Consider the following 57,671-nt stretch of genomic DNA (forward strand, 5'->3'; position numbering starts at 1 on the left):
CGATGACTTCTCCAAGCCGGTGATTTGCGGAGATGTATGCGGGGATATAGACGACATTCCCGCCATAGATATTGCACAGACGCCTTGTCAGCTTCGTGCCGATTATCGCCTCAAGAGTTTCGTAGGTGGTCAGCCCGTCGAAATCCTCTTCCTCATCAATGTTTGCAGCTTTGGAAGTATTCACGAAATCGCCCCGTTCGCTTGGTCGAGGCAAATTTAGCTTGTAGTGACACTGTCATGCAGCGTGACAGTGTCAGGCTTGACAAAATGCGCAAATCACTGGGAGGGGAAACGAAGCGCGGAGGGGCGGCACTCCCTCATTGATCCGGCAAAGCCGTCCAAGTAAACCTTGCTCGCGCAGGGCATTTATCTCACAACAGGCCGAACCCCACAAGAGGCCACAGAACGCGCTCAAAGCGGGTGCGACGGGGATTGCGCCAGACAACCCCACAAATCGCGTGTACGGCCTTCAATTCGGCTTCAATTTCGATGTTGGCGCTTAAAGCTCACCCCGGCTTGCCATTTCGACGGCTTGTTGCGGGTCAAAACCACCCTTGATGCGCGCCGCAAGCTCTTTCTGTTTATCCGGGCTAAGCCGGGAGAGGACAAGCAGGCCGTCCGTATCGTCGGCTATCGGTGTCTGGCGGATAACATTCCGAAGATCTGGATGGATGTTCTCCGCGATCCGTATCATGACGCGGGTTTCCTCCGGCAGGTAGCCGAGGTTCTCTTTCACGAACTGCTCAAAATCACTTGCAGACATACCGCGCTCCTTACTCAAACAAAAATCGGCCCGTTATTCATGGGCCGATTCGCTGTTGCTGGCTATCCTTGTGTGTTCAACCGGCAAGGCCGAGATCGACAAGCACCTTTGCCGCTTCCTCGACGGTCGGCAGCGGAACGCCGGGAGGTAGCCTTTCCGGCAACAGGCTCCAAGCTTCCGCGATATCACCCGCCGCTTCCGTCTTGAGAATGCGCATCAAAGGCAGCACCCACGGCGGGGCCGTGTTTTCCGCTTCCGGTTTTTCCGGCGCGGGCATATCCGGCAGGTCTGGAAGAACCGGCACCACCACGTCAATTCCCGGCATGGCGAGGATGCGCGAAAGCAGATCGTCAAAGGCGCGGGCGGGAAGGCTTGTCACGTGGTATGAAATAAAGAACGTGTTGCGGAATTTCGCTCTGCGATACCGCCAGCCCTCTTTGCGTGCCTTCCTCGATACGGCCTCTGGCGTCGTCGGCAAACCGTTCAACCGCTTCGCCGCCAGTTCGGGCGCTGCGAACCATTCCTGAATGTTGCGCTTGTCCCGCACCACGCGGATAAGCATCGCCTCAAGATACTTGAGACGACGCTCCATATACGAAAACTCTTCGACCGGAACCGGGATCGTCAAATACAGTTCACTCATTACTCAACCCTGTTTTTGTGCGCTCTGGCGGCGCGTTGACGCATGGGAGAGCGGCCCGGCTCCAAAAGGAACCGGGATGCTCATTGGCGATCTGTGAAATAAGCCTATTTCGTCCGCTTGGGTTTGGCCGCAGGCTTGGGATCGGTGAGCGCTCGAATTTGCTCTTCCAGCTTGAGAACCTCGCCTTCACCAAGCGCCACACAGAGCTTGGCGCGGGCAAATCGATCAAAAACGCGGTCAAATCCGGCGCGGCGCGTGGTCGCTCCGAGTGCGTAATAAGCCCGCACGTCCGTCAGTATCCGTTGGAACGCGGAAAGAGGCGGCATTTCGACCTGCGCGATGGCTCCGGTCTCTATCGCCAGCGCAATGACTGCTTCCCCAAATTCATCGATACAAAGCCGTCGAATGGCGGCTGCTGTGGCGTCTGGCTTGATAAGATGCGTGCGACGGATGAAGGCAAAGAGCTTCCCGCCCTCCGCCGTTTCGATGACGCTTGCACCACCTCGGAGTTTGCCGCCGCGCAACGCGACGGCATCCAACGCAGGCGGCACCAATGAAAACCGTGTTTCATAGTCAACGATGGCCTCCGGTGGTAACGCCATATAATGGTAATCGAGACCACCGCCGAAACCAGTATGAGGGCGCGCAAGACGCTCAATCGATGTGACACCCACCCTCTTCAAGTAACGGATCATGGCGCTTTTCGTGTGCGGCACGCCGCGAAGCTTCAAATCTGCCAGTTCGCGTGCATTCATCCACACTCGTGGGACGCAAGTCAGCGCCACAGCGTTCTCACCCATTTTTGGCTCTCCTAGGGGACTGGACGGTCTCGTTCCCCAATAGTTTAGCCATGACTTTCTCAACCGTCGAGCGCTTGAGATTGCAGGCCTGTGCGAGTTCGCCCGCGTCGTAGCCTTCGGCGATCTTTTGCGCGATGATTTCCCGGCGCAACGCCATAGGGTCAGAAACCTGCGCCTCCTCGACAACGTGATCCGGCATCGCGTCGATGAAAATACGGACGCGCTCACGGGCTAAACCAGTCAAAACGCTGATTTCCTCTGCTGTCTTGCCAGAGGCATTGAGCCGAGCAATAAGAAGCTGGTTTTCGCGGTAATAGTCCGCGCCGGGAATGGCTTCTCCGGCTGCTTTCACAATTGGTGCAAACTCTGCACTAAACTCCAAGTTATTGATTTTGTTTGATCTAGAATCGTGTGCAAAGTTTCCACTCAATTCCCTTTCCCGCTTTTCGAGGCTATTGAAAGCGTTCCGAACTTCGCCACTTGCATCCGCCAAAATTTCAACTTGGGTATCCAGCAAGCGGAACGTTCCAGAAGCTATGAGGCTCATATCATCGCCTTGAAGGACGGCGGCGGTCATGAGATCGTTGAAGGCGCGGATAGCAGAGATCGATGCTTCGATCTTTTCGAAGGTATTAAACATATCTGGCTCCTGTAGCGCTTTTCAAGGCGCGTGTATTCTGCGGGCGGCGCAGAACCGGGAGTTGAAAACCGTACAGGACGGCAGCATGCCCTTTAGGCTTTCGCCCTGGACATTCGACATGCCCTCCCGGCCACATCACAAACATGTAACCGCTTCCGGCAGAGGCCAGATATAGTGCGCCGTTAGGGCTAGCTAGAAGGGGAAAATGCCGATGGGTTAACGCATCGGACTTCATCATTCGCACCGGCCTTGGTGGCGCGTACCACCTGTAGAGTTTTCAAGCTCTGCTAATTTGCTTACGATGATTTTCGCCGCCTGCCAAGCGATTTTTTCGTAGCTCAAATGTTGCAACAATGTTTGAACTATTACAGGTACTTTTGTTGCAGCACTTGCTGTTACTTTTCGTCAGACTTTTCATATTGAGCAATTCCCGCTTCCCCTTCGGCGTTTCTGTTGCTTATGTTTGGATTTTACGAATTTATTTCAATAACTTAGTATTTTTCTCCTTGGGGTCGCAACCGGTAGGAACGTCGTTTCCACTTGACTGACCGCGCGTCAGCGCCAAGGCTAGCTAAGTTACGCGATTTCATGGCGTCATATTTTCCGTAGACGCGAATATTTCTTTTTATAAATAAGGCTTTAATCCAATGTTTCGCCATACACTGGCAAATCAGGCGCAAGCTGGTAAAATTAGGTCTTAGCTGGTTTGTCGCTAATGGTTGCCTGCCATTTGATCTTGCATCGCCGTCTTTTCCTTGTCCATCTCTCTGCTCTCAGTCAATCCAAAAAACTATCGTGGAAACAAGGCTCTAATCGCAGGATATCGGATTTTATCACCTAATCCCGGAATTCCCCCACTCCTGCCATCTGGTATTGCGGGTTACAATTGTCCGCCTTTATCGGCAACATATGCCCGGCCTCACACTCTGAAGCCGGCCAGGCATTCACCCACAGTCGTCACCCCCTCAAACCGCCAGACGGAATGCCGTGGACGCCTCAGCCGCCGCAAGCGTCAGCGCCTCTTCGCGCAGCATCGCATCGAGGAACAATGGCAGCTCCTCGCGGTAACGGGCGAAATCCTCCGCTTGCGTCAGTGCTGAATCCGCATCGATATGCAGGTTCAGCTCGCTGCCGTCATCTTCGCCACGGAAGGTCAGGTTGAACCCGTCGCCGGGACCGTTGGCAAGGATGTGCCTGATAACGGTAAGCCCGGCAAAGACCGGCGCGCTGAAGGGCAGGACATTGATGAGCGGCGAGAAGAAGAAGCGCCGGCCCTTCGGGATTTCCCTGTCGGCGGCGATCTGCTCGATACGGTAGCGGCCATGCAGGCGCTGCTTTCGCAGATTGGCGGCGTTGCGCCTCAGAAATGCGCCGAGGCTCTCGCCCGGCTCGATGGTGAGATGGAAGGGCAAAATATTGACGAGCATGGCCGGCATATGCGCGCCGACGCTGCCCCAGCGGCTCATGAAGGGCAGCCACAAGGTCAGCACATCGCGGTCCGGCCGCGGCAGGACACGGTGGAGATAAAGGCCGGAAAGCAGCACCAGAAGGTCCGGCCAGCCGATCTCCATTGCGCCCGCCGCCTGTTGCAACCGCGTGCTGAAACCCTGCGGCAAGGCCGCGTCCGTATGCAGGCCGCCGCCGCCATAGTCCTCGCAATCCTTGTCCAGCACCGGCAGATCGGCGGGTGCGGTAAGATAGGCCGCCCAGAAATCGCGGTCCTTTTCAAAACGCCGGCTTTGCTTGTAGGCATCCTCTTCGGCAAGGAAATCGCCGAAGGGGTGGAAATCCGGACCCGCTTCGCCCTTGCCGCAATAGTGCCCGTAAAGCTGGCCGCAGCGCTGCTCCACCAGCGTCAGGCCATAACCATCAACGACGATATGATGGGCGCGGATATACCAGAGGTAACGATCGTCGGCGATACGGTAGAGCAGCTGCGCCGAAAGCCTGTCGGTTCTGAGATCGAGCCTTGCTTCCACATCCGCGTTCATGCGCCGCAGCGCCTCTTCCAGAGGAGCGGAATCGCCACGGAGATCGACAAGCTCCACCACCGGGGCATGGCTTGGATCACAGCATTGCTGCGGCGTCTCGCCATCGTCGCCGATACGGAAACGGATCGACAGGACTTCGGATTCGCGCACGGTGCGTTTGATCGCCTTGATGAGCGCGCTTTCATTCACCGCACCGGAAAGATCGATGTAATGGGCGACGGTGGAAACCGGCTCGTCGGGATGGAAGGAAAACTCCTCCCAGAAATCGAGTTGCGGCTGCGTCAGTGGAAGCCAGCCGCCGGCAGGATCGATATGCGCCATCTGTTTTTCCTTGCATAATTTCCGTTATCGGGCGCGAAGTGCCGCCCGAAATGATTGGGTTCACGCCGCCCGGGCGGCCAGGAGCGAAGTCACCTGTCTGGCGTTACGGCACCGCAAAAGCTGCTGCGGTGTGAGCTCCACGCCGAAGGCAGTGCGGATTTCAGCCGAGACTGTTTTCAGATGCGAAGGCAGAAGACCGAGCGCCAGCAGGTCGCTGTTCGCATCCACATTCGCCGGTTTTTTACCCAGCACGCCGAGATAGATATCCAGCACCCGGCGGTCGCCCTGATCGACGGCGGGAGCAGCAGGGGCGGAGATTTTTGCCGGTTCCGCAGCACCGGTCAGCAATTCGCGGGCGCGACGGCGATCCGGCTTGCCATTGGCCGAAAGCGGCAGATCGTCGACCTTGAGAAACCGGCCGGGCACATGCGATTCCGGCAGATGCTGGCGGGCAAAATTGCGCAGATCGGCGGTCGAGAGTTCAAGGCCCGGCGCAACGACGTAAAGCACGCCGATGGCCGCCTCGCCCTTTTGTTCGACACCGTAATCCACCACCAGAACCCGCTGGATGGAAGGATGGCGGATAAGCTCGTTTTCCACATCCGGCAGCGAAACGCGCACGCCGCGCACCTTGACGTAACCATTGACGCGGCTGGCAAACATGATCTTGCCATCCGGCCGGTAACGGCCCCGGTCTCCGGTGCGGAAGGCGCGCACGGGGTTTCCTTCCGGATCGGCAACCGTCACAAAATCCGTCTGGGTAATCGCGCCATCTTCGAGATAGCCGATAGCGACATTCACGCCGGCCGTATGGATGCGGCCGACGACACCGGCCGGGCAATGGCCGCCCTGATCGTTGAGGACGAAATAACGATTGGCCGGCAGCGGGTGGCCATAGGGCACGGCCGCCACGTCTTCGGCGACGATCTCGTGCCAGATGCTCCAGATCGTCGTTTCCGTCGGTCCACCGAGCGATATCAGCCGCAGGCCGGGCTTCAGCCGGCGCAGCTCCTCGATGATGACGGGCTTGATGTAGTCGCCGCCCTGGGCGATGAGCCTGAGCGAAGCGAGCCGGTCACCACGACGGCAGGAGAGAAGCATTTCGAGGATGGCCGGCACCGAGCACCAGAGCGTGACGCCATGTTCGGCCACCAGCTCGTTCCAGCGCACCGCATCCTTTTCCTCGCCGGGTTCCGGCAGCACCAGGGTCGCTCCCGCGACGAGCGCGCCGAAAACATCGAAGACGGACATGTCGTGATGCAGCGGCGTGACCGATATGAACACGTCCTTTTCCGTCACCGCCCATTCCGCAAGCGTGCTGCCGATGACATTGGCCGTGGCGCGATTGGAAAGCACGACGCATTTCGGTTTGCCAGTCGTGCCCGACGTGTAGAGATAATAGGCCGGCTCCTCGCTGCGGGACAGCGCCGCAACCTCTGCCATGGTAACAGGTGCGCCAGCCGGTGCGGGCGCGGAGAGAAGCTCCGCCGGATCGACAGCGTCGAAACCCTGCGGAACGCTGCGGGCGACGATGACGGCCGGGCGGCAATTGGTCAGCAGATAGCGCAGGCGATCTTCCGGCGAGCCGGCATCGACGGGCACCCAGACAGCCCCCATCAGCGCTGCGGCGAGCGTGATGGCCGTATGTTCGGGACTGCGTTGCAGGCACACGGCCACGACATCGCCTTGGCCGGTGCCGCGCGCCTTGAGGCCCGCCATCGCCCTTGCCACCATCTGACCGAGTTCGCCATAAGTGATGCGCCGCTTGCCGCTGACGAGCGCCGTGCGCGACGGGTCGCCCTCGAAAAGATGGCCGGCGATCCGTTCCAGAAATGGCGTGCAGACGAAGTTTCCTTCGTCGCCGTTCAGCCGGTAGTGAGACAGGTCGACAATATCGCGTGTGTTGAAGGAGAAAGCGCCGCTATCCACGATCCCTGCAATCGCGCGCTCGATGGCGGCGAGAATATCCGCCACCGTCGCCGCATCGATGGCCTGTTCGGCATAATCGACATCGAGGACGAGATCGCCCTGCGGATTCTGCGAAAAGCGGAAATCCAGCGCCACCTGCGGCGTCTGAGTAAGCCCGTCCGTCCAGCGCATAGTCGATCCGGGCGACAGTGTCGGCCAGCTCAACCCGTTGGTAAGCACGACAGGCAAAGCAAGCCCGCCGGAGTTGGCATTGAGAAGCACACGATTGAGATCGATACCCGAAAAGGCGAGATGGTTCAGCCCTTCCAGCACATCCGTCTGCAGGCCTGCCGCCCGCCCCGCAAACTCACCCTTGGCCGCATCCCATTTGACGGCGATGAAGCTCGAGCGGTTGGCGAAGCCTCCTTCCACCTGTGGCGCGACCGGGATGCCGACGACCAGAGCGCCTTCGTTGAGCCAGAGGGACAGCACATCGAGAATAACGGCCGTCAGCGCCGAATTCTTGAAGAGCCGCTCCTTCGCACCGATTCGCGAAAAGGCGGCGAAGCGCTGTTTTTCCACGATCAGGCTCTGGCGGCTGTAACGCGACGTGGAAATGGTTTCGAGCGGTGCTTTCCACGGCAGTTGCGAGGGCACCTCGGCATCTTTCAACTTTTCAGCCCAATAGGCGGCATCCCCGGAACGGACCGCCGAAATATCCTCCTTCGGCGTTTCGGCCGTTGCGGCGGCTTCCGGCGGCACGGCATCATCGAAGAGTTCCGCCGCGAGGCTGGCAATGGCCCGCCCATCAAGGATAAGCGCGTCGAAACGCAGGAAAACCACGATCTTATGCCCCGTCAGCCCCGCATCCGGCATAAGAAACACAGTGATCTGCCATGGAGAGGCTGCGAGATCGAAATGTGCATGGGAAAAATCCCGTCGCACCGCGTCGATCCTTGCCTCGGCTTGCGGAACAGACAGGGCCGAAAGATCGACGAGATCGAGATTGATCTTCGGCTCTTCGGAGACCATCTGCACCAGCCGTCGCTCGTCGATGCGGGTGCGCAGGCTTTCATGTCTCGCGACCATCGCGGCAAGCCGCGACCGCAGCAGTTCCGGGTCGATATCGCCGCGATATTCGCGGAACTCCTGCATCGCCACGCCGCTCAGCGGCAGATGGGTGCCGCGCCCGAGCAGATAGGCCTGTTGCAGGGGTGAGAGGGGACGTTCCATGGGTTTTCCTTTTGCCTCGGCTGCCGTTTCCGACCGCTGCGCGACCAATCGCTCCACGCTTTCGCAAGCGAGATCGGGGCTTTCCGCGATCCGGCGAAGAAGAGCGACGTAGGTTTCAAACAAGGCGCGCAGCCAGCGTTCCGGCAGCGCATCGAGCCGCACATCCCAGTTGATCAGCAGACCGCCATCCACCGCCGCCACCTGTGCATCCAGCGCCACCCCCGGCCCCTGCGAGACGGTGTGGACCATCGGACCGAACACCCGACCGACCCGTTGCGAAAACAATTCGCCGCCCGGAAGATCGACCCCGGCGGTGAAGACCACCGGCGAGGTCTGCAGACCACCGCGCTGGCGGGAAAGATCGCGCATCACACTGACGCCCGGATAGGACTGGTGCGCGAGAAGCCCGTTCATCTCATCGAACAGCCGGCCGAGCAGCGCTTCGAGAGTTTCTTCAGGCCTGATGTCGACGCCGAGCACCAGCACGTTGGAAAATTCGCCGACGACGCCATCGACCCCTTCCACCAGCGGTGCACGCCAGAAAGCCGGCACGGAGAGCCGGAACCTCTCCGCCCGGGTCGCCTGCGAAAGCGCCATGGCGAAGACGCCCAGCAGGAGGGTCGATGTCGTCACCGAGCAACGCCGCGCCGCCCGTTCCAGATTGCCGCGCTCGGCCGCCGCAAGCATCGCTGCGAACCGGTCGGTGCGAACGGCGCGCGATGGGTCATCGGGCAGAAATGGCAGCGGCGGCGCGTCCGGAACATCGGCAAGACGCTGCCGCCACCACAGGCGGTCCCTCTCGCGCAAGCCCCTCAAGTCCGGATCGGACATGAGACGTTCGGCCCAGTCGAAAAACGACGGGGTCACTGATTCGAAAGTCCGCGTTTCGTCTGCGCCTGACGCCGTCTCGTAGAAACGGGCGAGGTCCTCCATCACCATCCGCACGCTGGCCGGATCAATGGCGAGCATATCGGTATCCAGATGCAACCGGCAGCGCCCACCGGGCAACAGGCTGAGGGAGACGGCCGCCGGCGGGGCAATGCGAAGGTCGGCGCGGCGATGGCTCCATTCCTCACGCTTCGCCTCGAGACGACGTGCAAGCGCCTTCGAATCAAGAGCGGTCATGTCCTCCACATCGAGGCGGAGCGGCCGGCCAATGGGATCGACGGACTGCCGCCCTTCAGCATCGATCCTGAGGCTCAGCATGGGGTGGCGCCGGCAGAGCCTGTCGACCGCCGCAGCCAGTTTTTCCCCGTCCAGCCCCGGCCCCTCGAATTCGAGATAAAGATGAGGCGTAACTTTTCCGAGTATTCCATCCGCCTCGCGACCGACCCAGTAGGCCACCTGCATCGGAGTTAAATTTAGCATGTGAGTTTGTACCGGTTGACAAAACATGATTAGCATACTCAAGTATAAGCCATCGTCAACCACTCGCACAGGAGGCATCCCATGAAAACGGGAGCACTCAGGACGAATGACGTCGAATCCGACGAAGTTACTGATTTTAATAGAGAGTTCTTATTTACATCCGGCAGCGGGCAATTGCGCGCCAAGGGCATTCGCGAAAAGATCGCGATTCCAGCCCGGGGCGGCGAAGACATTGCCAGCCCGCTGCAGCAGGCGTTGGCCGGCGCTTTCGAGCGCGCCCGCCGGGACGGACAGGAGAACCCCATCGCCATCGGCGCTATCCCCTTCGATGTCAGCGAACCCTCATGCCTGTATATTCCATACAACCATGAATGGAATTCCAGAGATGCGGAGCCGATCGTTGCCGATTCGGCCATGCCCGCCCTTGTCGGCCAGAACAGCCTGCCGGACGAGAGCGGTTTCAAGCGCGCCGTCGAACACGCCATCGTCAATTTCCGCCATTCCGAAGTCCGCAAGGCGGTGCTTTCCGTCATGCGTGAACTGACCTTCGCCTCCGAGGTCAATGTCGAAAGATTGCTGGCGAGCCTCGCCAAACAGAACCGCGAAGGTTACCAGTTCCGCATCCCGCTGCCCGATGGCGGCGACCTGATCGGCGTCAGCCCGGAACTGCTGATTCGCAAGCAGGGCGAGAAAATCATCTCGAACCCGCTGGCGGGATCGGCAAAACGCATGGTCGATCCGGCGGCGGACAAGGCCAATGCGGATCGGCTTTCGGCCTCGGAAAAGGATCATTACGAGCATAGCCTTGTCATCGAGGATATCCGCTCGCTGCTTTCGCCGGTCTGCGCGGAACTCGATGTTCCCGAAAAACCCTCCCTCATCAACACGGCGGCGCTCTGGCATCTTTCGACCCGCATAGAAGGCCGTCTCGCCGATCCGGAAACCAATGCGCTGCAGCTCGCCTGCCTGCTGCACCCGACGCCAGCCGTCTGCGGCTTCCCCACCGAGCGCGCCCATCGCCTCATCCGCTTTGTCGAACCTTTCGAGCGTGGCCTCTTCACCGGCATGGTCGGCTGGACGGATTCGCAAGGGAACGGCGAATGGGTGGTGACCATCCGTTGCGGCACTGTGCAGCGTGAAACCGTGCGGCTTTTTGCAGGCGCGGGCATTGTGGAAGCCTCGGAGCCCGAATCCGAATGGGCCGAGGTGCAGACAAAACTCAAGACCATGCTGAACGCCTGCGGTCTTGCGGCCTGATTTTCCCAGGGACAAACCATGACAATCGAATTTGAACGCTGGCCCGAGGATTTCGTTCGCCGATACCGCGAACGCGGTTACTGGATCGACCGGCCGCTGAGCGGCGTCCTCACCGAACAGGTGGAACGCCGGCCGGACGCCACAGCGCTGATCTGCGGCGACCGCCGCTTCACCTATGCCGATCTCGACCGGCAATCCTCCAATCTGGCCGGCCATCTCTCCGCCGCAGGCGTCGGCAGGGGTGATACCGCGCTGGTGCAATTGCCGAACATAGCCGAGTTCTATCTCGTCTTTTTCGCGCTCATCAAAATCGGCGCAGCCCCCGTCAATGCGCTTTTCAGCCATCGTCGGCTGGAAATGACCTCCTATGCGGAGCAGATCGCGCCGAAGCTGGTGATCGCCTCGCGCAGCCACGAGCTTTTCGCCGATGACGCATTTGTGGAGGCGCTGAAGGCGACTTCCCCAAAGCTTGCCGTGACCCTGCTGCTCGGCGAAACCGATCCGCAGCGCAGCCTGGAGCAGAAGCTGGCCACCCCGGCCGAAAATCCACCGGCTTACGCCCCTTCCGCCGCCGATGAGGTGGCGCTGTTCCAGCTTTCCGGCGGCAGCACCGGAACGCCGAAACTGATCCCCCGGACGCATAACGACTATGACTACAGCGCCCGGGCCAGCGCGGAGATTTGCGAACTTTCGCCGCTGACCCGCTTCCTCTGCGCCATTCCGGTGGCGCATAATTACCCGATGAGTTCGCCCGGCGCGCTCGGCGTGTTCCACGCCGGCGGTGCGGTGGTCATGGCCGCCAATCCGGAGCCGCTTGCCTGCTTCGATCTGATCGAAAAACACGGCGTCGATATCGTGCCGCTGGTGCCGCCGGCGGTGGCGCTGTGGCTGCAGGTGGTTCCCGCCCATCGCGAACGGCTAAAGTCGCTCAAGCTCCTGCAGGTCGGCGGCGCAAGTTTCGCCGAAGCGCTCGCCCGCCAGGTGCCGGAGGTCTTGGGCTGCGATCTGCAGCAGGTGTTCGGCATGGCGGAAGGTCTGGTGAACTACACCCGCGCCGGTGACCCCGACCATATCGTCTTCACCACGCAAGGCCGGCCGATCAGCCCGGATGACGAAATCCGCATCGTTGATGAGGACGGCAATGACGTGCCGGAGGGTGAAGCCGGCATGCTGGCGACCCGTGGCCCCTATACGTTCCGGGGCTATTACCGCGCGCCCGAACATAGCGCCCGGGTCTTCGACAAGGATGGCTTCTATTATTCCGGCGACGTCGTGCAGCGCACGCCCGAAGGTTATCTGCGGGTCGTTGGCCGGGTGAAGGACCAGATCAATCGCGGCGGCGAAAAGGTCGCTTCGGAGGAGGTGGAAAACCTGATCCTGCGGCATCCGGATGTGACGCACGCGGCGCTGGTGGCGATGCAGGACGAGCTTCTCGGCGAAAAAAGCTGCGTCTTCGTCGTATCCCGCAATCCCGCGCTCAAGGCGCCGGCCATCCGCCAGCATCTCGCCGGACTCGGCGTCGCGGATTACAAGTTGCCGGACCGCGTGCGCTTCATCGACGCCATGCCGCTCACCGCCGTCGGCAAGATCGACAAGAAGCGCCTGCGCGACCTGCTGACAGCCCCCGTCGCCATCAGCGCCTGACACGCAGCGCCAATCGAAAGGGACGCTCAAAAGGGCGTCCCCAATTCCAAAGATTACGCGCCGCCCAAGCCGGCGCAGCAAAAAAACGAGGTCATCATGACGATCCCCACCATTTCCGACTATCCGATGCCGGTCGCCGCGAGCTTTCCGGCCAACAAGACAAAATGGCAGCCGGATGCGAAACGCGCCGTGCTCCTCATCCACGACATGCAGCGTTATTTCCTGCGGTTCTACGAGGCCGACGGCAAGCTGATGACCAGCCTCATCGACAATCTCGCCAAGGTGAAGGCATGGGCCGTTCAGAACGGCGTGCCAGTCATCTATACCGCCCAGCCGCATAACCAGCCGCCCGGCGACCGCGCGCTCCTGAACGACATGTGGGGACCGGGTCTCACTGTCGTCGATCCCGAATTGCAGAAGGTGGTGGACAAGCTTGCGCCGACGCCCGACGACGTGGTTTTGACCAAATGGCGCTACAGCGCCTTCCAGCGTTCCGACCTTGCTGAGCGCATGAAAGGCTGGGGCCGCGACCAGATCATCGTCGGCGGCGTTTACGCCCATATCGGCTGCATGATGACGGCGGTGGAAGCCTTCATGAAGGATATTCAGCCCTTCATGATCGGTGACGGCGTCGCCGATTTTTCCGAGGCCGAACACCGCATGGCGCTGCAATATGTGGCGACGCGCTGCGGCGTGGTGATCGATACCGCAAGCCTTGTCGGTGCAGGCGAGGCCACCGGCACCCGCGAATGGCTGAAAGCCCGCGTCCTGCAAATGGTGGAGGACGAAAGCGATATCGACCCGGATGAGAATCTCATCTTCTACGGGCTGGATTCGCTACAGGTGATGAAGCTCGCCGGCGAACTGAAGGAGCGCGGTGTCACCGTCGGCTTCGATGAGCTTGCGCGTGTACCTACACTTTCCGCCTGGTGGGCGCTGATCGAAGAAAAGCGGCTCGCAGCCTGAGCGGACGGACAGGATGACGCAACAGAGATTTACCGGACGGCGTGTGCTGGTGACGGGCACGGCCCAGGGCATCGGCCGCCGCATCGCCGAACGTTTCATCGAGGAAGGGGCCGAGGTCATCGGCCTCGACCTTCTGGCCGACACAGTGGGGGCTCCCTTTCGCCAGATGGCGCTCGACATCACCGACGCCGACGCGGTGGAGACGACCTGCAAGGCGATCGAGAAAGAATGGGGCGGGCTCGATATTCTGGTCAATGCCGCCGGCATATTGCGGCTCGGCGACAGCGAAAGCCTGACGCCGGCGGACTGGAAGGCCTGCATGGATGTCAACGCCGCCGGGCCGTTCCATATGCTGCGGCAATGGAGCAGCACCTTCAAGCGGCAGCGGCGCGGCGCGATCGTCAATGTCGGCTCCAACGCCGCCGTCGTGCCGCGCATCGGCATGATGGCCTATTGCGCCTCCAAGGCGGCGCTGGTCAGCCTCAGCCATTGCGCCGCCCTTGAGCTTGCGCCCTATGGCGTGCGCTGCAATGTCGTCTCCCCCGGCTCCACCGATACGCCAATGCTTGCCGGCATGCTGAGCGATCCCGCCGGCAAGGAACGGCTGGTCGCCGGCCTGCCCGAGCAGTTCAAGCTCGGCATTCCGCTCGGCAAGATCGCGAGGCCGGACGATATCGCAGATACGGTGCTGTTCCTCGCCTCCGATCAGGCCGGCCATGTGACGATGCAGCAGATCGTCGTTGATGGCGGCGCAACACTTGCGGCCTGAACGGCAGTGGGATGGCGAGATGTGTGAGCGGTTTCGCGATCCCGCTCTCATCATGATCCAGGCCGCTGGATGAGGGCGACGGACATGGGCATCGCAACGGCGTTTCATCGCGAAGCCGCCTCCGGCGATCCACCCGAGGCCATCTGGCCTTGGCCGGACGACAGGCGCGATTGCCATTGCTTCACCCTTCGTTACAGCGCCGACGAAGGCTGCGGCGGCACGGTCCCTCCCCTGCCGCCGCAGCTTTTGCATGCGACGCCCAGACGCAAGGCGGAATTCATCGCCGGACGCAGATGCGCGGCTGAAGCCATACGCCACCTCACCGGCCGCACCGTCTTTCCCGGCATGGGAGACGATCGCGCACCAGCCTGGCCCGAAGGCGTGATCGGCGCGATTTCCCACAGCCATGAACGGGCCATCGCGCTTGCCGGTTCTTCCGAGCGGTTTTGCGGCATCGGCATCGATATTGAAAGGTTCCTGACCGAAGAGGAAGCCGACGATATCGCTCCGCAGGCCCTGACGGCGAATGAACGCCACAACCTCGGCAACGCCATCGACCCTTTCATGATCGGGCTGATTTTTTCGGCCAAGGAAAGCCTGTTCAAGGCGCTTTACCCAACCGTGAAACGGCCCTTCTTTTTCGAGGCGGCCGAATTGTCCGGCTTCGACGGCAGCGGTTGCGCCACGCTGCGGCTAACCGCCGACCTGAGCGAGAAATGGCGTGGGGGAACGGAGATTCCATTCCGCTTCTGCCGCTTTGAAGATTTCCTGCTCACCCGCATCCTTTTCCCGCATTGAGGGAAAAACCATGAATTCTCTTCTATTATAATCATATTTAAAGCGATCCTTCCCGTCATCCGAGTGAAACACTGGGACGGTACGCAGCTTGCTGGAATGATTCCAAACGTTGAACGATGGAGACACGACATGACCGACATCGATACGAGCAAGCTGTCCTGGGACGAATGGGACGAACTGCAAAACCCGCCGCCGGCCGAAACCGATTTCGACCGCGTGGTCGAGACCGCGATTTCCCGCCGCGGCTTCCTCGGCGGCGTGCTTGCCTTCGGTTCGGCCGCGGCCGCCATGGGCACGCTCGGCAACCTGATGAGCAGCACCTCGGCCGAGGCGCAGGAAGCCGCCGTCGGCCGTTTCCCCTTCAAGCCGGTTGCCGCCGCCACCGACAACACCATCCATGTGCCGGAAGGTTATAACTGGAAGCCGTTGGCGAAATGGGGCCAGCCGCTATTCTCCAACGTTCCCGATCTCGACCCCGCCAAGGGCGTCAGCGTTGAGAACTCCGACAAGGTCTTCGGCGAAAACACCGACGGCATGGAACTCTTCATGGTCGGCAGCCACCAACTCATCGCCGTCAACCATGAATATGTGAACCCGGAAACCAACCTGCCGCATGCCGAGAAAGGCAACCCCAAGACGGCCGACGACGTGAAGATCCTGCAGAACATGCAGGGCGTCACCGTCATGGAAGTTGCGGAAGGTAATGAGGGCTGGGAAATCGTTCTCGACAGCCCCTTCAACCGCCGTATCCACCACAATACGCCGATGAAGCTTTCCGGCCCGGCCGCAGGCTCCGATCTCGTCAAAACCGCCGCCGACCCTGATGGTATCGACTGTCTCGGCACCTTCAACAATTGTGGCGCCGGCCGCACGCCGTGGGGCACCTACCTCACCTGCGAAGAGAACTTCAACGGTTATTTCGGCACCACTGACGCCGCCTTCAAGCTGCCTGACGATTACAAGCGCTACGGCATTGTCGCCGAGACCCGTTACGCCTATGAGAAGTTCGACGCGCGTTTCGACGTCGCCAAGAACCCCAACGAACCGCGCCGCGCCGGTTACGTGGTCGAGATCGATCCTTCGGATGCCTCCTCCACCCCGATCAAGCGCACAGCACTTGGCCGCATCAAGCACGAAAACGCCGCTGTGGTGATCGCCCGTGACGGCCGTGTCGTCGTTTATATGGGTGACGACGAGCGTGGCGAATTCCTCTACAAATTCGTCTCCAACGGCATTTACGTGCCGGGCGGCGACACGTCGAAGCTGCTCGACGAAGGCACGCTCCATGTCGCAAAGTTCGCCGATGACGGCGCCGGCGAATGGATGGCGCTCACACCTGAGACCACCGGCATGAAGATGGACGAAATCTGCGTCTTCACCCGTCAGGCCGCTTCCAAGGTGGGTGCAACCACCATGGACCGCCCGGAATGGGTCGCCATCAACCCGGTCGCCATCGAAGCCTATTGCGCGCTGACCAATAACAGCCGCCGCGGCGAAATGAAGGATGGCAAGCTGCGCGCCAATGCCGGCGGCGACGCCATGGCCATCAACGCCGCCAACCCGCGCGAAAAGAACGAATACGGCCAGATCGTGCGCTGGTATCCGGAAAATGACGACCATGCGGACGGCAAGTTCAAGTGGGACCTGTTCTGCATGGCCGGCAACCCCACCGTCCACAAGGACGCCTTTGCCGGCTCTTCCAACATCAACGAAGGCAACATGTTCAACTCGCCTGACGGCATGATGTTCGACTCGACTGGTCTCCTCTGGATCCAGACCGACGGCGAAGACAGCAATGAAGGCAACTTCGCCGGCCAGGGCAACAACCAGATGCTGGCCGGCGACCCGGCCACCGGCCGCATCGAGCGCTTCCTGACCGCACCGAAGGGTTCCGAAGTCACCGGCCAGACCTGGTCGGGCGACAAGCGCACCCACTTCGTCGGCATCCAGCACCCCGACGCCCCCTTCCCGGATGGCGAAGGCAAGCTGCCGCGCTCGACCGTCATCGCCATCAAGCGTGACGACAACGCCCAGATCGGCTGACGTTCCGGCATGAGCGGAACCGGATCGTGACAAAACACCATCCGGTTCCACGCCATAAATCGCCGTGCACCCGAAGGATGCACGGCGATTTATTTACCGGCCATCCCGGTATTTCGTTGGCGACCTTCAAGACGATTGCCTCTTGAGTCTCACGGGCCCCGCAAGCCCGCCGCAGCAAGGCTCAAGCGGGATGATTTTCGGGCGCAACTCCGCAAAGACTGTTATAAATTCCCCGCTTGCCAAGCGAGGGAGGACGTCCATGCACGATATAAGGGTCAAACGGATTTACGAGCCTGCCAGCGACGATGACGGCGCGCGCATCCTGGTGGACAGGCTCTGGCCCCGCGGCATGCGCAAGGAAACGGCACAGCTTTCGATCTGGCTGAAGGAGATCGCGCCGAGTAACGAATTGCGCAAGAATTTCTCCCATATGCCGTCGCGCTTTGCGGAGTTCACCCACCGCTATGAGGCGGAACTGTCAGCCAATCCGGACGCCGTGGCGCGCATGAAGGCATTTATGGCCGAGGGACGCGTGACGCTGCTTTATGCCGCCCATGACACGGAGCACAATCACGCCCTCGTTCTCGCGGCCTATCTCCGTTCGCGCTGAACATTCCGCCTCGCCCGCAGACCGGGCTGTTTCTCTACCCGGCAGGTTATCCGGTCTCATTCCGCCGGTTTCGAAGCCGCGTTTTCAATATAGGCGATCAGATTGTCCAGATCTTCCGGTTTGCTGATGCCGGCCAGCGCCATCTTGTTGCCGGGTATTTTCTTCTTGGGCGCGCTCAGGAAATCCCGCAATTCTTCCGGTGTCCAGACAAGGCCGTCCTCGCCGGCTTTTTTCATGCCACCCGAATAATTATAGTCGGGCACGCCGCCCGCCGCACGGCCGATAATGCCGTTAAGCTGCGGGCCGACCCTGTTTTTCGCGCCCTCGCCTATGGCGTGACAGGCGGAACAGCGCTTGAAGACCGCCTCCCCCTTGGCAACATCGCCCTCCGAAAGAGCGGGAATGGTGCCGGCCGCGAGCATCGCCGCCGCGATGATGATTATACTGCGCATCGTGTCATCCTTGTCTTGCCGCAGAAATACGGCCCGCCCGCAAATGCGGACGGGCCGGAGGGTTCTCTCTTCAGGTCGTGCCCCAGGCAGGCGTGCCCTTCTTATAGGGAACGCGGTCTTCGAAACCGCCGGGGATTTCGTCGTAAACAAGAACTTCCGTGGCGCCGATCTTCGAGGTGAAGAAACCGAGCAGCGTCAGCTGCTTGACGAGCGTGAAGGCGTGCGGCTTCGCCGGGGTCTGTTCCGCCTTGGCCTGTTTGTCCAGCGCGGAAAGCAGCGTCTGCCGCTCTGCCGCCGTCAGCTCCAGAAAGGCCTTCTTGTGTTCGGCCTGACTGCGCTTCTCGATGTCGGAAATTGCCGAGAGGAAAAGCGTCCGTTGCTCGTCGGTGTAGCAATCGGCCGCATAGACGGCCATGAATGCACCCACTTCAGCATCCTTCGCCCCCGGCGTGGAGGTACGGGGAATAATGGTTTCCGCCACCTCGTCCAGAAAGCGGATCTCCTCCGGGTTGAACACATGGCCGCCGCCGGCCTGCTTGGCGGCATTTTTCGCGGCCATGACGACATCAGCACCGATCAGCGGAAGGCCAGTGGCGATGGCTATCAGTTTCAGCAGTTCGCGTCTGTTCATCACAGGTTCCCCTTCTTCATTTCGGAGACGGCAAAATCAGCCGCACGCGCCGTCAGCGCCATATAGGTCAAAGACGGGTTGACGCAGGAGGCCGAGGTCATGCAGGCGCCGTCAGTGACAAAGACGTTGGGCGCATCCCAGACCTGGTTGTTGCCATTGAGGACGGAGGTTTTCGGGTCGCGCCCCATGCGGGCCGTTCCCATTTCGTGAATGCCCATGCCCGGCGCATAGTTGCCCTTCGAGGGTTTGACATTCTTGATGCCGACCGCCTCGAACATCTCGACCGCGTCATTGACCATGTCTTCGCGCATGTCGAGTTCATTCTGCTTCATCTCGACATTCATGGAGAGGACCGGCAGGCCCCATTTGTCCTTCTTGTCATGATCGAGTTTCACGCGGTTGTCGTGATAGGGCAGCATTTCACCGAAGGCGGTCATACCGATGGTCCAGCCGCCCGGCTCGGTCAGGGCCTCCTTGTAATCGGCGCCGATATTCAGTTCCGCGATTTCCCGTTCCCAGCGCGAACGGCTGGCCGAGCCCTGATAGCCGAAGCCGCGCAAATATTTACGCTTGTCGTCTCCCGTGTTGCGGAAACGCGGAATGTAGAAGCCCGCGGGACGACGGCCCTTGAAGTAGAAGTCCTCGAAGCCTTCCACCTGGCCGGTCGCGCCCATGCGGAAATGGTGGTCCATCACGTTATGGCCGAGTTCGCCCGAGCTGCTTCCAAGCCCGCCTTCCCAGACATCGGTGGCGGAATTCATCAGCACCCAGGTCGAGTTCAGCGTCGAGGCGTTCAGGAAGATGATATCGGCGATATATTCATAGGTCAGGTTGGTTTCTGCATCGATGATCTCGACACCGCGCGCCTTCTTGGTGACCTTGTCGTAGAGGATCTCCTTGACGATGGAGAAGGGCCGAAGCGTGAGATTGCCGGTGGCGAGTGCCGCAGGCAGCGTGGATGCCTGCGTGCTGAAATAGCCGCCGAAGGGACAGCCCAGCCGACACTTGTTGCGGAACTGACAGCGCGTGCGTTCCTGATCGGGAAGTTCCTGGGTAATGTTGGCGCAGCGCGAATTGATGAGGTGGCGCGTGCCCTTGAACGCCTTCTTCAGCCGGCTGGCCACGTCCTGCTCCACGAAATTGAGCGGAATGGGCGGCAGGAATTCACCATCAGGGAGAATGTCCAACCCCTCGCGGCTGCCGGAAATGCCGGCAAAACGTTCGACATAGTCATACCAGGGAGAGACGTCTTCATAGCGGATCGGCCAGTCGACGGCGATGCCTTCTTTCGCATTGGCCTCGAAATCGGTCTGCGACCAGCGATAGGTCTGGCGTCCCCAGAGCAGCGATCGGCCGCCAACATGATAACCACGGAACCAGTCGAAGCGCTTTTCCTCGATATAGGGCGTTTCCTGCTCATCGGCCCACATGCCGAGCGTCGCCTCTTCCAGCAGGTAATCGCGGCTGAGAACGGGATATTTCGCTTTCATTTCCTGCGTGGCGCGGTTGCGATGGGGATAGTCCCAGGCTTCCTTGTCGGCATTCTGATAGTCGGTGATGTGTTCGATGTTGCGGCCGCGCTCCAGCATCAGAACCTTCAGGCCCTTTTGCGTGAGTTCCTTTGCGGCCCAGCCTCCACTGATGCCCGAGCCGACAACAATCGCATCATAATAATTATCTGCCATGCTAACTCCTCCGATATGTGCTTGAAAAAACGACGGGACGAAGCGCTTCCCGTCGCGGCGCGGCGGAAAATGGATATGCGTCTGTCGAACCTCATGCTCCCCGCCGAAAACCACCGCCGGGGAGCGGTTCTGGTTTTACCGGCAGTGTTTACTGAATGGTCGGCAGGCGTTCGTTGAGGAACGCATTGCCCTTGGTCAGGACAGCTTCGGCATCGAGCGGAAGGTCGTGCTCAAGGATGAACCATTTTGCGCCGGCCTGTTTGGCCGCCGGCAGGATCGTTTTCCAGTCGAGAACGCCGGCGCCGAGTGTGGCGAAGCCGTGCTCGTTCTCCGCCGTGCCGGCAGGCGCATTGTCCTTGGCGTGGATGGCAAAAACCTTGCCCTTCAATGTGCCGAGGAATTCGGCCGGATCATTGCCGCTGCGCGCCACCCAGGCGACATCGACTTCGGCCTGCAGTTTCGGGCCGGCGGCATCGAGCAGCAGTTCCAGCGCCGTCTTGCCATCGAACTTGACCATTTCAAAGTCGTGGTTGTGATAGGCCATGGCGAGGCCTGCGGTGGAAAGCTTGTCGGCATAACCGCCGAGCTCCTTGCCGAAGGCGGTCCAGCCTGCGGCATCCTTCGGGCGGTCTTCCGGCTTGAGATAAGGCATGGTCACGACAAGATTGCCAACTGCCTTCTGCTCGGTGATGACCTCATCGAGGTTACCGCGCAGCTTGTCGATCGGCACATGCGAGGAAATGACCTTGATCCTGTGCTTTTCCAACAGCCTGTTCAGCTCGTTTGCACTGACCTTCTGCATATCCACCGTTTCAACGGCAGAGACGCCAGCGCGGTTGATAATGGCAAGCTGCTCCTCCAGCGTTCCGGAATTGCGCAGCGTGTACATCTGCGCGGCAATCGGCAGCGCCTTGCTGTCTTCGGCAAGAACCGGATTTGCGATACCCGCCGCCAATCCGACGACGAATGCCATGCCTGCGAATTTTGACTTGAACGTTTTCAAACGCGTAACTCCCTTTCCGTTTGATCAATGTGACGACACGCGTGCCCGCGCTTTCCCCGAACCCTTAGTCGGGTAATGCCGGGCACAGCCTCCAATGCCCTGCGTCGTCCGTCCCCGATATCCAGTGGTCTAGATGTCGATCCCTACCCAGGACGAGGTCCGGCTGGACCGGACGGCCGCATCGATGAATGCGAGACCCGCAAGGCCATCCTCTATGCTGGGGTAAATCACATCCCCGGCGGCTGTCTTTCCCTCCCTTTTTGCGATGATTGCGTCTGCGGCTTCGCGGTAGATCGTCGCAAAACCCTCGAGATATCCCTCCGGATGCCCTGACGGCACGCGGCTGACCCGATTGGCGGCCGCACCCGCGCCCGCACCGTTGCGGGTAATCAACCGCTTCGGTTCCCCGTAAGGCGTGAACCACAACTCGTCCGGCACGCGGTGGTGCCATTCCAGCCCGCCCTTTTCGCCATAGACCCGGAGCGACAGGGCGTTTTCATTGCCGACCGCGATCTGGCTTGCCCAGAGCATGCCCTTGGCGCCGCTTTCGTAACGCAAAAGAATATTGGCGCTGTCATCCAGCTGCCGTCCCGGCACGAAGGAGGTTAGATCGGCATAAAGGCTCGAGGGGATTTCACCCGTCACGAAGGCGGCGGCATTGAAGGCATGAGTGCCGATATCGCCGATTGCCCCGCCCGCGCCGGAGCGGCTCGGGTCCGTGCGCCATTCCGCGCCTTTCGCACCGGTCTTTTCGACCGCTTCGGTCAGCCAGTCCTGCGCATATTCAGCCTGGACATGGCGCAGCTTGCCGATATCGCCGTTTGCGATCATCTCCCGCATCTGCCGCAGCATGGCGTAACCGGTGTAGTTGTGCGTCAGGATGAACAGCCTGTCGGATGCCCTGACGATCTTTGCCAGTTCTGTGGCCTCTTCCAGCGTCGCGGTGACCGGCTTGTCGCAGATGACATGGATGCCGGCGTCGAGAAACGCCTTGGACGGGGCAAAATGCAGGTGATTGGGGGTGACGATGGCGACGGCCTCAATCCCGTCCACACGGCCGGCCTCGGCCGCCGCCATTTCCTCGAACGACGCATAGGAGCGCTCGGGCGCAATGCCGAGCAGCGTTGCCGAAGCGCTGGCGCGTGCCGGATCGGAAGAAAGCGCGCCGGCCACCAGTTCGTAACGGTCATCCAGCCGGGCCGCGATGCGATGCACAGCACCGATGAACGCGCCCTGACCGCCGCCGACCATGCCGAGACGAATGCGGCGGCTGTTGAATTTCGCTGTTGTGGGAGACATGGGATTTCCTTTCATAGACCGAGAAGGCGGCGGTTGGCGGCATCATCGACACCGCTTTTGGCGAAATCGTCGAAAGCCCGCTCGGTCACGCGGATGATGTGATCTTGAATGAAGCCGACACCCTCACGCGCACCGTCTTCCGGGTGTTTCAGCGCGCATTCCCATTCCAGCACCGCCCAGCCGTCGAAGTCATATTGGGTGAGCTTGGAAAACACCGCGCCGAAATCGACATGCCCGTCGCCCAGCGAACGGAAACGCCCCGGCCGGTCGACCCAGCCTTGATAACCGCCATAAACGCCGGAACGGCCGGTCGGATTGAACTCGGCATCCTTGACGTGAAAGGCGCGGATGCGCTCGTGGTAGATGTCGATGAAATCGAGATAATCCATCGCCTGAAGGACGAAGTGGGAGGGATCGTAGAGGATGTTGGCGCACGGGTGGTTACCGGTGGCTTCGAGAAAACGCTCGAAGGTGATGCCGTCATGCAGATCTTCGCCCGGATGCAATTCGTAGCAGAGATCGACGCCATTCTCCTCGAATGTATTGAGAATAGGTGTCCAGCGCTTGCCCAGCTCCGCAAAGGCCATTTCGACAAGACCCGCCGGGCGCTGCGGCCAAGGGTAAACGAAGGGCCAGGCGAGTGCGCCGGAGAAGGTGGCGTGGCTTTTGAGACCGAGATGCTGCGAGGCTTTCGCCGCATATTTCAGCTGGTTAACCGCCCATTCCTGCCGCGCGTGAGGTTTGCCGCGCAGTTCAGCGGGTGCAAAACCGTCGAACATTTCATCATAGGCCGGGTGAACGGCGACAAGCTGGCCCTGAATATGGGTCGAAAGCTCGGTGATCTCGACGCCGATCTCGGCCAGACGGCCCTTGATATCGTCGCAATAGGTCTTGGATGCAGCGGCTTTTTCAAGATCGAAGAGCCTGGGATTGGTCGGCACCTGAATGCCCTTGTAACCGAGGGAAGCCGCCCATTGGCCGAGATTGTCGAGCGTGTCGAAGGGGGCCTTTTCCCCGACAAATTGCGCGAGGAAAATCGCCGGGCCTTTGATCGTCTTCATGTCCTTACACTCCTTGCATTCACAGTCTGGCCGCTACCGATGCGGCGGGCGGCAGGGCGCGACCGAGCCGCGCACCACCAGTTCCGTATCCAGCACGATGGTTTCGGCCGTGCGTTTGCCGTTCAGCCGGTCCACCATCAGCGCCATGGCCCTGCGGCCCATTTCCTGCCGGGGCTGGCGCACCGTGGTCAGCGGCGGCTCAAAGGCATTGGCGAAAATGATGTCGTCGAAGCCGATGACGGAGACATCGGCCGGAACCGAAACGCCACGCGCCCGCAACTCGCTGATCGCGCCAATCGCCATCTGGTCGCTCGAGGCGAAGATTGCGGTGAAGGCAATGCCGCCTTCGAGAAGGCTGCCAATCGCCTGACGGCCGGCCTCGATGCTGTAATCGCCCGTCACCACCAGTTCGTCACTGTAAGTTATGCCGGCCTCGGCAAGTGCCGCGCGGTAACCGTCGAAACGCTCCTGCGCCAGACTTTCCGGAACGGGGCCGGCCAGATGCACGATCCTTTGATGCCCTGCAGCGATGAGGTGGCGCATGGCGTTGATGGAGGCGGCGCGGTTGTCCACCTTGACGGTCGGCAGCGCGAGGCCGGGCACCGTTTCCGACGCAATGACGATGGGCGGCAGCGCGTCGCCCTGATCGAGAAGCTCGGAGGGAAACTGGCCGGTCATCAGGATAAGCCCGTCGGCATGTTTCTGGCGCACCATGTCGATATGGGTCGCCACGCGGTTCTCGTCGTTGCGGGCGTCGCCCATCAGCACCTTGAAGCCCGCTTCGCCCGCCGCTTCTTCCACGCCCTTGTAGATTTCGAGATAAAACGGGTTGCCGATATCGCGAACGAGGAGGATGACGGTGTTGTTGGATTGGCGGCGGAAGCTTGCCGCCTGCGCATTGGGAACGAAGTTTGCCTGCCGCACGGCGTCGAAAACCTTCTTGCGGGTTTCCGGGCGAACCTTGTCGGGTTGTTGCAGCGCCCGCGATACGGTCGCGATGGAAACGCCCGCGAGAGCTGCCACTTCCCTGATATTCGAACCTTGGTCTTTGCTCATCTGTCACACACGCAACTGCTTTTGGCGGCCATAAAGCAGCATCAGCGCTAGCAACGTGACACCGAATATGATCTGCCGTGCCCATACATCGAGGTTGAGCGTTATCAGTACGCTTTGCAGAATGGTGAGCGCAACCGCCCCGGCCATGGTTCCGACATATCCACCCGCGCCGCCGGCAAGCGAGGTGCCGCCGATGACAACAGCGATGATCGACGGAAGCACATATTGATCGCCGACGGAGATGAAGGACGTGCCGGTGTAACCGATGACGCACACCCCGGTCAGCCCGGCAAACAGGCCGGAGAGGCCATAAAGCAGCGTGCGGATCAAAGAGACGGGCAATCCAGTGAGTGTCGCCGCCCGCTCGTTCGAACCGATGGCGTAGATGGCGAAACCGAAGGCGGTGCGGCGCAGCACGAACAGCATGATCGCGGCAATGCCCAGCCAGACGAAGAGCACACCGGGAATGCCGAAAATGAGCGGCCGGTTGATGAAACCCGCCAGCAGAGGGGCCGCCGCACCTGACGGAACACCCTGCGAATAAACGACCAGCCCGCCCTGAATGACCGCCGTCATGCCAAGCGTCATGACCAGCGGCGGAATGCGCACGAAGGTAATGCCGAGGCCGTTGATGAGGCCGATCAGGAAGGGAATGCCGCCGGCAACCAGAATGGCGAGCGGAATGCCCGCATTCTGACCGTTCATCATATTGCCGGCAAGAACGGCGCCAAGCGAAATCATCGCGCCGACGGATAGATCGATGCCTTCGCGCCCGCCAAGGATGACGAGGTTCTGACCCGCCGCGACGATGCCGAGAATGGCGGCAATCGTCAGCAGCCGCACGATCTGCGAACCCTGTGCGAAGCCGGGGGACAACAATTCGCCGACCAGCAGCAGGAAGACCGATGCACCAATGGCGATGGTCAGGGGATCGGTAAGGAGGGTTTTGATTTGCAAGCCGGGATTGGTCATATCAACGCCTCGTCACCAGAACACCGCCGGCCAGCGCCGTCAGCACGATCAAACCCTGCACCAGTGTCTGGTACTCGAAGGGCAGGCCCGCAAAGAAAATCACATTGCCGATCATGCCGAGCACCAGCGCGCCGGCAATCGACCCTGTCGAGCTGCCGAAACCGCCGGAAAGTGCGGTGCCGCCCAGAACCACGGCCGAGATGGAGGACAGCGCCAGACTCGCGCCGAGCAGCGGGTCGCCCGAGGCCGTCTCCCCCGTCAGGCAAAGCGCCGCCAGCGCCGAGAACAGACCGGAGATCATATATGCGCCGATGCGGATACCCGAAAGACGCAGACCCGTCTGGAAAGCCCCGGTGCGATTGCCGCCGACGGCCAACAGGTGCGTATGAAACGGAATGCGCGACACGATGAGGGTGAAGGCGATGCCCCCAATCAGCACCCACAGCACGAAGGGCAAACCGATGAAGCTGCCGGAATAGGTCTGCCAATAGGCCTCCGGCACCGGAAGACCCGCCTGCGGCAGCACCCAGATCGCCAGCCCGGCGAAGATGATGCCGGTGGCGAAAGTGGTGACGATCGGCTGGAAGCGCAGGCCGGATATGAAGAGGCCATTGACCAGTCCGCAGAGCAGCCCGACAGCCGCACCCGCCGCCATGCCGGCAAAGACGGCGCCTGTCGTGCCGCCGAGTGCTGCGATGACACTGACGGTGACGACATTGGCGAGCGCCACGATGCTGCCGACCGACAGATCGATATCGCCCGCCAGAATGACATAGGTCTGGCCGATGGCGACCAGGATCAGGGGCAGAAACGTCGTCAGGTTCGATTGCAGCACGGAGGGCTGAACGAAGGAGGGTTGCAGAAACGTGTTCACGGCGATGAGAAGCGCCAGTACGACGAGGGTGATGACCCATGGCTGCCTGCGCAGAAAACCGGAGGCGCTCATGCGGCATCTCCATAGGCGGCGCGGGTCATGTTTACGGATGTCATGTCGGCTCCGGTCAGTTCCGCAGAAATGCGTCCACCGTTGAACACAAGAATGCGGTCGGCATATTCGAGGATTTCCGCATCTTCAGAGGAATAGAGAAGGATGGTCGCGCCGGCGTCGGCCTGCTGCCGCATCAGCGCGAAGAGATCCGCCTTTGCGCCAAGATCGATGCCCTTGGTCGGATCGTCGAGCAGCAGCAGTTTCGGCGCGGTGGCGAGCCAGCGGGAAATGAAGATTTTCTGCTGGTTGCCGCCTGAAAGCGTGCCTATCGGCATATCCAGGCCGGCAAACTTCGTCTTCATGTCATCAGCGACCTTCTGCACGCGCGGCTTCAGCGTCGCGGGACGAACCAGCCGCATCTTTTCGCGCACCATCAGCGCCGCGACGAGATTTTCGAAGATCGACCGACCCTGAAGGGAAGCGTCACGGCCACGGTCGCCAGAGACATAGGCAAAACCACTATGAACCGCCTGCGAAGGCTTGCCGATGGTGATTTCACGACCCTCAAACCGGATTTGGCCTGAGGCAAATGGGTTGGCGCCGAAAAGACCCTTCAGCAAGGCCGACTGGCCCTGACCCTGCAAGCCGGCCAGACCGACGATTTCGCCCGGATAGGCTTCGAGAGTGACACCGCGAACACCCTCACCCGCCACATCCGCCAGCTTCAGGCTCGGCGCAGCAGCCGAACGCCCGTTCTGACGGGCAGGAGCGGCCCGAACATCCCCGACCATATCATGCACGACGGCTTCGCGCGTGGTTGCCGCCGTATCGAGCTCGGAAATCGTCGCGCCGTTGCGCATCACGGTGATGCGGTCGCAGACGGCGAAAACCTCGTCGAGACGATGGGAAATCATGATGGTGGAGACGCCGTCGGCCTTCTTGGCCCGGAGTATCTCGAAAAAGCGCTGGGACTGGCGGCCATCGAGCGCCGCTGTCGCCTCGTCCATAATCATCAGGCTGGCGTTCTGGGCGAAGACCTTGAGGATTTCGACGAGCTGGCGCTGATCGGGCGGCAGATTGCCGACGATCGCATCCGGCTCCAGCCCTTCGCCAGCCACGCCGTCAAACAGCGCGATCAGTCTCGCCGCTTCGGCCTTCTGCGCCTTGCCGTCGACAAAGATGCCACGTTTCGGCTCGCGGCCGAGAAAGATATTATCGGCGACGGAAAGCTGCGGAACGAGGCTGAGTTCCTGATAAAACAGCGCAATACCGGCATTTTCGGCGTCCCGCGGACTTTTGAAGCGCACGTCTTCGCCATTGAACCTGATCGCGCCGCTGGTCGGCGCGACAGCACCCGCAACGATCTTGCAGAGCGTGCTCTTGCCGCAGCCATTGGCGCCGAGAAGCGCGTGAATTTCACCGCGACCAACCGTCAGCCTGCCGTCGGAAAGCGCGCGCACCGCGCCAAAATTCTTCGTTATGCCGGCCGCTTCCAAAGCGTTCGCCATCGCATGTCCCCGAATGATGCTTGTCACAGGCGGCCGGCCAAGGCCGTCTCCGCACTCGAAATTGTGGTTCGGGCCAGCGTTCGCCGCCGACCCGAAACGGCTCTTACTTGAAGAACTCGCCGGCCTGTTCCGGCGTCACGGTTGCCGTGACGGACCAGTAGCCCGGCTTGCCATCGGCGGCCTTGATGTTGTCGGCAAGGTTGTCATTGCTGACGAAGGGGATCGGAATATAGATGGCGTTGCCATAGGTGCCGCCAAAAATGCCGTCCTTGAATTCCTTGCCCTGCAGCTTCAGGACAGCGACATTGAGCGCGCTGGCCATGACGCCGGGAGGATTGACCGAAGCGCCGGAATTGAACTTTTCCTTTTCCCAGCGGGTCATGAAGTCCTTGCGGATTTCACCTGTTGCGGCAATGTCCTTGGTCTTGCCGGCGGCTTCGATGGCGCGCCATGCGCCGTCCGCCATGCCGTCCTGCACCCAGACACCGCTGATATCGGGATAGGTGGCGAGCAGGTTCTGCATGGCCTGCTGGCCCTGCGCCTGATCCCAGCTCGCATTGGCTTCGTTCAGCACCTTGATGTCAGGGTATTTCTTGAACACTTCGCGGTAACCGGCGACGCGGGCTTCGTTTGCCGGGTTGCCGGCGATGCCGTTGATGGCGACGACGCTTCCCTTGCCCTTCAGCGCATCCGCAAGCCATTGCGCGGATTGCGCCGCCCATGCCTTCTGGTCGATGCCGACATAAAGCGCATCCTTCGAGGAGACTTCGGCGTCGGTGGCGATGACGAGAATATTGCGCGCCTTGGCCTGCGCGAAGATAGGATCGAAGGCGGTCGGGCTGCCGGGATTGATAAGGATCGCATCAACGCCCTGGTTCATGAAATTGCGGATATGGCCGATCTGCCCCTGCACATCGACATTGCCGCTCTGAACGACGACTTCGACCTTGACGCCCTTTTCACCCCACGCCTTTGCGGCGGCCTGGGCTTCTTCAATCATCTGCGTGCGCCATTCGCTGCCGACGAAAGAATTGGAAAGACCGATCTTGAAGCTCTGCTCCTGGGCATACGCCGACGTGCCCGCCGCCAGCACCAAAGCGGCGGCAGCCATCAAATGTCTAAACATGAAATTTGCTCCTCCAAGCACGGTTTTTAACCAATGAAACCGTTTACATCAGCAAATGTAACCGTTTTCATAAACGAGTCAATCCCGAGAATGACTTTTGTTGCGGCATCCGGAAAGAGACGGAAAAATGAATGCTGGCGGCATTGAAAACCGCGAGCAGAAGAACGAAATGCCTGTCGGTACAGTCGCAACGCCGGGCTTCGGACAAATGCCTTGAGCCTGTCTGCCCGATCAGGTTTACACTTCCCCATGACAAGGGGCTTCCCACATCAAATCGCCAACAATATCAGGCAGGAGAACGACCATGGAAATATTGCGCGCAGGAACACGGGCATCGGCGAAAGGCCCCGAGGCATGGTTCACGGGTCAGGTCCGCATCGATCCGCTTCTTAACCCCTTCGATGCTGAACGGGTGCAGGGCGCCCAGGTCACCTTCGAACCCGGCGCCCGCACCGCCTGGCACACCCATCCCCTCGGCCAGACCCTGATCGTGGTTTCCGGCCTTGGCCGGGCGCAGCGTGAGGGCGGTCCGGTGGAAGAAATCCGCCCCGGCGATGTCATATGGTTCGCTCCGGGCGAAAGACACTGGCACGGCGCCGCACCCGATGTCGCCATGACCCATATTGCGCTTCAGGAGGTTAAGGACGGCAAGGTGGTGGACTGGATGGAGCATGTGACGGACGACCAATATGGCGGCTGACGTGGCCAAGCCGGCATCGCGCGCGGCTCTTCCATGGACCGCCCGGGAATAAAGTCGCCGCAACCGCCAAAACGCCCCACTTTTGCAGCCAGCGGAAGTTTTTCGCCGGCAAAAATCGCTATAAGGTACAGCCCGCAATTCATTCGAGGAACGCGTCGTTGTCACGTTATGCCCCCCGTATCCAGCACCTGAACTGGAACCTGCTGCGAACCTTTCTGGTCATCGTCGAGGAGGGCAGCATCACGCGGGCGGCCAACCGGCTTTTCGTGCGCCAGCCCTCGGTAACCGCCGCGCTGCAAAAGCTGGAGGAAACGCTAGGGTGCCAGTTGATCCAGCGCGACAGCCGCCGTTTCGTGCTGACGGTTCAGGGCGAAATGCTTCGTCAGGAATGTGCCGAAATTTTCCTGCGGGTCGAGCGTATCGGCGAAAAACTGTCGACCGAGGCGGATGACCTCACGGGTCAGGTGCGTGTCCTCATCGTCACCAATCTCGTGCTTCCGCAGCTCGATCAGGCGCTGCGCCAGTTGCGGCGGCGTCATCCATCCGTCACCATCCGTATCGATGTCGCCAATACGCAGGATATCGTTCGCGCCATCGGCCAGAAACAGGCCCCATTCGGCATTTGCCTGCTGCCGAAACCGCTTGCCGGAATGGACTGCAAATTCCTGCTCAGGGAAACATTCGGGATTTATTGCGGTGCTTCCCATCCCTTTTACGGTCGTGGCGACATCACCATGGAGGAATTGCGGCAGGAAGCCTTCGTGGCCTTCACCTGCAGCCAGGAAGGCGGCGCGCTGGAACCGATGATCGCCCTTCGCGACGGTGTGGGGCTCGGCAAATGGACCGTCGGTTCCAGCCCACATATGGAAGAAGTCCGGCGAATGATCATCGCCGGCATCGGCGTGGGCATTCTGCCGCTGGATGCGGCGCGCGGCTTCGAGGAAGATGAGCTTTGGCAGATCCCGCTGCTTCAGGATTCGCTCGGAGCCGACGCCTATTTTCTCCGCAACCCCGATATGGACCTCGGCGGTGCCGAGCGGGCATTCCTGACGATTTTCGAAAACGAGCTTTTCGATGCGCAGGCGGCGGCGGCCCTTGTGGAAACGGGCGGCGAATAAGCGAAACGGCAAAAAGCGCGCGTACTTTTTACCGTTTCGCTGATATCGAAGTCAGTCCGCGCGGTTCGCACGCTCCAGAACGGCCTGAACCAGCACGTTAACACCGGGTTCGATGTCGGCAATCGTGACGTTCTCCGCCTCGTTATGGGAAAGACCGCCCTCGCACGGCGTGAAGATCATCGCCGTCGGCAGATATTCGGCGACATGCATGGCGTCATGCCCGGCCTCGGTAAGGAGGTCCATCGATGAATAACCGAAAGCATCGGTGGCATTGCGGATGAGTTCGATGCAGCCGGCGTCGAAATGCATGCCGCCATAAGCCCAGCCTTCCTTGACGACGATGCTGCAGCGTGACCGCTCTTCCAGCTCGGGAAGTCTCGCCTTGAAGGCTTCGAACATGGTGCTGACAACGGCATCGTCGGGGTGGCGCATGTCGCAGGTCATTTCCACGAAATTCGGCAGCGCACCGAGGAGATTGGGTTCCGCCCTGATGCGCATCGTCGTGGACTTGCCGCCGGTCTCGTGATTGGCCCAGCCGATCTCATTGATCGCCAGCGTCACCTCGGCGGCACCCACCAGCGCGTTCCTGCGTGCCGGCATCGGCGTCGGGCCGACATGGCCGGTCTCGCCATGCACTTCCACCACGAAACCGCGCACGCCGAAAGCACCGGTGACGATGCCGAGTTGTTTGGCCGCTGCCTCCAATCGTGGCCCCTGTTCGATATGCAGTTCGAACAGACTGTCGAAAGCCTCCGCCGAAATCGCGTCTTTACCCTTGAAGCCGATGCGCTCCAGCTCGCCGCCAAGCGTAAAGCCATCGCGATCCCTGCGGGAATAAGCAAATTCCGCCGCCTTGGCGCCGGTAAAAACCGCCGAGCCGATCATCGGCGGCTCGAAACGCGCGCCCTCCTCATTGGTCCAGTTCACAAGGGTGATCGGCCGGCGTGTGGCAATTGCATGGTCGTTCAGCGTGCGCACGAGTTCCAGCCCGGCCAGCACGCCCAGAATACCGTCGAAGCGGCCGCCATGAACCTGCGTGTCGAGGTGGCTGCCGACCAGCACGGGCTTCGCATCCGCATCGGTTCCCGCCCGTTCGGCGAAGATATTGCCGACGGCGTCGATCCTGACCGTCAGGCCCGCCTCCTCGCACCAGTGAATGAACTGGTGGCGCATCGCCGCATCCTCGTCGGAAAGCGCCAGCCGCTTCAGGCCGCCCTTTTCGGTCGCACCGATTTCGGCGGAACGCATCAGCGTCGCCCAAAGGCGTGACATGTCCGGCCGGATATTGCTCAATCTCTTCATTTCGGTCCCCTGTTATGGTCTCGCGGCAGCAATGCCCCGGCGTAACCGGCAGCCCGCAGACGACCTCTTTTCAGTCCGTGGAGTGACAAAGGGGATAAGACCAAACCGGAAAATTCAAAAATAGATAGATTCGATACTTAGAATAAGAGTGACGGCTTTTCCGGCCGAAAAAGAAATTTCAGCCGCTCAAAAGACAGGCAGGAACTGCGCAGCCAACCGGCAAAGAAAAACAGCACCTGCGATATTTCCATGATTTTATTATCTATTTCAAAATTCATAGACGGTGTCGGAACGTCCGAAAATGCCCAGGATTTGGTCTATAGCGCGGCCCTATGGAAGAAATCTGCATTATCTATTTGTCGAGAGCCTCCCGCTTTCCCATCATTGCGCAAAACAGGGGAACATCGCAGCATGTCGGACTGACGGAGAGAACCGAAAACGGTTGCTCCGCCAGAAATGGCTATCGTCATCTCTTGCCTCCGGCATGAGGCCGCTCCGCTTCGTCGTTTCCCCGTTTTCCTTCACAGCAACATAAAGGGGAATGTTCATGCAAGGGGAAACCGCACTCGTGGGCTCCGTCGAGAAACAGCCGGTTGGCGTTCGGCGGATCGCCGTCGCAAGCGTCATCGGCACCACTGTCGAGTGGTACGATCTTTTCGTCTTCGCCACCGCTTCGGCGCTGGTCTTCAACAAGGTCTTCTTTCCGAGCTTCGACGCAATCGTCGGCACGCTTCTGGCCTTCGGCACCTTCGCCTCGGCCTATCTCGCCCGCATCGTCGGCGCAGCACTTTTCGGTCATTTCGGCGACCGGGTCGGCCGCAAGTCGATGCTGCTCGTCTCGCTAGTAATGATGGGTGTGGCAACCTTCGCCATCGGCCTTCTGCCGAATTACGAACAGATCGGCGTCTGGGCGCCCATCCTGCTTCTGGCGCTGCGCGTCGTGCAGGGTCTGGCGCTCGGCGGCGAATGGGGCGGGGCGGTGCTGATGGCGGTGGAACATGCACCGCAGAACCGGCGCGGCCTTTATGGCTCCTGGGTGCAGATCGGCGTTCCGGCCGGCACATTGATCGCCAACCTCGCTTTCCTCGCCATCGGTTTTTCAATGACGCCGGAAGACCTGATTTCCTGGGGCTGGCGCATTCCGTTCCTCGTCAGCATTCTTCTGGTCGCCGTCGGCGCTTATGTCCGGCTCAACACCGCCGAAACCCCGTCCTTCGCCAAGGTGAAGACGGAAGAGGCGACCGTGCGCGTGCCCTTCTTCGAACTGCTTTCCAAATCCTGGAAAACGGTTCTTCTCGGCGGCATCGCCACCATGTCCACCGGATCGTCCTTCAACCTCATCGTCGCCTTCGGTCTGAGCTATGGCACGCAGGCGCTCAACATCTCCCGCAATGAGATGCTGGTAATCGTGCTGATTTCCTGCACGGCGTGTATTTTCCTCTTGCCGCTCTTCGGCCTGCTTTCCGACAGGATCGGCCGCCGGCCGGTCATTCTCGGCGGCATTCTGGCCGAAGCGCTCGTCGCTTTCCCGATGTTCTGGCTGATGGATACCGCCACCTTTGCCGGCGCACTTGCAGGCTACCTGCTGATGATGACGGCCTTTGCCGCCAATTACGGCCCGATCGCCACCTTCCTCGCCGAACTTTTCGGCACCAAGGTCCGCTATTCCGGCCTGTCCATCGCCTATATGCTTTCAGGCGTTCTGGGCAGCGCGCTTACTCCCGTCATCACCACATGGCTGCTTTCCGCCACCGGCAGCGGCGCATCCGTCGCCTGGTACATGATCGGCTCCGCCCTGCTCTCGGCCGTCGCCCTGCTGGCGCTGACCGAGACCGTGAAACGCGATCTGGCCAAGACCAACTGATCCATATTGCCATATCACAGACGCCGGCCCCCGCGCCGGCGTCTTTCTTTTGGAGACACTCATGGAAAGTCCCGACACAATCAACGAGGCGCTCGAACTGCTCCGGAGCGTCGAGACAGCGACGATCGGCCATTTCAGGTCGGATGGTTTCATGGATCCGGCGATGCAATGCGTGATCGACGGCGTTCGCATCGCCGGTCGCGCATTGACCGTCAGCCTGCCGGGAGACGACGGAACGGCGCTTCCGCATGCCCTCTCCCGCGCCATGCCCGGCGACATCCTCGTCATCGAGCGGCTGGGCGACGACCGGCACGCCTGCTGGGGCGCGGTCATGACCGCCGCAGCGCTCGCGCGTGGTGTCACCGCCGTCATCCTCGATGGCTACGTCACCGATATCGGCTCGATCCGCAGCGCCGGCCTGCCGGTCTGGTGCCGCGGGCGCTCCCCCGTCACCACCAAGCTCGGAGGACGGGGAAATGTCGCGGGGCCGGTGGTCTGCGGCGGGGTCAGGGTTCAGAACGGCGATATCGTGCTGGCCGACGAAAATGGCGTCTGCATCCTGCCGCCGGGGGAGGCATTGGCAATAGCACGGCAGGCTCTCGCCATTCAGGAAAAGGAGCCCGGCATCGTCGCAAGGCTCGAAAAAGGGGAAGATATCGTGGCGGTTTATGGACTTTCACCGCTGGAACAGTCCACGTAAAACCGGCCTGCAATCTTGCACTCCGGGAAATGCATGTGGGCGCGTCAGCCGATCCGGCCGACGCGCCCTTTTTCATGCCCGCCTGCCCTCAGAGGACAGCAAGGCACTCGATTTCGATATCGAAAGGTAAGGACCAGGGTTTGATGGTTGCCGAGGTGCGCGCCGGAAACCCGGCTGCGAAATATTCGCGGTATATGTCGTTGACTGTTCCCATCAGCGCTGCATCGGTGACATACACGGTGGTCTTGATCACATCTTCGAAAGTGGCGCCCGCTGCGGCCAGTGTCACCCGCAGGGCTTCCAGCGAGGCCCGGGTCTGGGCGGCGATATCGCCCCTGACGATGTCGCCCGTCGCAAGATCGACGGGCGGCATGCCGCAAGTGGCGATGATGTTGCCGGAGCGGACAAGCGCCGAGGTCGGCGCGCCCAGCCGGCGGATCGCCTCTGAAACCACCGGCACTTCAAGGATTTCGCGTTTAGCCATGTCTGTCATCCTTTTCCGTTCAGCGTCGCAGCTTCATAAACCATGGTGGCCGTCGCAAGATCGGCGAGCGCGGTTCCGACAGCCTTATAGAGCGTGATCTCATCATCGCTACTGCGTGCAAACCGGTTTGCCCTGCAAAGTCCGGCGAGCGTCGACCTGACGCTCTCCTCCGAAAACAGACCCGCCTTGATCGGCTGAACGAGATCGCCCGCTTCGTGCAGCGCTTCCTCCGTATCGATAAAGACCGAGGCGCGGCCTATGGCTTCGTCATCCGCCTCGCGCATGCCGGGCGTGAAGCCGCCGATGAGATCGACATGCGTGCCGGGGCGCAGCCACGCGCCCCGGATGAGCGGCGTGGTGGCGAGCGTCGCGGCACTGACAATATCGGCTTCGGCAACCGCCCTTTCCAGATCATCGACCACCGTGGCGGCAAGCCCCGATGCCTCTATGCTTTGCGCCAGCCGCTCGGCATTGCCGCGATCGATATCCCAGACCGCCACCTGCTCGAGCGGTCTGACGGCCCGATAGGCGTCGGGAATGAGGCTCGCGACACGGCCGGCGCCCAGCACCAGAAGCCGGCTGGCATTCTTGCGCGCAAGATAATCCGCTGCAAGCGCCGACGCCGCAACAGTCCGGCGGCCGGTGATGACATTACCGTCCAGCGTGGCCAGCTGAATGCCGGTCTGCGCATCATAAAGCATATAGGTGGAGGTCAATCCCGGCAGGTTTCTGCCGGCGTTTCCGGGAAAGACGGTGACGATCTTGATCCCGAGATAACGCGATGACTGGCGTGCGCCGTGCCAGGCGGGCATCAGCAGCAGGGTCGCGGCCGCCTCATCCTGCACCTCGATCGTGTGATGGTGGCGGACCGGCATTTCGCAGCCTTCCGTAAAGGCGGTGGAAAGCGCCTTGATCAGCCCGTCGAACGGCAAGAGATCGGCTGTTTCCTGTGAATTGATCGTAAGCATATGCGCCTCCCTTCGGCTTCTTGGCGGAGGCCAAAATGGCGCAAGTGACGACGCTTTATAACGCCGAATCTCGCTATGATAAAAATAGGCTGGAGCAGCGACTAGCGGGGCGCATGCCGCGACAGAAGCCGTCGCCGCAGCAGGGCTTCCAGCCATTCCGCAAAGACCTGCAGCCGCCGCGACAGGTGCTGGCGATGCGGATAAAGCAAGGTCATCGGCATCGGCTCGGCCCGATGGGCCGGCATGACCTCGATGAGTTCGCCGCTCTCCAGATGCGGCCCGACATCGTAAGCCGGTATCTGGATCAGGCCGAGGCCGGCGAGACAGCAGGCGATATAGGCCTCGGCATTGTTGACGGTGACGCGGCCGCGCATCGAAAGCGAATGCAGCGCCTCGCCTTCCACCCACTCCCAGTTTTCCACCCGCCCGCTGGAGGGCGAAGCGTAATTGACGGCCCAGTGGCGGGAGAGATCGTGAGGTGTTTTCGGCGTTCCATGACGCGCCAGATAGGAGGGGCTTGCGACATTGATCAGCGGCAGCTTGCCGATCGGCCGCGCGATCAGGCCGGAATCGCTGAGCGGGCCGACGCGCAGCACGCAATCGATATTGTCTTCCACCAGATCGACGGCGCGGTCGGTAACGCCGAGGCCTATGTCGATCTGCGGATAAAGGTCGAGAAATTCCGGCAGCGCCGGTGCGATGACCAGCCGGCCGATCCGGCCCGGCACGTCAATCCGCAGCCGGCCCGAAGGCTGCGCCGCCGTCTGCCGGAAAAGATTTTCCGCGTCCTCGACATCGGCGATCAGCCGCTGGCAGCGCTCGTAAAAGGCCGAACCATCCTCGGTCGGCGAAACCTTGCGCGTCGTGCGGTTCAGCAGCCGCGCACCGACGCGCCCTTCCAGTTCCTGCACCGCCGCCGAAACCGAAGAGCGCGGTATGCCGAGCGTATCGGCGGCCCGCGTGAAGCTCGCGCAGTCGACGACGCGCGTGAAGATACGGAACAGATCGATACGGTCCAACCGGGAACATCCTATTGTGCGGACTTCCTGACAGGTCATGTCAGAATGAGCGCCTTTATCACGAAATACTAGACGATATCCTGCACCAACAAAAGCGGCCACCAGCTGGCCAAGCACGGCAAAAGGAGGCCGACCCATGACAGACCATTCCCTCAAGGGCAAAACCGTCATCATCGCCGGCGGCGCGAAAAATCTCGGCGGATTGATTGCCCGCGATTTTGCCGGCCAGGGCGCCCGCGCCATCGCCATCCATTATAACAGCGCCGCAACGAAGGCCGATGCCGAAGCAACCGTGGCCGCGGTAAAGGCAGCCGGCGCCGAGGCCGTCGCCCTTCAGGCCGATCTCACCACGGCAGGTGCGGTCGAAAAGCTGTTTGCCGATACCGTCGCCGCCATTGGCCGCCCGGATATCGCCATCAACACCGTTGGCAAGGTGCTGAAAAAGCCGATCCTCGAAACATCCGAGGCCGAATATGACGAGATGACTGCCGTCAACGCCAAGTCGGCCTTCTTTTTCCTCCAGCAGGCCGGTCGCCACGTCAGCGACAACGGCAAGATCTGCACGCTCGTGACGTCGCTCCTGGGCGCCTTCACGCCGTTTTACGCCAGCTATGCCGGCACCAAGGCCCCGGTGGAGCACTTCACCCGTGCGGCCGCCAAGGAATTTGGCGAACGCGGCATATCCGTGACGGCAATCGGCCCCGGACCGATGGACACACCATTCTTCTACGGTCAGGAAACGCCGGAGGCGCAGGCCTATCACAAGAGCGCCGCCGCCCTTTCGGGCTTCTCGAAAACCGGACTCACCGATATCGAGGATATCGTCCCCTATATCCGCTTCCTCGTCACGGATGGCTGGTGGATGACCGGCCAGACCATTCTGGTCAATGGCGGCTACACCACAAAATAGCCGCTGCCGGATGACGCCCCGGATCGGGCAGGGAGCTGCATGCCACCCTGTCCGATCGAGGCCTCAAAACTGCGATGCCCCTCGAAAAAAAATCGAGCGCCATATGGCCTGAATTATACATGCCGGTGTAAAACCCCCTTCATCCTGTCGATGCAAACCTTGGGGGTATCGGATGAATTCAGGGCGTCGTGGCGTTCTCGCATTTCTGGGCGGCCTTGTGCTGGCAAGGCCTTCGCTCGGCGCAGCATCGGGCAAGCCGGCGGCCTTTGCCGAATCCCGTTCCGAATACAAACCCCGTCACATCCTCTGTTTTCTCGGCGTGGAAAATGGACTGGCGTCGCTGCAGAAGAGCGCCCGCGCCGCCATCGACGGTTTTGCGCCCGATTTCAGCATCGACGAGGACTATTCACAGGATGAGGCGGACGACCGGATGGAGCGTTCCTTCAGCGTCTGCTGGGACCGCGTCGACCCGGAAACCTATCAGGAGGCCGACGAGGAAGCCGTCGCAAGACACGGCTCGGTTCTTTACGTGCTCGGCCCGTCCATGGATGCGGAAAACGCGGTCGCGACATCCACAAAAGCCTTGCAGTTCGTGCAGCATATGTTTGGTCAAGGCGCCATTGCGGTGAAGGGTGAAAGCGCAGGTGTCGCCCACGGTGAGCGGCGCTGGAAGCAGCTTTTCGAGCAGTCCCGCCGCGAAGCCGCCGCCGGGGATCTTCTGGCGCTTGCCAGAACCTGCCGTCTCGCTTTCGCGCGTCGCCCGATTGGCGACGATGCCGACGGCATGGCGAGCGTCGGCTTTCATCTGATCGGCCTGCCGGATGTGCGGGTCCGCTTCACCAAAAAAGACAATGACCAGCCGTCGACGAATGCCGAACAATTAAAGATCGCCGCATTGATGGATGATGTCGCCGATCAGATGGCGCGTGATGGCGTTGAAGCGGCCATGAAGGATCGTCGCGCCACCCTTGCCGACGACACACGGTATGAGGAAGACGGATATAAATTTAATCCCTTCGGCGTCTTGAGCATTGACGACTACAGGCTTTGACACCCACGGCGCTGGGCCTTTGGAGCAGCGGTAGCGCCTTGCTCCGTCCAGACAGACACCAATCGCAAAGATTGCATCGCAAACGCTGCCTCTGACAAAAATCTCATTTTTGCATGCAAAGATTGCAGTTCTGAATCTTCATGGCGCGACGGAAAGCAAAAAGAGCTTTTCGATCCGCCGGAAATCTGCTAGGTCGGCTTCTACAAGAATTGACTTATGAGTGGGATCATTCCGCCCTATGCCTGACGAAGGCGACAGTAGCGACGGCAGTCGACACCGAACGAGGCTGGCTTGCGTAACGCAAAGCCAGCCTCGACTTTTCTTGTTTTTCTCAACGCGACGGGTTTTGGCCTCGGATATTCTGTCCGGGGTTTTCTGCGTCTGCACCCGTTCCCATAAAGGCCATTGACCATGGAATTCCTCGCAGATCCAAATATCTGGATCGGCCTCGTCACCCTTATTATCCTCGAAGTCGTCCTCGGCATCGACAACCTCGTTTTCATCGCGATCCTTGCCGACAAGCTACCGCCGCATCAACGCCACAAAGCGAGGGTTATCGGCCTGTCGCTGGCGCTCATCATGCGTATCCTGCTGCTATTTTCGATTTCATGGATCGTCACGCTGACGCGGCCGCTGTTCACTGTCGCGGATCTTTCCTTCTCCGGACGCGATCTCATCCTCATTCTCGGCGGCGCCTTCCTGCTCGCCAAGGGCACCATGGAGCTGCACGAACGGCTGGAGGGCGACCACAAGCCGAAACAGGGCAAGGTGGTGCATGCGGTCTTCTGGCAGGTTATCGTGCAGATCGTGGTGCTCGATGCCGTGTTCTCGCTCGACAGCGTCATCACCGCCGTCGGCATGGTCAACAATCTCTGGGTGATGATCACCGCCGTCTGTGTGGCCATGGCCGTGATGATGGCGGCGTCGAGGCCGCTGATGGCCTTCGTGTCGAAACATCCGACCGTGGTCATTCTCTGCCTCGGTTTCCTCCTGATGATCGGCTTCAGCCTGATCGTCGAGGGTTTCGGCTTCCACCTCCCCAAGGGTTATCTCTATGCCGCAATCGGCTTTTCCGTGCTCATCGAAGCGGCGAACCAGCTCGGCAGGCGCAACCGTGAAAGGCGCATCACCGCCGGCGACATGCGCGAGCGCACCTCCGACGCCATTCTGCGGCTTCTGGGCGGCCGGGTCGGCGAACAGCAGTCACTCGGCGAGACAGCCGACGTCATCGCCGCACAGGCGGCGCAAGGCGACCTGTTCAAATCCGAGGAAAAGGACATGATCCGCGGTGTGCTCACGCTTGCCGAGCGCCCCGTCGTTTCGATCATGACGCCGCGAACCGAGATCGACTGGCTCGATGTCGACGCCGATCACGACACGCTGAGACATCGCCTGCTGGACCTCGACCATTCCCGGTTGATGCTGGCGCGGGGCAGGCTGGATTCATTCCTCGGTGTCGCTGCGACCAGGGATCTGTTGCGCGATCTTCTGCATGACGGAAAACTGAACCTTGAGCGCTCGCTGCGTGAGCCCCTTGTCGTGCATGAAAGCGCCACGGCGCTGCAGGTGATGGAGCAGCTGCGCACATCGCCCCTGCAGATGGCCGTCATCATCGATGAATATGGCACCCTCCAGGGCATTGCGACGCCGACGGATATTCTCGAGGCGATTGCCGGCGAGTTTCCGGATGAGGGCGAGGAATCGCAGATTTCCGAACGGGCGGAGGATGGTTCCTGGCTGCTGGATGGCGCTGTCGATGTCAGAAGAGTGTCCTATCTGCTGGATATCGATCTGGTGGACGAGGCCGACCGTTACTCGACCGTCGCGGGTTACATCCTCTGGCGTCTCAACCGCCTTCCCGAAGTCGGCGAACGTGTCGCCGGCGATGGGTTCGAGTTCGAGATCGTGTCCTGCTCTGACCGGAATATCGAGAAGATCCGGGCGTGGAACACCGCCCTTTCCGAGGAATGATCCGGGTGCGGGAGGTGGCCGACAGAAGCCCCTCCCGAGCCAAATATTCGGTTTGGAATAGGCGACACCGTATGGCCTGTGATATCAGACCTACGGTTTCGCAAGGGGGAGTTGAATGGCGAGAGGGTTCGTGACAGCCGAAGAGGTGGCGAAAAGGGCCGGTGTGTCACGCTCCGCCGTCTCGCGCACCTTCACCCCGGGCGGCAGCGTATCGAAGACTGTCCGGCGCAAGGTGCTGAAAGCCGCGCAGGAACTCGGCTACCGCGTCAACCGTCTGGCCCAGGGTCTCAACAATGACCGCTCCAACCTCATCGGGGTTGTCGGCGCCAATCTCAGCTCTCCCTTCATTTCGCGGCAGCTCGACTTTCTCAGCATCGGCCTTCTGCGCCGCGGCCTGCAATGCCTGCTGCTGAATGCAGCGGATGCCCGCAAGGACATCGCGCCGCTGATCGAACGTCTTTTCGAATTCCGCGCGCAGGCCATCGTCGTTCTTTCCGGCGAACCGCCGGCCTCGATTGTCGACGAATGTATCGCCAATGGCGTGCGTCTCATTCTCATCAACCAGCGTCTGGATCGTACCGATACCAACATGGTGCTGAGCGACGACTACCACGGCGCCGGTCTCGCCGCCATGCGGCTTGCAAGGGCACAATGCAGGAAGGCGGCGGTCATTTCCAGCGGCAGCCAGACGCCCGCGCAGCTGCGCCGCGCGGCCGCCTTCACCGAGCGCATGGCCGTCGAAGGCATCGAGGTCGTTTCATGGTCAGGCGGGCCGACAAGTTATGAAAGCGGTTATCAGGCCGGATGCGAATTGCTTGCCGACAGGACGATAGACGGCGCCTTCTGCGTGACCGATCTGCTGGCGCTCGGCTTCATGGATGCCGCGCGGCTGGAAATGGGCCGTCGGGTGCCGGAAGACCTTTCGATTGTCGGTTTCGACGATATTCCGCAGGCCGGCTGGAAAAGCTACCAGCTGACCACCATCGCGCAATCCTTCGACGCGCTGACCGAGAGGGTCCTGACCGCGCTTGACAGCGACGAGCCGGAAACCCGGCTTCAGGTCGTGCCCGTTTCCATGGTCGAACGCATCACCGCACGCTAGGGAACCCGCCCTGTCTCATACCGGGACGGATTCCGGTTGCGGCGCGAGCCGCAGCTCCAGACGCTGCGGGCTATCTTCGGCACGGTCGAGAAATTGCCCCAGCGCACCGAAGAAGATTTCGAGAAAACCTTCGAGCGAAGCGTGACCATCGGCCCTGCGGACGAAGCGTTCTGCCAGCATCCGGTAAAGGGCAAGGCGTTGAGGCGCGATATGCGGCAGGGCGAGCCCCACGCCCTGACGCAGGCAATACCAGTCGGTGATAAGCTCCAGCATCGGCATTTCCGCATCGCCTGAAGCAATGCTCTTTTCGTCAAGCAGACCGACAACTTCCCTCACCGTCCTGTCCGCGATGGCAGCGACGATTTCCGCCGGCCATTCCCTGGGGAAATAACGGTGCCTGATCAGCGCCCGCTGGTGATCGCGCAGAAAAGCACCGTAGTTGCGCGCCGCAAACGCCGCGTCCTCCACTTCACCGGCGAGCGCCATTTCCTGCACATAACCGCGGCAGATGCGGCCGTTCACCGGCAGATCGGCCATCTCCACCGTTTCGACGACGATTTGCTGACGTGAGGGGTGAACGACCTTGAACGCCGGCGGAAAGGCAACAAGTGATGGCACCGCGATATTGGCGAGCGAACGTTCCCCCTCCCCGCGCCGGGTTACGCCTTCCACATGCAGGTGGCCGCTGAAATGGACGGCAAGTCCGGCGTCAATCAACGCATCCTCCACCGCCTTGCGCGGCATGCGCTGCACGGCGGTTGTCTTGCCGAACAGGGCGCTTTCCAAGTTGCTTCCGCCATCGAAGGGATCCAGCACCGGATAGTGTGAAAAGCCGAGCAATGTCTTGCCGAGCGCCTCTGCCCGCAGGCGCACATCGGCGATCCAGTCGATGATGAAGGGCTTGCAGCGCAGAAGCGCATTCCAGCCGCCGGCGGTGCTGTCGATGAAGGCCGCCTCTTCGCCCGCTTCAAACGTTCCATCGCGCGGTTCGAAAATATTGGCGTCGATCATCATGAGCCAGAGACCCGGCTCAGGCTCGACCAGATAGGAGGCATCCATCAGGCTGTAGGAATTGCGCCCGTCGGGCGAGCGCACCTCGTACAACCGGTCCTGCGGCGCATCGGAAAGACCGAAGGGTGTTTCCCAATACAGGTAATCCGGCTGGCGGAAATAGCCGAAGGCCGCCATGGGCCCGAGGCCCGCCGGATAACCTTCGCAATACATCCGGTCGCTGATGACGACACGATCGCCTGCCCGCCTCGCATCGCTTGAGACGGTGAGGCACCTGCCGTTCTCGCCGAGAAACGCCTTGGTCTGATGCCGGCCGCGCGGCCCGAAAATATCATGGTTTCCGGGCAGCGCGTAGAAGGCCGTGCCATGCGCATCGCGATGGCGCTCAAGAATGTCCTTCAGCGTTTCCGTCGTCGCCCGCTGACCGTCGTCGGTATAGTCGCCGAGCAGCACCACATGGCGAATGCCCCGCTGCCGCACCTCTTCCAGCGCAGCCTCCAACGCCTCGGCGCTCTCGTTAAAAACCCGGGTGGATTCACGCGTATCCGACCAGCTGCGCATGGTGATGCGCTCACCATCGATCACGATGCCGGGAAATCCGAAATCCGCAGCCGTGTCATGAAAATGAGCGTCGGCGATGACGGCGATGGAGGGAAGCATACGTGTCAGCATGATTGAACGGTCTTTCTGCCCTCGACCATGTCAATCCAGCGGGAAGCACGGCGGGCGGCTGCATAAAGCACGGGTTTCGGCGTTTCGAACCATTCGTCGGGTCGCAAATCCCGCTTCGCGCGGATCACCGCCAGCGCATCGTCGAGGCTCGGATAGAGGTGTGGCTGCTGCTTGTGCAGGAAAAGCGCCACCAGCGCGACCGAGCGGCTGCGGCCGCCGCGGCAATTGACGAGTACATTGCCTCCATCGGCAAAGGGATAGCTATCCCGCTTGGGCATGGTCTGACGCAGCGCACCGTCGAGAATATAATAAGCGCCCAGCATCATGGTGTCGGGGTTGCCCTCGCCGTCGATCAGGCCAAGCTTGTAATAACGTATATCGTCATGGCCCACGGCGAGCCTGTCACCCGCTTCCGCCGCCGCCCGCACAAGATTGATATCGAGATTGACGGCGCAATTGACGATGGTGGCGATGCCGTGCTGACGAAGGAGCCCCGCATCGCTCGCGCCATCGCTGCCGCCGATATAAAGCGCGGCGTGATGTGGACCGAGCCCTTCTGCAATCAGGCTTATTGCGGGCCGGGCATGAACGGGTCCATCCATGTCATTCCTCTCCATGCTCGAAGCCCCTTTGGCGGCCTCCTTAAAATCAGACCGATGCGGCCCTCCGCCGATGCGGCTGCCGCGCGGCCAAGGGTATGTTCGATGCCTGGCTGACGCCTTTGGCAACACCGCCGGCTGCGGCCAGCACCGGTCCGCCATGCCTCAGGCTGCCGATCTCCAGGAATGGGCAGACATCGCCGCCAGCTTCGCTGACGAGTAGCAGCCCGGCAAGACAATCCCATGAATTCATATGCAGTTCGAGATAGCCATCGGAACGGCCGTCCGCCACATAGGCAAGCGCCATGGCGCCGGAGCCGGCGCGGCGGACATTGGTGCCCATGTCCAGCAGGTTCTTCACCACATCGAGATAGGTGGCGTTCGCCACGCGGGTCGACCACCCCATTTCGATGGAGGCCGCATCGAACCGGTCCGTGTCGGCGGTCCGGATCGGTTGCCCGTTACGCGTCGCCCCCTCGCCGCGGCGGGCGAAATATAGTTCGCCAAGAGCCGGATTGTAGATCGCGCCGATTTCAGTCCGGCCGTTCTCGACATAGGCGATGGAGATGCAGAAATGCGGAATGCCACGGGCAAAATTGGCGGTGCCATCGATGGGATCCACGACCCAGACACGCTCACCGGTCTCGCCGCCGCTCTCCTCGCCGAAAAAACTGTCCTCCGGAAAAGCCGCAGAGATGGCCGCGCGGATATGCGCCTCGGAAGCGGCATCCGTCACCGTCAGAAAATCCTGCGGTCCCTTCATCGTAAAGCTGCGCGTCGCGTCGCCCCGGAAACCTTCCAGCACCAGCGCCCCGGCGGAAAGAATGACACTGCGGCACAGTTCGATGCGCGCCGCCAACGGATCGGAAGAGTGAGTTGAAGCCATGGACGAGAACCATCTTTCAAGATTTGAACACGCGCTCAATTTTGCACACGCGTGCAAAGCATTCAAGAGGAATTGAACGAAACCTGTGAGCTGCTGCTGAACGCCGGGTCATCACCGCGAGCCCCCCGGGCGCACCTTCACTGGCGGTTGAAGCAAACCGTTCCCAAAATCACCGGGAACGCTCTGGAAAGAAACGTTTAATATTGAAATCGGCGGATTTTCGCGAAGAACGGCAGCTGCATCTTGCGGTTGATACAGTTGCCGCTTGATTAACCTTGTGTATTTCCAATGATGTAACAGGAACTATGCTACGAATACCGTCCTGTATTTGATGAGCCATAGATGAAAATACTCATTGCCGCACAAAAACTGCTCGATTTCGCGTCCGTCCGGTCCGACAATCCTGATCTCCTGAAAGCGCAGTACCGCGCCTTTAGCCGGCAGATGCCGATGATGTATTTCATCTTGCTTTCAAGCACATGGGCGCTTGCCGTTACGCATATGCAGCTGGCGCCGCTCTGGCTCACGGTTGGAGTTCCCGCCCTTTTTACACTCGGCTGCACCGTCAGGGTGGCTTTCTGGTGGAGGACGCGCGGTATCGATCCCCGGCCGGAGGTGGCGCTCGCGGCCCTTCGCCGTACCAACCGCCTGGCCGCCGGCATCGCCATGGCGTTCACGCTCTGGTCCTTTATGCTTGTGCCCTATGGTGATGCCTATACGCGATCCCACGTCGCCTTCTATATGGCGATTACCGTCATTTCCTGCATCTTCTGCCTGATGTATGTGCGCTCGGCCGCCTTCACGGTGACCGTTATCGTCAATGGCGCCTTTATCGCCTTCTTTCTGGCGTCGCAGCAACCGACATTCATCGCCATCGCCATCAACGTGCTGCTGGTCTGCGCCGGCATGATGTCGATCCTTTTGACCAACTACCGCAATTTCGAGAGCATGGTCATTTCACAGCAGCGCACGGAAGCGCTCAGCAATGAAAACCTGCAGCTTGCCAATATCGACAGCCTGACGGAACTGCCGAACCGCCGCGCCTTTTTCACCCATCTTGAGGCCGAACTCGAAAACGCCAGGGCCAACGGCACCCGGCTGGCGCTGGGTGTCATCGATCTCGACGGTTTCAAGCCGGTCAACGACCTCTACGGACATTCCATGGGAGACAGGCTGCTGATCAATGTCAGCAAACGTCTCACCGCCAATCTGAAAGCCAGCAGGGCCTTCCGACTGGGCGGCGACGAATTCGCCATCGTCGCTCCGATCGTGCCTGACGATACGCAACTCGTCGCAAACGCCAATGCGATCTCCGAACAGTTGCGGGCGCCTTACCATATGGCTGAGGGAACGGTGCACGTGTCCGCATCCATGGGGATAGCCGTCTTTCCAAACCTCGCCTCCACGCTCGAGCAGCTTTTCGACCGGGCGGATTATGCCCTTTACCACGCCAAGAAGACCCGCCGCGGCGATGCGGTTCTCTTTGATGCGGAACATGAAAGGCAGATCAACATCGAAGCCCGTATCGAGCATCTGCTCAGGCAGAGCGATATGGAAAACGAGCTTTCGGTGGTGTTCCAGCCGATTGTCGATCTACGCAATGGACAAACCACCGGTTTTGAGGCGCTGGCGCGCTGGCGCAGCCCGGTTCTCGGGCAGGTGCCGCCTGCCCAATTCTTCTCCATCGCGGAACGGGCCGGCATCGTCGGCTCCCTCACCCGGCCGCTTCTCAAGATGGCGCTTACCTCCGCATCAAGATGGGAACCGTCCCTACGCCTCTCCTTCAACCTTTCAGCCCAGGACCTCAATTCCCACGAGGGCGTCCTGTCCCTGATCGGCATCATCGAAAACAGCAGCTTCGACGCCCGTCGCCTCGATCTCGAAATTACCGAGACGGCTTTTGCCCATGATTTCGAAGAGGTCCGGCAATCGGTCGAAATGCTCAGGGGTCTCGGCTGCGGCATTTCACTCGACGATTTCGGCACCGGTTATTCCAGCCTCACCCGGCTGCATGCCCTGCCTCTGACCAAGATCAAGATCGACCGAAGCTTCGTCACGGATCTGCACGAAAAACCGGCCAGCTATAAAATCGTGAAATCCCTTCTCACCCTCAGCCGGGACATGGAGCTGGAATGTGTGGTGGAAGGGGTGGAAACGTCGGCGGAGCTTTCCGCGCTCGAAGGTCTCGGCGCCACGCTGGTGCAGGGCTACATCTATGCGCCGCCGCTGCGGGAAGAGGATGTCGCCGCGTTCCTTTCGAGGCAGGCGAGTCCCGAACATCGCATCAAATCCATAGCTCTCAAAAATCCAAACAAGGCTTGGTGGTAAACTCCGATGCCCTCTCCAAGTAAAACGTCCCAAACGCCGGAATAGGCATCACGGATGAGCCAACCTGAGCAGGGATACATCAAGCGCCAAAGAGACGATACGTGCCTCATCAAGGTCATGCAGCCCTATTGCAGCGTCCCGGTGGCCCATGTTTCTCGGTATTGTGGTTTACCGATATAGTTGTCGGGGGGAATGCTCATGCCATTTCCCTCCCGGTCCACGTTGCTGCGATTTTAGGAGGCCTCAGCCAGACCCGACAGAAAACTAATCTTGTCCAAACTGCATGCTCACCTCAGCCGCAGCGTCAATAACATTCGAAGCCTTCGGAAGCTCGCAACTCAGAGATCTGGGTGTTCTATCCGCTCCCAAGCTGCACCATCGAAGCGGAAAACATCTTTCGATGCGACGACCCAAAGCACGTTTTCGATCGCCTGCGCAAAAAACGGACCATTGTCGATAGATTCGTTATCATCACGATTGCTCAAGCGCGGAAGAGGAGGATCAAATCTGCCAAAACTTCCTGTCTTGGGATCATACTCATAAAGACCGCCGGGACGAACGCTCGCCGCCATGACGAGTCTTTCCCGATACGGAGTGATCATGTGAAAGAGATTATGCTGCCGCCGTAATGCGACGGGCGAAAATCCCCGTGTGTGACTTCCGTGTATGAGGACACCTTCTCTCCCACATATCCAGACACTGTCAGGATTCTCGATGTAAATTCCGGTCAAAGCGGCTACCGGAATTGGAATTTTCAGTTCGTGCAACTCATGACCATCCCAGAAACAAAGGACCGGTTTGGTACCTGGCCCCTCCTCCCCGCAAAGATAAATGGCTTCTTCCGATAACCCGTTTATGTCAAAGAACAGTATATCGCGGGAGGCTGGATTAAGGGCCGACCGAGTGACCCATTCCTGCCATTCCGGAGAAAGAAATTCCGGCTCTTTTTCAGGCTTTGCTTCCTCCTGCGCATTTGGGTTCAGCAACAATTTATCGGTCAGGAGACGCCAATCATTGTTCCCCTTGCGAACATAGATTTGCCCCCCCTCTCCGCAGGCATATAGGTGTTGCCCGATCTCACGAATACGAGTGAGACGCCCATAGCCTCTTGAATCCGCACTCCAACTACCCGCTCCTTGAATTTTCTCTTGAAAATTCTCTTTCCAGTAGGTGTGGTAAACGTCGCCCTCCGACGACAGCAGAACGAAATAACCATCTGGCGTAGGATGCTCCGCGCTATGATACACAGTCATGCTTTGAATATGGAAACCGAAGTCGGAATACGTCCAGTCCTGCGGCGGCAAATCGTCACGATCATACCGATAAAATCGGCCATCAGGATCGAACGGTTCAGCATTGTCTCTCGTCGCGACAACGGCAAGCGTTTTGCCTGATCTCGCATATGCTCTCGTAAAATCGATAGGCAGCTTGGTTTTCATGGTTTTCTGGTCGCTCCTTCAACAGCTCCAGACTTCAAAGCCGATATGGTTTCTTCGGGAAGAGGGGGGTATTGTTTAGCTCGTAAAAGCTGGAACGGATTTTTTCCAGCATATTGGGTCGTCAAGGCTGCCATGATCTCTTTCGCACAATCGGGCCTCACGCTTATCATAGCCTGGGCCGACGCCTGCACTACTTTATGTAAGGGCGCCGTGAAAGGCGGCGTCGAATTTCTACCGGCATTTTCGATCGCCTTGTCCGCCAGATGACCACCCCAGTGCTCGGTTTGCTCTACCCGGGCATTGCCAATAACACATATAGCCATACCATCATTAAGACCGGGCATATTCGGAATGCGTTTATCGGCCTCCTCTCTCGCACCATAACGAAGCGTCCAGTCCGGAACTATATGGTGCGCCTGCATGCCGTACTGACCGCAGACGTTCTTCATCTTGCCGTAACGGTCGACCTGACACTTCTTGCGGTATTCGTCCCGATCGGAGACACGTACGGTTTCGCTCTGGGGTAATGCCTGTGGCCGAGTTTCTGGTTCCTCACGCACTCGCTGCCTGTGTCGACGGAGCTCCTCCATCGCCCAATCCCGCATCTCCCAGCTGTCATGTCCGGCGTCGACACCCTCATCGAACATTTCCTTGATCCGCCGCTCCTGATCGTCCCGTGGGACGACGTCAGACAGATTTGCACCATTATCGGGGATAAGGACGCTTGATAATATCCCGATGACATTTAGGCGGCGGGCCCAAATGCCCACCCTCGCGAGACGGCCAACTTTTGCAAGATCGCTCACAACCCTGTGAGGCGGGGTACGATACCACTGAGGCGCTCGGGCGGGTCCCGGGGTTATCACCCTTCCCGGGCCACGAGGAACAGTCTGGGGGACAGTCGGCCTTGTTGCGGGCATTCCTCCGCGAAGTGTTTGCGCAGAGCTTTGAGCAGCCCCAGTCGTCGCTGCGGCAGCCGATCCCGCATAAGCGTATTTTTCGCCCTCTTTAAACGGCTCAGGCGACGCATCGCTCATCACCCGGCCTTCGTCCGACCCGTCCTGCCATCGGAGCGATCCCCGCACCGGATCATCGTCCTTGGGAGGATCATAGGTTTGCGTACTGCGGACGAAGATTGCCTCGCCCTCGGTATTTCTGTTGTTCATGTAGAAACGGTCGAGGTGTCGAATGACGTGCGAACCTTCGGCACGCACCTGGTCTGCATGGCCGATGGGCTCACAGATGCTTTCCACCGTGCCGGATTTCACACCCTTGCGGCTGCCAGGCGCATCGCCATGCACATGTGTCGTGCACGATCGCATCACCATTGCCTTTTTGCCCGTGAAGCGAACGGAGGGCGTGTAGTTTTTATCATGGCCGCAGAAATCCACGACCGGATAGGGAATGGGCACCACCGATGAGCCAACGGGTGTCAGGCATACATCCGGAGCCAAAGAGACGATACGCGCCTCATCGATGTCACGCAGTCCCTCACGCGGCGTCTTCGTGGCCCATGTGTCAGGATATTGCGGTTCACCGATATAGTTGTCGCCAGGGATACTCATGCAGTCTCCCTCTCAGTCAAAGCCGCTTCGGCTTCGGGAGACTTCAGGCGAACACGCGTCAAGATAAGTTTTGTGTCACCGGCATCGGGAAGAGGAAACCTGATGCGCCAAGTCAGCAGCACCCGCCCGTCATTGCGCCAGTCGAATTGCACACCATCGAGTTTCAGCACATACCATTCATCGCGATCTTCACGAAGGCAATGGACACCGAGGGTAAGGCCGGGCAACGAGCCTTTCGCGACAGGATGCTCCGAACTGAGGTTAGTAAGCTCGTAGTTCTCATCACCCTTGAGGTGAGGCGTCGCGATGAGATCAGGATGGGCCGCCTGCCAGAAACGTGGATCAAAATCACGCGGCAAGAGGGGATGCCTCTCCTCCCGCCAACCGTCGTCATAGGTTCCGGAATATTGCTGACGGAATTGCCACCACGGCGAAACGAGCCCAAGTCCCTGCGGTTCCGGCGGGCTGCGCCAATCGGGATGCTCACCGACGGCAGCGATCTGCGGAGCTGGAACAGGCCCTGCATCGGCAGACATCTCAAGATTGACAATGCCGCACCCAAGCGGGTTGCGGCGCTCCACGTCAATCGGTGTTTCCGTCCCGGCGTTCCCTGTGTGAGGGATCGCGCCACCATAAGCACTGTGCCAGCCTATGGCCACGTTTCTAGCCGGTTCAGGATCGTTCAGTTTCCAATCCGCTATGACACGTTTGGCTTCCCTGGCGGAAAAACCTGCCCATTTCTCCTTGACGACGGGTTGCCAGAAGCGCCTGCCGAAAACCTCGATTTCTTTGAAAACCTTACCAACGCGGATGGAGGCACGCCAGGATTTCTGTGGCTCCTTCGACGGTGACCACGTATCCCCGAGAAAGCTGATGTCCGTGCCGGGCTTGTCGGGGGTGAGATCGCTTTGACGCAGTAGGACGGTCTGATGCGGATCGCCCTCATAGGCATCCTCCCATTGGAAACTTTCCTGCTCGGCTGCGACATCGAGCGAACCGTCCTGCACATGCACGAATGTTGCACGCACGGAGACGATACAATCGAGCCCGCCTTCGGCATCGAATTGGCGGAAAGCCATGGCGGGAAACGGCAGGCGGTTCTGAAGCTCCAAGACTTGGCCTCCGTCAGTTCAGATCGATCGGCTTGCCGCGAAGCTGAAAATGATCCGTCGCCACGAAATTGAAGGTCTTGCCAAGAATAATGACCTCACCATTCGCCTTCATGACGAACTTGGAGTCGCCGCATTCGATGACAAACTCTTCACCGACGGCAATTTTCTTGAACTTTCCGACGCTTTCCAGCGACGTCTGACCGACATTGGTAACCTTGCTCACGCCGATCTGCTCAGTCCGCGCCACACCGACGCTATCGGATTTGAACGTGCTGACGATTGTATTCATGATGCCCGGCAGCGGAAAGAGACTTGAGGCGTCAGACCCAACGCCTGAGCCGGAACCGGCGAGTGCCGTGCCCGCATCTGCACGCGGGCTTGAGCCGGAGACAACGCCTTCACGCGCTGAAAGGCCGCCGGCACCGAGGAAGCCGAGAGCGGATGACGCCAGTGTAGTGGCGAAAGCCGCAACAGCAGGGCCGCCGCCGCCGGCGATCTGCGCCGCCTGCGAAAGGAGGCCCGCCGTCTGCCCGGACAGTGCCTGCACGCCCGCCATGGCCATCATCGCCATTGGCCCCGTGCCGCCGACAACGGTGTTCACCGAGCCGCCGATCTCGTGTTTCTGGTTGCCGGAAACTTCAACGGCGCGGTTGCCGCCGACCGAGGCGACCTCGTGCCGGTCGATGCGCTTGGTCCGGTCATTCAATACCCGCGTCGTCTGGTCCTTCTGGGCGTGGAAGAACTGGTTCTCCTTGCCAGCCTCATCCTCGAAGGTGATTTCGTTGAAACCGTCGCCCTTGTGGCTGTTGGAGCGCAGCACCATACGCGTCTTGTTGGCCGGCAGGTCGTAAGGCACGGAATTGGCCGGATTGTTGACCACGCCGATGACCAGCGGCTTGTCCGGGTCGCCATCGACGAAGGCAACCATAACTTCCATGCCGATGCGCGGAATGACCTGCGCACCCCAGGTGCCGCCGCCCCATGCCTGGCTGACCCGCACCCAGCACGTATCCGTGCCATCCTTCTTCGCCTTGCGGTCCCACGGGAACCATAGCTTGATACGGCCATATTGATCGGGATGGATTTCCTCGCCTTGAGGGCCGGCGACAATCGCCACCTGCGTGCCCTCGATGCGTGGGCGCTTCGTCGTCCGGTGCGGTGTCAAGGGCACGCGGGCCGGAATTGCCTCAAAGTGGTTGCGATATTCCGGCTCGTTGCTGTTTGTTTCATAGGAAAGATCCACGATGTTGTGGCTTGCCCTGATGATCACATGTTCTTCGTATGCATGTTCGGGATGCGCAACCTCGAAAGGCGTGAAACGACGGCCGGCCTCCAGAATGCGCGTGGTCGACGAGCCGAAGACACGGTCATGATCGGCTTCGATGGACTGGGTACGCAGTTTCTGCGCCCGCTCGGCCTCTTCCACTGTCTTGATGCGGGCCGGATATTCATAAAGCTCGCGCTTCGTCGCATCCGGCATCTGCACCAGCGAGGGCGTCATCGTGCCCGGCACCATGCCCGGCGTCTCGAAATTCCAGTCCGCACCCGCACGCTGGCCGGAGACATAGGAGAAGCGCCGCGCCCAGTCGCTGATGTGGTTGCGATCCGACGAACCCTGCGCCAGGCGCACCGTGCCCTCCCCCTGCGCGGCCGGCGACGGCCCGAGCCAGCCGCTGGCGCTGTCGGCCACGTGCAGCTTGTGGGAACCATCCTCCTGGCTGAACCAGTAGAACAGGCCGTCCTCTTCGAAACGGCGGGTGAGATAATCGAGATCGGTCTCATTCCATTGCACGCTGTAGTGCTGCGCGGGCGGCGGCGAGACGATGCCTGACGTATCGGGCGCCGGAATGCCGTGTTCTGAAAACAGCGTCTCGACGACCTCCACCGCCGTCTTGTCCATCCAGATACGGCAATCCGACCGGCGCGACAGAAGCCACATTTGCGGGCGGATCGTTAGCGCATAAGAGCGCATGCCGCGTGTGATCGGCGGACCTTCATGCAGTTCCGTCACCAGGCCGTTGAAGGGGCGGCGAACACCGCCGCCATCGCCGTCGCCCTGGCTTATCTCGATCGAAATGTCGACCAGCCGCCCGATCAGTTCCTCGGGTTTCACCGCTTCCTTCTTGGCCCGCACGGTCAGGCGAATGTCGAAGAGCTGCGATACGCCCTCCTCCACGGACAAGCGCTCCGGAAGAAGCTGATCCTCGCCGAGCGGCGAAGACACCTTCAGAACGCGGCTCGCCTGAACGAAATCGGAAAACGAAGGCTGGTCGTTCATGGGATACTCCTAATCAGGACCCGCGGCTGGACTGCAGGGGCCAGAACCAGATTGTTTCCGAATTGTAGTAGCAGGCCGATGCGCACTGGGTGGCCTCCGAGCCGCCCCGCACGAGATCGATATGACCGCCGCCGGTATAGCCGGGGATATTGTTGAACGCCACGACGCCGTTGCGCGCGCCGATGCCGTTGCGCGCCGTCGCGGGCGTGAAAGGTTCCGGTTCACCGAGATAGCTCGTCCGCTTCATCAGGTTGGCAAGGCGGCGCATGTTCACCTCTATGCCCTTTCCGGCATAGGGGCCTTTCTGGATGCGGTGCGAGGCGGGCACGATGTTGATGCCCGACTTCACGAAAGCGATGCTGACGCGGATGGCGCAGGTATTGTGATAGTTCGGATTGCCGATGAAATCGTCCCAGCCGATTTCCGTGAACAGATCACGCTGGCTGAGATAGTTCGGATGCGACGGGTCGCTGCTCGGATAATTCTTATAGAGAGTGTCAAAGTTAACACGCATGGTTCGTCCCACTAGTTACTTTTCTGCTCACAGGGAAAGGAGACCTTGAGCGCCTCCCGCACGAGAGTGGCTGCCTGTTCATCCAGTTTTTCCGCAGGGACATCGCCGAGATAGGTATAGATCCGGTCGGTGAGTTCATGGGGCGCCACGGCGCCCGCACCGCACCAGTCCGATCCGCTTGTCAGATCGGCCACACCGGCGATATAGGCGCTCGATTTTGCGACGGAAACCAGCCGCCGCATTTCCGGATCGGACACCTCGGGGGCAAGCTTGCCCTCGATGGCCTGTTTGAGTTCGGCACCGGAAAAAATCCATGTCCGCTCCTCGGCGCCGGCCGGCGAAAGACCGGAAAGAGCCAGAACAAGCGGCACGGAAACAAAAAACGCATGTAGGGAGCGCATGATAAACCCGCCTCGTCCAACGTGGATGAGAAACATCACGATGTGAGTTGCAAAACTGCAATGAAAAGGTTCCGGTGCCGGCAAATACCGGCACCGGGTCGCGTCGCGATCAAGCCGCCTTGGTTGTCGCCAGATCGTAGGAGGCGATCATCGGAGACTGCGGCGAGTTGTTGTCGTCGAACGGCGTGTACTTCACTTCCATCTTGGTGAAGTTGAGCTTGATGGTTTCCACCGGCCGGTCACCGCTGGAATCCACCGAGTAGCTGGCGATGAGCGTGTTCGTCAGCAGATACTCGATATAGGTGTTGCCGGGATTGCCGGTGGTCACCAGATGGATGGTTGCAAGCTTGCCAGTGCGGCCGGCGCAGGCTTCCTGGAAAAGCTTGGTGGAAGAAGAATCGCTGACCTTGGTCAGAATGACTTCCGAAATGGTCGGTTCGGATGCTTCGCGGTTTGCAGCAGAACCGGCAGACGTGTTCATGTTGCGCGCCACGTTCCAGTGAATGGCTTCAATGTCCATCCACTTGCGGTGTTCCTCATGCGTGGCGTCGCCCTGGATACCGTCAATCTGCAGATAAATTGGCATGCTGTAAGCTCCTGTAGCTGAAATGACCTCTTGCTTCGAGGCCGCGTTACCCTTCGTTTAATGCCGCATGCGTCGGGTAGCCCCATCCGACGCGGCAACTTCATCCACCCCACCTTTTTCGGTTGCGGCGAATTCATCTGTTTCCCCAGCCGCTTCGGCACGAATGCCGAACCTGTTTTCATCAAAATCGACAACGATCTTGCCCACGCGTTCTCCCGCGATGACTTTTTCGAGGAAAAAGCTGGAAAGAGGCGGCAGGAGATCCTTGCCGATCATGATTTCGATGGCGCGTGCGCCAATTTCACTTGCACCGGCGCGCGCCACCAACGCGTCGCGCGCGGCATCGGAAAGGGTCAGGTCGGCGCCGTATGTTGCGAGAACGCGCTCCCTGATCTTGCCGATCTGCATATCCACGATCCTTGCGAGCTCTTCCGCGCCGAGCGGCATGAAGGGAAGGATGATCGTGCGCCCGAGGAATGCGGGCTTGAACTGTCTGGTCAGTTCCGGCATCAGCAGCGCCTCCAGCGCCTCGCCTTCCGGCATCGTATCCGGATCGGCGGAGAGCGCGGCCAGCAGCTCCGAACCGGTATTGGCCGTCATGAAAATCGTGGTGTTCTTGAAATCGACATCGCGGCCTTCGCCATCGCGAAGCACGCCCTTGTCGAACACCTGATAGAAAATATCCTGGACGCCGGGATGGGCCTTGTCGATCTCATCGAGAAGGAGAACGCCGAACGGCCGGCGACGAACCGCTTCCGTCAACACGCCGCCTTCGCCGAAACCGACATAACCGGGCGGCGAACCGAGAAGCAGCGAAACCTTGTGCTCCTCCTTGAACTCCGACATGTTGATCGTCGTCAGATGGCTGTTGCCGCCATAGAGCAGATCGGCCAGCGACAGCGCCGTCTCGGTCTTGCCCGTTCCGGACATGCCGACGAGGAAGAACACGGCGGGCGGGCGGCGCGGATCGGACAATCCGGCACGGGCGGTGCGCATGGCATCGGCAATGCGGGTAATTGCAGCATCCTGCCCTACGACCCGCTGGCGCATGCGCGCATCCAATGTGCGCGCGCTTTCGATCTGGTCGGCCAGAAGTTTACCGAGCGGAATTCCGGTCCATCGCGATACGACGGATGCAATCGCTTCACGGTCGACCACCGTCGGCACAAGCCTTTCGGCATTTGCCGGTTTGGTCTCAGCCGCAGGCCGCAGGCGCGACACATTCGACGCGCCGGTTTCAGCCGGCTGCTCTTCGCCAAGTTCAGCCATTTCCGCATCGTAACGGCCGCGCAGATCGTCGATCCCGCTCTCGAGCTTCTCGACTTCGTCGCGTATCGACTGGATACGGCTTTGCATCTCTTGGTCCTGCGGTTCACGCAGAAGCCAGTTCAACTCATCCATCAGAAGACGCCGCTCGCTTTCCATGGCGCGCAGCCGTTCCGGCAGGGTCTGGCGCGCCAGCGAAACGGCGGCCGCGGCCGTATCGAGAAGGCTGACCGCCTTGTCCGGCAATTGCCGCGCCGGCATGTAACGCGCCGATAATTGCACCGCCGCCACAATCGCCTCGTCACGAACGATAACGTTATGATGGCTGACGAAGCTATCGGCGACACCGC

At 60.4% G+C, this 57,671-nt stretch carries 49 protein-coding genes (2 of these 49 only partly in view); 17 read left to right on the forward strand and 32 right to left on the reverse strand.

Going from position 1 to position 57,671, the window contains the following annotated elements:
• Positions 1 to 220, forward strand: the end of a protein-coding gene (locus N5D22_RS17010; protein WP_279657033.1) for a hypothetical protein. It extends 377 nt beyond the left edge of the window; 220 of the gene's 597 nt are visible here — the last part of the coding sequence; its start codon lies off the left edge, out of view; the stop codon is at positions 218 to 220.
• A gap of 279 nt (positions 221 to 499) precedes the next feature.
• On the opposite strand, the gene N5D22_RS17015 is transcribed toward N5D22_RS17010, so the two are convergent.
• The 6 genes from N5D22_RS17015 to N5D22_RS17040 form a co-directional block, all read right to left on the reverse strand.
• Positions 500 to 763 (reverse strand): hypothetical protein, encoded by a 264-nt coding sequence (locus N5D22_RS17015; RefSeq protein WP_279657034.1) that lies wholly within the window; start codon positions 761 to 763, stop codon positions 500 to 502.
• A 76-nt stretch (positions 764 to 839) separates the two neighbouring features.
• The gene (locus tag N5D22_RS17020; protein WP_279657036.1) at positions 840 to 1,406 is read right to left on the reverse strand and encodes a DNA-binding protein; all 567 of its coding nucleotides are present in this window, start codon (positions 1,404 to 1,406) and stop codon (positions 840 to 842) included.
• 104 nt (positions 1,407 to 1,510) lie between these two features.
• On the reverse strand, positions 1,511 to 2,206 hold the full coding sequence (locus N5D22_RS17025; RefSeq protein WP_279657037.1) for a hypothetical protein: 696 nt from the start codon (positions 2,204 to 2,206) through the stop codon (positions 1,511 to 1,513).
• A complete protein-coding gene (locus tag N5D22_RS17030; protein ID WP_279657039.1) occupies positions 2,199 to 2,846 on the reverse strand; it encodes a hypothetical protein in 648 nt (215 codons plus the stop codon). Before N5D22_RS17030 ends, N5D22_RS17025 begins: the two co-directional genes overlap by 8 nt.
• A gap of 965 nt (positions 2,847 to 3,811) precedes the next feature.
• A complete protein-coding gene (locus N5D22_RS17035) occupies positions 3,812 to 5,158 on the reverse strand; it encodes a condensation domain-containing protein (protein WP_279657040.1) in 1,347 nt (448 codons plus the stop codon).
• Between the two features lie 60 nt (positions 5,159 to 5,218).
• Positions 5,219 to 9,667 carry an amino acid adenylation domain-containing protein gene (locus N5D22_RS17040; RefSeq protein WP_279657041.1) on the reverse strand — a complete coding sequence of 1,483 codons (4,449 nt, stop codon included), beginning with the start codon at positions 9,665 to 9,667 and terminating at the stop codon, positions 5,219 to 5,221.
• 81 nt (positions 9,668 to 9,748) lie between these two features.
• Between N5D22_RS17040 and N5D22_RS17045 the strand changes: the two genes are divergently transcribed.
• The 7 genes from N5D22_RS17045 (at position 9,749) to N5D22_RS17075 (ending at position 17,754) form a co-directional block, all read left to right on the forward strand.
• Positions 9,749 to 10,924 (forward strand): isochorismate synthase MenF, encoded by a 1,176-nt coding sequence (locus N5D22_RS17045; RefSeq protein WP_279657042.1) that lies wholly within the window; start codon positions 9,749 to 9,751, stop codon positions 10,922 to 10,924.
• 18 nt (positions 10,925 to 10,942) lie between these two features.
• Positions 10,943 to 12,568: a (2,3-dihydroxybenzoyl)adenylate synthase gene (locus tag N5D22_RS17050; RefSeq protein WP_279657043.1), complete on the forward strand. Its 1,626-nt coding sequence runs from the start codon at positions 10,943 to 10,945 to the stop codon at positions 12,566 to 12,568.
• Positions 12,569 to 12,664: 96 nt separating this feature from the next.
• A complete protein-coding gene (locus tag N5D22_RS17055; RefSeq protein WP_127756835.1) occupies positions 12,665 to 13,534 on the forward strand; it encodes an isochorismatase in 870 nt (289 codons plus the stop codon).
• Positions 13,535 to 13,547: 13 nt separating this feature from the next.
• Entirely contained in the window at positions 13,548 to 14,303 is a 756-nt protein-coding gene (gene dhbA / locus N5D22_RS17060) for a 2,3-dihydro-2,3-dihydroxybenzoate dehydrogenase (protein WP_279657048.1), read from the forward strand.
• Positions 14,304 to 14,387: 84 nt separating this feature from the next.
• Positions 14,388 to 15,101 (forward strand): 4'-phosphopantetheinyl transferase superfamily protein, encoded by a 714-nt coding sequence (locus tag N5D22_RS17065; RefSeq protein ID WP_279657049.1) that lies wholly within the window; start codon positions 14,388 to 14,390, stop codon positions 15,099 to 15,101.
• Positions 15,102 to 15,230: 129 nt separating this feature from the next.
• Complete coding sequence (locus N5D22_RS17070; RefSeq protein WP_279657050.1) at positions 15,231 to 17,144, forward strand: PhoX family phosphatase; 1,914 nt, start codon at positions 15,231 to 15,233, stop codon at positions 17,142 to 17,144.
• Between the two features lie 259 nt (positions 17,145 to 17,403).
• Positions 17,404 to 17,754 carry a DUF488 domain-containing protein gene (locus tag N5D22_RS17075; protein WP_279657051.1) on the forward strand — a complete coding sequence of 117 codons (351 nt, stop codon included), beginning with the start codon at positions 17,404 to 17,406 and terminating at the stop codon, positions 17,752 to 17,754.
• A gap of 56 nt (positions 17,755 to 17,810) precedes the next feature.
• Here N5D22_RS17075 and N5D22_RS17080 read toward each other — a convergent pair whose 3' ends face one another.
• The 11 genes from N5D22_RS17080 to N5D22_RS17130 form a co-directional block, all read right to left on the reverse strand.
• Complete coding sequence (locus tag N5D22_RS17080; RefSeq protein ID WP_279657052.1) at positions 17,811 to 18,206, reverse strand: cytochrome c family protein; 396 nt, start codon at positions 18,204 to 18,206, stop codon at positions 17,811 to 17,813.
• Positions 18,207 to 18,276: 70 nt separating this feature from the next.
• Positions 18,277 to 18,837, reverse strand: coding sequence for a gluconate 2-dehydrogenase subunit 3 family protein (locus N5D22_RS17085; protein ID WP_279657053.1), 561 nt, complete (start codon positions 18,835 to 18,837; stop codon positions 18,277 to 18,279).
• Complete coding sequence (locus tag N5D22_RS17090) at positions 18,837 to 20,522, reverse strand: GMC family oxidoreductase (protein WP_279657054.1); 1,686 nt, start codon at positions 20,520 to 20,522, stop codon at positions 18,837 to 18,839. The genes N5D22_RS17085 and N5D22_RS17090 overlap by 1 nt, the downstream gene beginning before the upstream one ends.
• A 148-nt stretch (positions 20,523 to 20,670) precedes the next feature.
• The gene (locus N5D22_RS17095; RefSeq protein ID WP_279657055.1) at positions 20,671 to 21,525 is read right to left on the reverse strand and encodes a sugar phosphate isomerase/epimerase; all 855 of its coding nucleotides are present in this window, start codon (positions 21,523 to 21,525) and stop codon (positions 20,671 to 20,673) included.
• A gap of 129 nt (positions 21,526 to 21,654) precedes the next feature.
• Positions 21,655 to 22,824, reverse strand: coding sequence for a Gfo/Idh/MocA family oxidoreductase (locus N5D22_RS17100; RefSeq protein ID WP_279657056.1), 1,170 nt, complete (start codon positions 22,822 to 22,824; stop codon positions 21,655 to 21,657).
• A gap of 11 nt (positions 22,825 to 22,835) precedes the next feature.
• The gene (locus tag N5D22_RS17105) at positions 22,836 to 23,885 is read right to left on the reverse strand and encodes a sugar phosphate isomerase/epimerase (protein ID WP_279657057.1); all 1,050 of its coding nucleotides are present in this window, start codon (positions 23,883 to 23,885) and stop codon (positions 22,836 to 22,838) included.
• A gap of 33 nt (positions 23,886 to 23,918) precedes the next feature.
• Positions 23,919 to 24,941, reverse strand: coding sequence for a LacI family DNA-binding transcriptional regulator (locus tag N5D22_RS17110; RefSeq protein WP_279657058.1), 1,023 nt, complete (start codon positions 24,939 to 24,941; stop codon positions 23,919 to 23,921).
• Between the two features lie 3 nt (positions 24,942 to 24,944).
• Positions 24,945 to 25,913, reverse strand: a complete 969-nt coding sequence (locus N5D22_RS17115) for an ABC transporter permease (RefSeq protein ID WP_065117786.1) — start codon at positions 25,911 to 25,913, stop codon at positions 24,945 to 24,947.
• Between the two features lies 1 nt (position 25,914).
• The gene (locus N5D22_RS17120) at positions 25,915 to 26,859 is read right to left on the reverse strand and encodes an ABC transporter permease (protein ID WP_046800969.1); all 945 of its coding nucleotides are present in this window, start codon (positions 26,857 to 26,859) and stop codon (positions 25,915 to 25,917) included.
• Complete coding sequence (locus tag N5D22_RS17125) at positions 26,856 to 28,349, reverse strand: sugar ABC transporter ATP-binding protein (protein WP_279657060.1); 1,494 nt, start codon at positions 28,347 to 28,349, stop codon at positions 26,856 to 26,858. The genes N5D22_RS17120 and N5D22_RS17125 overlap by 4 nt, the downstream gene beginning before the upstream one ends.
• A gap of 103 nt (positions 28,350 to 28,452) precedes the next feature.
• Positions 28,453 to 29,475 (reverse strand): substrate-binding domain-containing protein, encoded by a 1,023-nt coding sequence (locus N5D22_RS17130; protein ID WP_149900807.1) that lies wholly within the window; start codon positions 29,473 to 29,475, stop codon positions 28,453 to 28,455.
• A 304-nt stretch (positions 29,476 to 29,779) separates the two neighbouring features.
• Here N5D22_RS17130 and N5D22_RS17135 point away from each other — a divergent pair, with 304 nt between their 5' ends.
• Positions 29,780 to 30,175, forward strand: coding sequence for a cupin domain-containing protein (locus N5D22_RS17135; RefSeq protein ID WP_279657062.1), 396 nt, complete (start codon positions 29,780 to 29,782; stop codon positions 30,173 to 30,175).
• 158 nt (positions 30,176 to 30,333) lie between these two features.
• Positions 30,334 to 31,293, forward strand: a complete 960-nt coding sequence (locus N5D22_RS17140) for a LysR family transcriptional regulator (protein ID WP_142781261.1) — start codon at positions 30,334 to 30,336, stop codon at positions 31,291 to 31,293.
• Positions 31,294 to 31,344: 51 nt separating this feature from the next.
• Here the strand turns inward: N5D22_RS17140 and N5D22_RS17145 are convergent, their stop codons facing one another.
• Positions 31,345 to 32,595 (reverse strand): Zn-dependent hydrolase, encoded by a 1,251-nt coding sequence (locus N5D22_RS17145; RefSeq protein WP_279657063.1) that lies wholly within the window; start codon positions 32,593 to 32,595, stop codon positions 31,345 to 31,347.
• A 547-nt stretch (positions 32,596 to 33,142) separates the two neighbouring features.
• On the opposite strand from N5D22_RS17145, the gene N5D22_RS17150 reads away from it, so the two are divergent.
• Both N5D22_RS17150 and N5D22_RS17155 read left to right on the forward strand, forming a co-directional pair.
• A complete protein-coding gene (locus tag N5D22_RS17150; RefSeq protein ID WP_279657064.1) occupies positions 33,143 to 34,459 on the forward strand; it encodes an MFS transporter in 1,317 nt (438 codons plus the stop codon).
• Positions 34,460 to 34,520: 61 nt separating this feature from the next.
• Positions 34,521 to 35,159: an RraA family protein gene (locus N5D22_RS17155; RefSeq protein ID WP_279657065.1), complete on the forward strand. Its 639-nt coding sequence runs from the start codon at positions 34,521 to 34,523 to the stop codon at positions 35,157 to 35,159.
• 88 nt (positions 35,160 to 35,247) lie between these two features.
• Here N5D22_RS17155 and N5D22_RS17160 read toward each other — a convergent pair whose 3' ends face one another.
• From N5D22_RS17160 to N5D22_RS17170, 3 genes are all read right to left on the reverse strand, one after another.
• Positions 35,248 to 35,652 (reverse strand): Rid family hydrolase, encoded by a 405-nt coding sequence (locus tag N5D22_RS17160; RefSeq protein WP_279657066.1) that lies wholly within the window; start codon positions 35,650 to 35,652, stop codon positions 35,248 to 35,250.
• Positions 35,649 to 36,611 carry an ornithine cyclodeaminase family protein gene (locus N5D22_RS17165; RefSeq protein WP_279657067.1) on the reverse strand — a complete coding sequence of 321 codons (963 nt, stop codon included), beginning with the start codon at positions 36,609 to 36,611 and terminating at the stop codon, positions 35,649 to 35,651. Before N5D22_RS17165 ends, N5D22_RS17160 begins: the two co-directional genes overlap by 4 nt.
• A 101-nt stretch (positions 36,612 to 36,712) precedes the next feature.
• Positions 36,713 to 37,630, reverse strand: coding sequence for a LysR family transcriptional regulator (locus N5D22_RS17170; protein WP_279657068.1), 918 nt, complete (start codon positions 37,628 to 37,630; stop codon positions 36,713 to 36,715).
• A 136-nt stretch (positions 37,631 to 37,766) separates the two neighbouring features.
• Between N5D22_RS17170 and N5D22_RS17175 the strand changes: the two genes are divergently transcribed.
• The 4 genes from N5D22_RS17175 (at position 37,767) to N5D22_RS17190 (ending at position 42,664) form a co-directional block, all read left to right on the forward strand.
• Positions 37,767 to 38,540: an SDR family oxidoreductase gene (locus N5D22_RS17175; RefSeq protein ID WP_279657069.1), complete on the forward strand. Its 774-nt coding sequence runs from the start codon at positions 37,767 to 37,769 to the stop codon at positions 38,538 to 38,540.
• A gap of 172 nt (positions 38,541 to 38,712) precedes the next feature.
• On the forward strand, positions 38,713 to 39,591 hold the full coding sequence (locus N5D22_RS17180) for a hypothetical protein (protein ID WP_279657070.1): 879 nt from the start codon (positions 38,713 to 38,715) through the stop codon (positions 39,589 to 39,591).
• A gap of 411 nt (positions 39,592 to 40,002) precedes the next feature.
• Complete coding sequence (locus tag N5D22_RS17185; protein WP_279657071.1) at positions 40,003 to 41,562, forward strand: TerC family protein; 1,560 nt, start codon at positions 40,003 to 40,005, stop codon at positions 41,560 to 41,562.
• Between the two features lie 115 nt (positions 41,563 to 41,677).
• Positions 41,678 to 42,664 (forward strand): LacI family DNA-binding transcriptional regulator, encoded by a 987-nt coding sequence (locus tag N5D22_RS17190; protein WP_279657072.1) that lies wholly within the window; start codon positions 41,678 to 41,680, stop codon positions 42,662 to 42,664.
• 15 nt (positions 42,665 to 42,679) lie between these two features.
• Here the strand turns inward: N5D22_RS17190 and N5D22_RS17195 are convergent, their stop codons facing one another.
• The 3 genes from N5D22_RS17195 to N5D22_RS17205 are packed head-to-tail and all read right to left on the reverse strand — an operon-like array spanning position 42,680 to position 45,832.
• Entirely contained in the window at positions 42,680 to 44,347 is a 1,668-nt protein-coding gene (locus tag N5D22_RS17195; RefSeq protein WP_279657073.1) for a metallophosphoesterase, read from the reverse strand.
• Positions 44,341 to 44,949, reverse strand: coding sequence for a dual specificity protein phosphatase (locus tag N5D22_RS17200; protein ID WP_279657074.1), 609 nt, complete (start codon positions 44,947 to 44,949; stop codon positions 44,341 to 44,343). Before N5D22_RS17200 ends, N5D22_RS17195 begins: the two co-directional genes overlap by 7 nt.
• A 46-nt stretch (positions 44,950 to 44,995) precedes the next feature.
• Positions 44,996 to 45,832 (reverse strand): inositol monophosphatase, encoded by an 837-nt coding sequence (locus N5D22_RS17205; protein WP_279657075.1) that lies wholly within the window; start codon positions 45,830 to 45,832, stop codon positions 44,996 to 44,998.
• A gap of 342 nt (positions 45,833 to 46,174) precedes the next feature.
• On the opposite strand from N5D22_RS17205, the gene N5D22_RS17210 reads away from it, so the two are divergent.
• On the forward strand, positions 46,175 to 48,160 hold the full coding sequence (locus N5D22_RS17210; protein ID WP_279657076.1) for a bifunctional diguanylate cyclase/phosphodiesterase: 1,986 nt from the start codon (positions 46,175 to 46,177) through the stop codon (positions 48,158 to 48,160).
• Between the two features lie 338 nt (positions 48,161 to 48,498).
• On the opposite strand, the gene N5D22_RS17215 is transcribed toward N5D22_RS17210, so the two are convergent.
• The 8 genes from N5D22_RS17215 to tssH form a co-directional block, all read right to left on the reverse strand.
• Positions 48,499 to 49,599, reverse strand: coding sequence for a hypothetical protein (locus N5D22_RS17215; RefSeq protein ID WP_279657077.1), 1,101 nt, complete (start codon positions 49,597 to 49,599; stop codon positions 48,499 to 48,501).
• A complete protein-coding gene (locus N5D22_RS17220) occupies positions 49,596 to 51,164 on the reverse strand; it encodes a DUF4150 domain-containing protein (RefSeq protein ID WP_279657078.1) in 1,569 nt (522 codons plus the stop codon). Before N5D22_RS17220 ends, N5D22_RS17215 begins: the two co-directional genes overlap by 4 nt.
• Positions 51,161 to 52,276, reverse strand: coding sequence for a DUF2169 domain-containing protein (locus tag N5D22_RS17225; protein ID WP_279657079.1), 1,116 nt, complete (start codon positions 52,274 to 52,276; stop codon positions 51,161 to 51,163). The genes N5D22_RS17220 and N5D22_RS17225 overlap by 4 nt, the downstream gene beginning before the upstream one ends.
• A 13-nt stretch (positions 52,277 to 52,289) precedes the next feature.
• Positions 52,290 to 54,554, reverse strand: coding sequence for a type VI secretion system tip protein TssI/VgrG (tssI, locus tag N5D22_RS17230; RefSeq protein WP_279657080.1), 2,265 nt, complete (start codon positions 54,552 to 54,554; stop codon positions 52,290 to 52,292).
• Positions 54,555 to 54,567: 13 nt separating this feature from the next.
• Complete coding sequence (locus N5D22_RS17235) at positions 54,568 to 55,068, reverse strand: type VI secretion system amidase effector protein Tae4 (protein WP_149743101.1); 501 nt, start codon at positions 55,066 to 55,068, stop codon at positions 54,568 to 54,570.
• 11 nt (positions 55,069 to 55,079) lie between these two features.
• Complete coding sequence (locus N5D22_RS17240) at positions 55,080 to 55,469, reverse strand: Rap1a/Tai family immunity protein (RefSeq protein ID WP_279657081.1); 390 nt, start codon at positions 55,467 to 55,469, stop codon at positions 55,080 to 55,082.
• 109 nt (positions 55,470 to 55,578) lie between these two features.
• Complete coding sequence (locus N5D22_RS17245) at positions 55,579 to 56,055, reverse strand: Hcp family type VI secretion system effector (RefSeq protein WP_003504561.1); 477 nt, start codon at positions 56,053 to 56,055, stop codon at positions 55,579 to 55,581.
• A 57-nt stretch (positions 56,056 to 56,112) separates the two neighbouring features.
• Positions 56,113 to 57,671, reverse strand: partial view of a type VI secretion system ATPase TssH gene (gene tssH / locus N5D22_RS17250; protein ID WP_279657082.1) — the 3' portion only. The gene runs 1,084 nt beyond the window's last position; only the last 1,559 of its 2,643 coding nucleotides appear in the window; its start codon lies beyond the right edge, outside the window; its stop codon occupies positions 56,113 to 56,115.

Origin of the sequence: Agrobacterium sp. GD03872, assembly GCF_029840625.1 — a bacterium.
Taxonomy (GTDB): domain Bacteria; phylum Pseudomonadota; class Alphaproteobacteria; order Rhizobiales; family Rhizobiaceae; genus Agrobacterium; species Agrobacterium fabrum_A.

What these genes read in the sequence shown, in the direction of transcription:
- N5D22_RS17195 (WP_279657073.1), bottom strand. Translation starts at nt 44,347, where the DNA reads ATGCTGACACGTATGCTTCCCTCCATCGCCGTCATCGCCGACGCTCAT.
- N5D22_RS17245 (WP_003504561.1), bottom strand. Translation starts at nt 56,055, where the DNA reads ATGCCAATTTATCTGCAGATTGACGGTATCCAGGGCGACGCCACGCAT.
- N5D22_RS17150 (WP_279657064.1), top strand. Translation starts at nt 33,143, where the DNA reads ATGCAAGGGGAAACCGCACTCGTGGGCTCCGTCGAGAAACAGCCGGTT.
- N5D22_RS17210 (WP_279657076.1), top strand. Translation starts at nt 46,175, where the DNA reads ATGAAAATACTCATTGCCGCACAAAAACTGCTCGATTTCGCGTCCGTC.
- N5D22_RS17040 (WP_279657041.1), bottom strand. Translation starts at nt 9,667, where the DNA reads ATGCTAAATTTAACTCCGATGCAGGTGGCCTACTGGGTCGGTCGCGAG.
- N5D22_RS17030 (WP_279657039.1), bottom strand. Translation starts at nt 2,846, where the DNA reads ATGTTTAATACCTTCGAAAAGATCGAAGCATCGATCTCTGCTATCCGC.
- N5D22_RS17015 (WP_279657034.1), bottom strand. Translation starts at nt 763, where the DNA reads ATGTCTGCAAGTGATTTTGAGCAGTTCGTGAAAGAGAACCTCGGCTAC.
- N5D22_RS17235 (WP_149743101.1), bottom strand. Translation starts at nt 55,068, where the DNA reads ATGCGTGTTAACTTTGACACTCTCTATAAGAATTATCCGAGCAGCGAC.
- N5D22_RS17220 (WP_279657078.1), bottom strand. Translation starts at nt 51,164, where the DNA reads ATGAGTATCCCTGGCGACAACTATATCGGTGAACCGCAATATCCTGAC.
- N5D22_RS17205 (WP_279657075.1), bottom strand. Translation starts at nt 45,832, where the DNA reads ATGGCTTCAACTCACTCTTCCGATCCGTTGGCGGCGCGCATCGAACTG.
- N5D22_RS17185 (WP_279657071.1), top strand. Translation starts at nt 40,003, where the DNA reads ATGGAATTCCTCGCAGATCCAAATATCTGGATCGGCCTCGTCACCCTT.
- N5D22_RS17035 (WP_279657040.1), bottom strand. Translation starts at nt 5,158, where the DNA reads ATGGCGCATATCGATCCTGCCGGCGGCTGGCTTCCACTGACGCAGCCG.
- N5D22_RS17130 (WP_149900807.1), bottom strand. Translation starts at nt 29,475, where the DNA reads ATGTTTAGACATTTGATGGCTGCCGCCGCTTTGGTGCTGGCGGCGGGC.
- N5D22_RS17200 (WP_279657074.1), bottom strand. Translation starts at nt 44,949, where the DNA reads ATGGATGGACCCGTTCATGCCCGGCCCGCAATAAGCCTGATTGCAGAA.
- N5D22_RS17115 (WP_065117786.1), bottom strand. Translation starts at nt 25,913, where the DNA reads ATGACCAATCCCGGCTTGCAAATCAAAACCCTCCTTACCGATCCCCTG.
- N5D22_RS17180 (WP_279657070.1), top strand. Translation starts at nt 38,713, where the DNA reads ATGAATTCAGGGCGTCGTGGCGTTCTCGCATTTCTGGGCGGCCTTGTG.
- N5D22_RS17090 (WP_279657054.1), bottom strand. Translation starts at nt 20,522, where the DNA reads ATGGCAGATAATTATTATGATGCGATTGTTGTCGGCTCGGGCATCAGT.
- N5D22_RS17080 (WP_279657052.1), bottom strand. Translation starts at nt 18,206, where the DNA reads ATGCGCAGTATAATCATCATCGCGGCGGCGATGCTCGCGGCCGGCACC.
- dhbA (WP_279657048.1), top strand. Translation starts at nt 13,548, where the DNA reads ATGACGCAACAGAGATTTACCGGACGGCGTGTGCTGGTGACGGGCACG.
- N5D22_RS17100 (WP_279657056.1), bottom strand. Translation starts at nt 22,824, where the DNA reads ATGTCTCCCACAACAGCGAAATTCAACAGCCGCCGCATTCGTCTCGGC.
- N5D22_RS17120 (WP_046800969.1), bottom strand. Translation starts at nt 26,859, where the DNA reads ATGAGCGCCTCCGGTTTTCTGCGCAGGCAGCCATGGGTCATCACCCTC.
- N5D22_RS17045 (WP_279657042.1), top strand. Translation starts at nt 9,749, where the DNA reads ATGAAAACGGGAGCACTCAGGACGAATGACGTCGAATCCGACGAAGTT.
- N5D22_RS17160 (WP_279657066.1), bottom strand. Translation starts at nt 35,652, where the DNA reads ATGACAGACATGGCTAAACGCGAAATCCTTGAAGTGCCGGTGGTTTCA.
- tssI (WP_279657080.1), bottom strand. Translation starts at nt 54,554, where the DNA reads ATGAACGACCAGCCTTCGTTTTCCGATTTCGTTCAGGCGAGCCGCGTT.
- N5D22_RS17050 (WP_279657043.1), top strand. Translation starts at nt 10,943, where the DNA reads ATGACAATCGAATTTGAACGCTGGCCCGAGGATTTCGTTCGCCGATAC.
- N5D22_RS17175 (WP_279657069.1), top strand. Translation starts at nt 37,767, where the DNA reads ATGACAGACCATTCCCTCAAGGGCAAAACCGTCATCATCGCCGGCGGC.
- N5D22_RS17025 (WP_279657037.1), bottom strand. Translation starts at nt 2,206, where the DNA reads ATGGGTGAGAACGCTGTGGCGCTGACTTGCGTCCCACGAGTGTGGATG.
- N5D22_RS17135 (WP_279657062.1), top strand. Translation starts at nt 29,780, where the DNA reads ATGGAAATATTGCGCGCAGGAACACGGGCATCGGCGAAAGGCCCCGAG.
- N5D22_RS17240 (WP_279657081.1), bottom strand. Translation starts at nt 55,469, where the DNA reads ATGCGCTCCCTACATGCGTTTTTTGTTTCCGTGCCGCTTGTTCTGGCT.
- N5D22_RS17165 (WP_279657067.1), bottom strand. Translation starts at nt 36,611, where the DNA reads ATGCTTACGATCAATTCACAGGAAACAGCCGATCTCTTGCCGTTCGAC.
- N5D22_RS17105 (WP_279657057.1), bottom strand. Translation starts at nt 23,885, where the DNA reads ATGAAGACGATCAAAGGCCCGGCGATTTTCCTCGCGCAATTTGTCGGG.
- N5D22_RS17190 (WP_279657072.1), top strand. Translation starts at nt 41,678, where the DNA reads ATGGCGAGAGGGTTCGTGACAGCCGAAGAGGTGGCGAAAAGGGCCGGT.
- N5D22_RS17155 (WP_279657065.1), top strand. Translation starts at nt 34,521, where the DNA reads ATGGAAAGTCCCGACACAATCAACGAGGCGCTCGAACTGCTCCGGAGC.
- N5D22_RS17145 (WP_279657063.1), bottom strand. Translation starts at nt 32,595, where the DNA reads ATGAAGAGATTGAGCAATATCCGGCCGGACATGTCACGCCTTTGGGCG.
- N5D22_RS17020 (WP_279657036.1), bottom strand. Translation starts at nt 1,406, where the DNA reads ATGAGTGAACTGTATTTGACGATCCCGGTTCCGGTCGAAGAGTTTTCG.
- N5D22_RS17215 (WP_279657077.1), bottom strand. Translation starts at nt 49,599, where the DNA reads ATGAAAACCAAGCTGCCTATCGATTTTACGAGAGCATATGCGAGATCA.
- N5D22_RS17065 (WP_279657049.1), top strand. Translation starts at nt 14,388, where the DNA reads ATGGGCATCGCAACGGCGTTTCATCGCGAAGCCGCCTCCGGCGATCCA.
- N5D22_RS17125 (WP_279657060.1), bottom strand. Translation starts at nt 28,349, where the DNA reads ATGGCGAACGCTTTGGAAGCGGCCGGCATAACGAAGAATTTTGGCGCG.
- N5D22_RS17055 (WP_127756835.1), top strand. Translation starts at nt 12,665, where the DNA reads ATGACGATCCCCACCATTTCCGACTATCCGATGCCGGTCGCCGCGAGC.
- N5D22_RS17085 (WP_279657053.1), bottom strand. Translation starts at nt 18,837, where the DNA reads ATGAACAGACGCGAACTGCTGAAACTGATAGCCATCGCCACTGGCCTT.
- N5D22_RS17070 (WP_279657050.1), top strand. Translation starts at nt 15,231, where the DNA reads ATGACCGACATCGATACGAGCAAGCTGTCCTGGGACGAATGGGACGAA.
- N5D22_RS17110 (WP_279657058.1), bottom strand. Translation starts at nt 24,941, where the DNA reads ATGAGCAAAGACCAAGGTTCGAATATCAGGGAAGTGGCAGCTCTCGCG.
- N5D22_RS17075 (WP_279657051.1), top strand. Translation starts at nt 17,404, where the DNA reads ATGCACGATATAAGGGTCAAACGGATTTACGAGCCTGCCAGCGACGAT.